The organism is Streptomyces sp. NBC_00846, from assembly GCF_045207325.1.
Taxonomy (GTDB): Bacteria; Actinomycetota; Actinomycetes; order Streptomycetales; family Streptomycetaceae; genus Streptomyces.
Window position 1 is genome coordinate 57672 of record NZ_CP108848.1, and the last position, 54757, is coordinate 112428.

Sequence of the window (54757 nt, forward strand, 5' to 3'; positions counted from 1 at the left end):
CGACTGGGCCGGCTTCATCGGGAACGCGATGGCGTGGTGGGTGGCGGCCTGCATCTTCGGCCCGCTGCTGGGGTGGGCCGGAACCCTGGCGCGCCAGCCGCATCTGCGCGGACTCGCTTTCCGTCTGATGGTTCCGTTGATCGCGATCGTCGACATGAACCTGCGCCTGCCCGGGAACCCCGAACTCGACGGAGCCGTCGCCACCGGCACCTGGACCGCCGTACGGATCGCGGCCGTCGTCGCCTGTGTACTCCTGACGGCCTGGGCTCTCCACACCAGCATCCGCGCGCGCCGGATCACCCGCCCCTGAACGGGCAGTTCGTATGAACGCGGCCGCAGAACTTGCGATGACAGCGGGCTCCCGGGCCAGCCAGCCGTGCGGGCCAGAGACAGTCCCGGTAGCCACGGCCAGCAGTCCGCCTACCAGATGGGGTGATGATCCGGACCAGAATGGAAGATTACCGAACAAACGGCTGGAGGGGCTGGGACTGTCGCGCGCGAGAGCAGGCTGACGATCAAGGAGCGCGCGGTGCCCACCAACTTTCTGAGCGAGAACCAGCGACGGCGCTTCGGCCGGTTCGCGGAAGACCCGGACGAGGGACAGCTCGCCGGGTCCTTCCTGCTCGACCAGACCACCCGGCGCCGGGCGATGGCTGCCAAGGGCGCGCGCAACCGAATCGGCTGGGCGGTCCAGCTCGGGACCGTCCGATATCTGGGGACGTTCCTGAACAACCCCGAGGACGTACCCGCTGTGGTGGTCGACTACGTCGCCGAGCAGCTTGGCCTGGACCCGGTCGAGTTCGCCGGCTACGGCACGAAAGAGGCCCGCTGGGACCACCAGGAGCAGATACGCGAGGGGTACGGGTACACGAAGTTCGAGTTCGACCAGTGGTTTTCACTGGCCCGCTGGATGTACCAGCGGGCGTGGATCGGCTCCGAGCGCCCGACCCTGCTGTTCGACCTGGCCACCAAGCGACTGGTCGACAAAAAGGTGGTGCTGCCCGGCGTGACCGTGCTGGAACGCCTGGTCTCCGGCTCCCGCGAGCGGGCCGAGAAACGCCTGTGGGCGATGCTGGCTGCGGCCCCAACCGCAGAGCAGGCCGTCGGGTTGCGCGCCGAGCAGGCCGGCGAGAACAGTGGCACTGGTGGTGAGCATCAGCTGTCCTGTCCGTTGAGGGAATCTTTTTTGACGAAGTGGATCTCGTGCAGGTGCTCGGCGTCCTGCTCGCCCGCGGCGGCGATCCGGGCGAAGGACTCCTCTCGAGGGCCGGCGAGCACATCGACCGCCGATCCGCCGGACCCAAAGGACATCGATCGGGTTCCGGGGGCCCCCGCGGTCACGGCCCGAGTCGCGAGACGACGCCGCGCTGTCACGGGACGAGAACGATCCGGCCGCGGACGCCGCCCTTGGCCATCGCCTGGTAGGCACCGGCTGCTTCGTCGAGCGGCACGACGGCGTGGACGCGAGCCGGCAGTTCCCCCGTCGTCACCCGTGCGAGCAATCGGGCGAGAAGCGAACCGTCGGGATGGGCGAACACGACCTCGACGGCGATGCCGCGCTCCTCGGGAAGCCGCGAGGCCGGCTGCACGCCGACGAAACGGCCACCGTCGCGCACCGTCCGTAAGGCGTGCTCCTGCAGGGCTCCGGCGTCGGCAACGGCATCCCAGCCCTGCCCGAGATCGGTGGCGAAGTCGACGCCGAGGCCCCGGACGAACGGCTCGTCGGCCGCTCGGGCCATCCCGGTCACCTGCCAGCCGCGGTCCTGGGCGAGTACGGCGACGTGCGCGCCCACCGCACCGGCCGCGCCGGTCACCAGCAAGCGCCGAGCCTCGCTCGACGCCTCACCGAGGAGGTCGACGAGCTGGGCTGCGGCGGTGGCGTTGAGCGGCACCGTCGCCGCCTCGACCAGGTCCATGCCGTCCGGAACGACGGCGACATTCGCGGCGGGGACGAGGAGGTGCTCGGCATGGGATCCGTGGTCGCGGTCGAAACCGTCGATGAACCCGGCAACACGGGTGCCGACCTGCAGCTCGACGCCGGGTCCGGCGGCATCGACAGTGCCGGCGAAGTCCCAGCCGAGACCGGTGCAGTCCGGCTGGTGTACCAATCCGAGCTGGTGAAAGACGCCCCCGGCCACCCCCAGGTCGACCGGGTTGATCGCTGCGGCGGCAATCTTGACCCGGATCTCCGCCGACCCCGGCTCAGCCACCGGGACGTCGACGGTCTCGATCGACCGGGGCCCGGACGGCACACGGACCACGGCCCGCCGAGACGTCATCTGATTCATCGCCATCTGCTCCTTCATGGAGGCCTTGTGAGGTGGTCTTGCCATCGCTGTGGTGCAGCACCACCATGGAGGCACCTGCTTCCCAATGGGAAGTAGGCACCTTGAAGTGCGTAAGTCACCGAGCGGAAGAGATGAGTTATGCCGACCAGCACCGCGTCCCAGCGGCGGGCCGTGGCCAAAGCGGAGTACGACGCATTCCTCGCGGCATGCCCCAGCCGCCAACTCCTGGAGCGAATCTCCGACAAGTGGGTCGCCCTTGTGCTCGCCGCCCTGGGCGGGGACGGCCCCCGTCCTGGGGCTGCCTCCGGCGACGAACCGCGGCCCATGCGCTTCTCCGAGCTGTCACGCCGGATCTCGGGCGTGAGCCAGAAGATGCTGACGCAGACGTTGCGCTCACTCGAGCGCGACGGGATGGTGACCAGGACCGTGACCCCCACGGTGCCCGTCACCGTCACTTATGAGCTGACCGATCTCGGTCGCTCGCTCCAGGGAGTCATGCGGGGAATCAAGGAATGGGCGGAAGGCCACATGGAGGAGGTCCTCACCCATCGCGACGGCTACGACCACAGGCAATGCGAAGCCGCCGACTGATTCGAAGAGAAGTCGACCGTCATAAGACCGCCCCCACACCCGCGTGCCACCGCCCCACCAGCACATCCACCTGACGCCGGGATATCCCCGGCATCGCGGCGGCCTCATCCGCATCCGCCAGCCCCACCCCGGCCTTCTCGGTAAGAGGCCCGATCACCTCGGCCTGCCGTACCGCGGCATCCCACACACCGGCCGGAGCGGTCAGCACCCCACGCTCGGCCACCGGTCCCTCCGCCACCCGGCCTGCTCCGCAAACGCGCAGAGGACTACGGACCAACTCGACCGTAGTGCAGGCGACTTCGTGACGCGGGAGAGTTCACAGTTCCCTGCACTGCGCGACGAAACCCCAGCTCATCCGCGCACGCGAGTACGAACATTCACGCCCGGCTGCTCAGGGGACGAACCCGCGGGCCGGTGTTCGTCACCCATCGCCGCCCGGGGCCGGGCAAGGTCGTCAGCCCCCGCGACGTGTGCCCGGACACCGGGCCGGCCCGGCTGTCGTACGGGCAGGCCCGCGCCCTGCTCGACGAGCACACCGCCCTGCGCGGGCCGGGTACGGGCTGGGATCTGCACGAGTACCGCCACACCGCCCCGACCCATCTCGGCGAGCAGGGTGCCTCGCTGTTGATGCTGATGGCGAAGTCCCGGCACAAGGAGCCGGAGAACGTCCGCCGCTACTTCAAGCCCTCCCCGGAGGGGATCTCCGAGCTGACCAGCCTGCTCGCCCCCGGCGACGCCCGCCGTTGACCGCGTGCGCCCCGGCAGGGCCGGCCGCGCGGGCGGGGGCCGTTCAGCGCGGAATCACCCAGCCCGGTGCCCACGTCCCGGCGGCGTCCTTGCCGGTCGTCGTGGCGGCGAGGTGGGTACGGAGGGCGGCCAGCGCCGGATGGGGGTTGTCGCGGTGCCAGAGGAGCGAGTGCGGGTAGACGGGCATCGGGTCGGTCACCGGGATGCGGCGCAGGCCGTGGTCGGCGGGCCAGATGAGGCGGGTGTGCTCGCCCATGAAGGTGGCCAGGGCCGGGGTGTCGGAGATGGTGTCGAGGAGCGCGTCGGAACCGAAGTTGGGGCCGGTCACCTCGATCGTGAGGCCGAACTCGGCGACGAGGTCGTCGTAGTAGGCACCCCACTCGGTACCGGGGGCGATGCCGGGCATCCAGATCCGGTGCCCGGTGAGCTGGGCGACGGTCACCGACCGGGCGCCCGCCAGCGCGTGGGCGGGGCCGGTGAGGAGCTGGAGCGGCTCGTCGAGCACCCGGACGGCCTCGATGTCCTCGGGAAGGGGCCGGCCGGGCGCGGCGACGGCGCGGAAGGACACGTCGATCGCACCGGAGCGAATGGCCGTGACGGCCGTCTCGATGTCGAACAGCATCATCACGTCGAGGTCGATCTCGGGGTGTGCGCGGTGGAAGCCGCGCATCAGGCCCGACTGCGCGCTGCGCGAGGCGATCACGTCGACGCGCAGCGGACGGCGGCCGGGACGCACGGACGCACCCGCACGCTCGGCAACGCGCAGCAGCTCGCGTGCGTGGGGCAGGAACGCCTGCCCATCGATGGTGAGCTCGGCGCCGCGGGCGGCGCGGGTGAACAACCGCACGCCGAGGTTGCTCTCCAACGCGGCGATGCGCTTGGAGACAGCCTGCTGGGTGATCGACAGGTCAGCGGCGGCTTTCTGGAACTGGCCCGCTTCCGCGACGGCAACGAACGTACGTACTACTTCGAGATCCACGCCGACCCACCTTACTGAACAACTGATGGTTGTAAATGGCTGGTATGTCAGTTGTTTGACCTGCTGTTGTCCTGCCCACTTAGCTCTCATTGGTCAACGTCAGTTTGTTCGGGTGGGACTTCAAGGGGAGCGCACTGAGCACGGTGGGCAGGAGACCGTTGGGTCGGCAGTTCGGCTGGCTGTGGGCGGCATATGCGGTGAGCGCGTATGGGTCCGGGCTGGGGTTCGGGGCATTGCCGCTGATCGCCCTGCTGGTGTTGCATGCCGGCCCCGCCGAGGTGTCCGCGCTGTCCGCGGTGGGGCCGGCGGTGGGCGCGCTGATCGCGGTGCCGCTCGCGCCGTGGGTGGAGTTCCGGCGCAAGCGCCCGGTCATGATCACGATGGACCTGGCCCGGTTTGCGGCCATGGCGACGATCCCGGTTGCCTACGCCTTCGGTCGGCTCAGTTTCGTCCAGCTGTTCGTGATCTCGGCCGTGGTCGCCGCAGCCAAGATCGCCTTCAACGCGGCCGGCGGCGCCTACCTCAAGGCCCTCGTGCGGCCGGACGACCTGCTCGTCGCCAACGCGCGGTTCGAGTCCACGAACTGGAGCTCCATCGCGGTCGGGCCACCTCTGGGCGGGGCGGCGATCGGCCTGTTCGGGCCGGTCACCACCGTGGTGGCCGACTCGCTCAGCTACCTGCTCTCCGCGCTGGGCATCACCGCGATCCGCGGCCAGGAAGAAGCGCCGCGAACGACCGGCAAGAGCCCGCTCCGGGCGGGCGCACTGCTCGACGGCTGGCGGCACATCATGGGGCACCCCGGTCTGCGGCCGCTCTACCTCAACCAAATGCTCGTCGCCGGTCTGATCATGGCCACCGAGCCACTGCTGGCCGTGCTCCTGCTTCGCCAGCTCGGGTTCCCACCCTGGCAGTACGGCCTCGCCTTCGCCGCCCCCTGCCTCGGCGGACTCATCGGCTCGCGGCTGGCCCGCCGTGTCGTGGCCCGCTACGGCCAGCACTGGGTCTTCCGGACCGTCGGCACCCTGCGCGCCATCTGGCTGATCGGCCTGGCCTTCATCCGTCCCGGCGTCGTCGGCCTCGTCACCGTGATAGCCGTCGAGCTGGCGATCATCATCAACATGAGCCTGTACAGCCCGGTGCTCGCCACCTACCGGCTCGAACACACCCCCAAGCATCTCGTCGCACGCACCCTGTCGGCCTGGTCGATCGGCCAGCAGGCGTCCATCGCCGCCCTCACCGCGCTCGGCGGGCTGCTCGCCGACGTCACCAGCCCACGCACCGCTCTCACGGTCGCGGGACTGCTCATCCTCACCAGTCCGCTCCTGCTTCCCCGACAGGACCAGACGTCGCAGCACGAGCTGGAACTGGTCCGCAGCGACTCATGACACGCCGCAACTCACCGCTGAGGCCCGCAGGCCGCACTTCTCGTCATGGACTACCAGCCCGCGATCCTGGCCTTTCTGCCCGAAGACAAGGACCGCAACGCCCTGCTCGGTCGCGTGGAAGGGGCCATCGCCGGCGTTACGGCTCCCGGCACCCTACGAGCCGGTGACCAGTGCAAACGTCACCGCCGAGATAGCCCCGGGCCCCGAGCCGGTGGCCACCCTCCTGCTCGACTACCTCCAGGCCCTGCCCGCCAACACCCTGCCATCAACCAGAATTCGCCCTGGCTCTTTCCAGGCCGCCGCCCGAGCCGGCCGATGAACCCCGGCACTTCGCGCGACGCGCTGCGGAAACTCGGCGTCCCGGCCGAGCAAGGCCGCACCTCCGCCATCCGCCGGCTCGCCCTCCAGGCCCCGGCGCCGGTCATCGCCCAGGCACTGGGCTCCCACGACAAGAGCACCACCCGCATCGCCACCGAGGCCGGAACCCCCTGGAAGAACTACGCACCCGCCGACCACACACGCTGACCGGCACCCCCTTGAACTACGCGCCGGGCGAAAGATGACACACGCTCGGCTGCCTTCACCCCACAGTGGTGACCATGCTGAACCGAGTAGCCGTCCTGTCCGACATTCACGGAGTCCTGCCGGCCCTGGAGGCAGTACTCGCCGAACCAGACGTCAGCACCGCCGATCACATCGTGCTCACCGGCGACATCACCGCCGGCCCGCAACCGGCCCAGGTTCTCGACCTGCTGACCAGCCTCGGCGACCGCGTCATCTGGATCAGCGGCAACGCCGACCGCGAACTCCTCGAATACCGCCGGGGGCAACGCGACACGATCCCCGACCCGATCGCCCCCTGGGCAGCCGAACAGCTCCGCGAGGACCATCTCGACCTTCTCGGCCCGCTTCCACGGTCACTCTCCCTGTCCGTGAATGGACTGGGAAAGGTGCTGTTCTGCCATGCCACCCCTCGCGACGACGAGGAGGTCGTCCTGGTCGACTCCCGCCTCGACCGCTGGAAGGAAGTCTTCAACGGACTCGATACCGACATCCGCACCGTGGTCTGCGGCCACACCCACATGCCGTTCGTCCGCCTCGCCCACGGCCGACTCGTGATCAACCCCGGCAGCATCGGCATGCCCTAGGGACGAACCGGAGCACACTGGGCCCTCCTGGGCCCGGGCGTCGAACTCCGCACCACGCATTTCGACCTCCAAGCCGCAGCCACCCGGCTCAGTCAGGAATCGTCCTACCCCGACATCACCGAGTGGGCCGACTACTTCCTGCACGCTCGCGCGACCGACGCCGACGCCCTCGCAGCCTTCGCCCCACGGGACGGGCGCGACCACAGCCCGTGACACTCGCTCCCCATCCACGACAGTGGGCAGCCGCACACCGACTACACGATCAACGACGCCTAATCGCGCGCTCGTAGGCGGCGAGAGCGGGAAGCAGTTCCTGCTCACTGCGACTGACCGCGATCAGTGCGCGGCGCGGTGCGTTGGCGTCGTAGAGTGCGGCGTTGCCGCCGAGCCCGCCGACCGGTGGCATGGGATGGATGGCGTCGCCCCGCACGGTCACGTTCTTGCACATCGGTTGCCCATGAAGCATCGGAGGCAGACTTGTCCAGCGCGCTCGCCGACCGCGGCGCGCACAGCGTCCGGTGCTCCTCGAAATACACCCGGGCCGCCGCCAGGTTCTCTTGGAAGCGTTCGTCCGCGACGCACCGGACCATGCCCAGCTTCTCCAGCGTCTGCGCCCGCTTGCGGTCATCTGCCCGTGGTTGTTCCTCAGCCCCGGGCCTCGCGTCCGACACGGTCATCAGCCGGCTGCTGGAACTCGAGCCCCTTCTCACCTGAGCGTTCCCGCGATGAGGGCGGGACTGCCGGTGTAGCGTCAGGGGCAGCTGTCATGGTTCCGAAGTACGTCGCCCGTGAGCGTGCGCACGGGCGATTCTGCTGTTCAGAGTCTCCGAGGACCAGGACGATCACCTCCGGGTTCCGCATGGTGCGGGATCCGATTTTCAATCTCCTTGGAGGACGAAATGGCCAGCGGAACCGTCAAGTGGTTCAACGCGGAAAAGGGCTTCGGCTTCATCGAGCAGGACGGCGGCGGCCCCGACGTCTTCGCTCACTACTCCAACATCGCCAGCACCGGCTTCCGTGAGCTCCAGGAAGGCCAGAAGGTGAACTTCGACATCACCCAGGGCCCGAAGGGCCCCCAGGCGGAGAACATCACCCCCGCCTGAACTTGCACCTACACGGCACCCGCCCCGCGAGGCTCGCCGGGCGGGTGCCGTGCGTTCTGGAGCTGCTTCCTCCTGGCTGAGCCCGGCATCTCGGAGCCCATGGCCGATGGCCGGCGGGCCGAAGATGCGGCCCGGCTCTCCCTGCTGCGTCACGCGAACCTCAACTACGTGGGCCGCTACAGGTTCCGCGCTTCTCCCCTGCCGGCGAAGGCCTGCGGCCCTTGGGCAACCCGGACGCCGTTGACCTGGACGGGCGATGGGGGCGGCGCGGAGGAGTGGGCCGGGCCTGGCGGCCCGGCCCGTCAGCCGTTTCCGCAGGGCCGGAGAATCACGTGAGCCCGGAGCTGCGGGGAAGCATCAATGCCGAGTCCGTGTGGAGTGCGATGCGCACCGGTGCGAAGGTGGTGGCGTCCACCGGCGGCTCCCCGGTGCCGGGATTCCGGGCGTAGCGCGGATGGGCGCCTCCGCTGATCTGCCAGCGTATGCGGTGGCCGACGGCGAAGCGATGGGCGGTGGAGCTCATCGGCGCGGTGACCTGCGACAGCACATGTTGAGTCGTCCGAAGCCGGCCCAGTCCGTCACAGATGTTGACGGAGCGGCCTTGTGGGTCCACGTCGCACAGGCGGGTGAAGACGTCGGCGTGGCCGGTGTCCGTGGAGATGCTCAGCCGAGCGGAGACCGGGCCCAGAATGTCCAGGGGCTCGGTCAGTGGGGGGCTGGTGAATGTCAGGACGTCGTCTCGAGCTTCCAGGGTGCTGTTGTCGCGTGGGCCGGCGGTGCGGGAGAGCAGTGGGCCGCCGAGGGACGGGGTGGGGTCGGCCGGGTCGTAGCGGAATGATGTCAGGGGTGCGGAGTCCGTGGGGGCCTGCTGGGTGAGATGCCCGCCGGAGAGGGGGTACCACGAGGTGGCAGCCGCGGCCGGCGGCCACTCGTCGAGGTCCCGCCAGGCGTTTTCGCCGCCGATGTGCATGCGTACCGCGGTCGGGCGCAGGCCGGAGGCGTCGGCGCACAGGTAGGCGCGCAGCCACGCGAGGCTCTCGGCGAACACCTCGGGCCATCCCTGCTGCAGGGCGGAGGTGTGGGTCCAGGGACCGACGAGCAGAGCGGTCTCGCATCCGGCCCGACGCAGCCGGTCATGCTGCCCAAAAGTCTGGTCGATCAGCGCGTCATGCCATCCGGTGATCAGACTCGTGGGCACGCGGAGCCGCTCCGCCGGCTCCGCCAGCGACGCGCCGTGCCAGTACGCGTCCTTGGGGTCCGGGTGCGTCATGACGTCGTCCAACCAGGGCACCTCGTCCCCGAGGGCGGACACGTACGACCCGCGCAAGGGCTGCGCGGTGGTGACGTCACGCAGGCGACGCTGAAGGCGCAGCGTCGCCCTCAGGAACGGTCCCATGCCCTGGTGCTGGTAGGTCATGCCCATACCGACGGCGAGGGCGTTCTCCAGGCGTAGCGCACCGTCCGCGTGGAACAGGGCGTAGGGATCGTACAGGCCCACCTGCACCACCATTGCCTTCAGTTCCGGCGGCGGGTCCAGGGCAAGGGCCCATTGCACGTAGCCCAGGTAACTGGGGCCGACGGTCCCCAGTGTTCCGTTGAACCAGGGCTGCTCGCGCAGCCACGACACCGTGGCCTGCCCGTCGGCGGCCTCGTTACGCCACAGGTCGAACGCACCGCCCGAACCGCCGGTGCCGCGGCAGCTCTGCAGGACCACGTGAAAGCCCTGTTCGGCGAAGAGCAGGCCGTACTGGGGAGACCATGGCAGGCCGCGGCCATAGGGGGAGCGGACCAGGAGGGTCGGGAAGTCGCCCTCCGCGCGCGGGAAGTAGTGATCAGTGATCAACGGGCTGCTGTCGGCGGCCGGCACCACCAGCCCCGGTCCCCATCCGACCTCATGCCGTTTCGCCGGCAGGCCCCGCCAGGTCGCTCTCATCATCCGTGAGGACAGCGGCGGTTTTACGGCAGGTGGCACCCAGGCCGGTCCGGCCACGGCGTCGGGCGTGCGTGGTGGCATCGTTCCCCTCCTCTATTCCGTACGGTGTACGAGAATAGAGGATGCTTGGATGACCTTCGCAGGAGCCGCCTCAACAACCAGGGAAAGGAGCGCGAGACCGTGTCCCGTGACGGGGGGTCCGGCGCCGCAGGCGTCGACCCCGAACAGCTCTGGCTGCGTCCCACCGAGCCCCGCAGGGGCCGCAGGCCCTCCTTCAGCCGGGAGGAGATCATCGTGGCAGCCGCCACCCTGGCGGACGCCGAAGGGCTCGAAGCGGTCACCATGCGGCGGGTGGCCGCCCAGGTCGGAGCCGGTGCCATGTCGCTCTACAGCTACGCCCCTGACAAGGAGACACTGCTGGAACTGATGGTCGACCACGTCAGCGGCGAACTGACGGTCACGGACCCACCCAGCGGCGACTGGCGTGCCGATCTGAAGACCATCGCCCACCTGCAGCGCGCACACATGCTGCGCCACCCCTGGCTGCCCGCCGCCTTGTCCACCCATCGCGTTCCGGGCCCCAACACGCTGGCCTTCCTGGAACACGCGCTCGCCGTCCTGCGGCCCACCGGACTGGACGGTGCGGCGAAGCTGGAGGCCTTCGCCCAGCTCACCGCATTCGTCGCCGGACACGTCGCCCACGAGATCACGCAGGCCGCGGCCTCACAATCCCCGAACCGGGCCGCAGCCGAGGCCCGCTACCTCGCCGCTGTCGCTGCCGACGGCTGCCACCCGGAACTCGCCGAAGCCCTTTCCGCCCCCGGACGCACCCTCACCCCCGAAGCCACTTTCACCCGGTTCCTCAACCGCCTGATCGACGGCCTCGACACCGACTGATCCCACGCACCTTCTTCCGGCGCGCTCAGCGTGGTCCAGGGCCGAAGACGGGCTTACCGCCAACCGCTGCCTGATTGATCCCCGACGCCGTCTTCGCCGCCTGGAGCAGCTCGGCGGCCGCACGCCGCCGAAATCGGTCGTGCTGACCAGAATGGGCAGGATGGGCAGCCGCTCGCGGGTGCGTTGGTCCATCCGGGCCTTGCGCCGCTTGCGCTCCTTCGCCATGTGGATCTCGTCGTCACGGATCGGGCAGGGCACGGCCCAGGGCCCCCAGCGAGTTGGTTCCTCGGCTGCCCACTGCGCGATGTCGAGGTAGAACGCCCGGACTCGCATGAGCTCGTCCTTGGCATTGAGCCGCCGGCTGGAGACCTCGACGCTCTTCCCTTCGGGCCCGGTGACGGTGCGCTTCTTGACCTTCAAGTCCTCTTTCCACTCGCTAGGGAAGGGGGCAGGTGAGCGGGAGGACGCGTTCGGTCAGCCGGCCGGTGAGGTGGGTGTCGGTGACGACGGCTTCGGCGAGCCAGTTCGCTTCGATCAGCTGGTCCACCAGGTGCTGCGGCTCGCCGGGGCCCATGGGGCACCAGGAGGCCAGAGAGTCCAGGCCGACGCCCTGGCCGCAGGGGCCGAGTCGTCCGTCGGTGCTGGTCTGGGTGGCCAGCATCAGGGCGAGCAGCCGGGTGCCTGCGGTGGCCTTGGCCTTGCGCAGCTTCTTGTCCGAGACGATCTTCTGGGCCCACCCGCTGAGCTTGGGGCGCATCTTCTTGCCGAACGTGAACGGGCCCGGGCTGTCCCCGTGGGGCGTGAGGGATGGGACGGTGACGGGGCTGGGGTTTTCCGGACGGGAGGCGAGAAGGTCGCCGACGGTGCCGGGGATGCTCAGCCAGCCGCAGTCGGTCAGCTGCTCGACCAGGTGCTCCGGGTCGGTCAGACCCAGGGTGGTGAGGTCCTGCCCGACGAGGTTGCCGGTGCCGGTGTGCGCGGTGCGCAGGGTCAGCATGAGCACCAGCAGGCGTGCTTCCGGGCCGGGCAGCGGGGTGTGGTCGGCCACGTGAGCGAGGACGGCCCGTGCGTGCTCCCACTGCGTCGGCGCGGTCAGCAGGCGGGTCACCGCCGGCTCATCGCTGTCCGGACTGCGGCCGGTGCGCTGCTGGTGCTGGAAGCGGGCGGCGGCGGCGGCCTGCTCGGCGCGCTGGGCGTCCAGCCGCAGGCGCGTGTCGCCGGTGACATCGGCCCAGGTGGCGAAGGCGCGCGCCTTGCGCGTGTGGAGGTCGGCGAGCAGCGCCAGGTCGGGTTCGGGGCGCTGCTGGTAGGCGCGGAAGAGACTGCCGAGTTCGGCGAGCTCGTCGCGCAGGACGACGGGCCGCAGATCGTAGGGGATGACCCGCTGCGCGATCTTCCCGTACGGACGGCGGTGCCGGGCCGGCGCGGGGCGGGGTGCCGGTACCTCCCGGGGGCCGGCCAGGGATGAGGAGCGGTCGGAGAACTGCGGGTCGCCCGCGGGAGCGGTCGACGGGCGGTCGGCGGTGGCTGGGGCGTCGGCCGTCGGGCCGGTGGCGGCCGGGGTGATGGTGACTGTCTTCGCGCCGGGCGTGGCGGCCGCGCAGCGTGAACAGCATTCCAGGGCCTGCCACCAGCGGCCTTCCCGGTCGGTGACCACGGCCAGGACGACCGCCCCGCCGCACCGCCAGGGCTCGGCACGCATCTGCCGGTCGTCGGGACGGACGTGCGTGTGACAGCTCTCGGCCCTGCACGCGCAGTACGCCTGGGCCCGAGGCCCGGGGGCGGCCCGGAGGTGGGCCTTGAGGTGGGCGACCGCGGCCGCACGGCCGACGGCCGCGGACGGCAGACGCTGCTCGGCACAGGAGGGACGGCTGCACGAGACGCGCACCGCCGCACTGCCACGACCGGCAGCGTCCAGACGCACCGTCCACCTGCGCCCCAGTACCCGCTCGTCCAGCTCGCTCGCCGAGGCCTCCGTCATCCCGTTCTTCCTCCCATGCCGTGTCCGTCCCCCATGCCCGCACCCGTCCTCACCGCGACGGACAGGGCTCGGCGGCCGGGCCCACCGTACGCGGCAGGCAGGCCCGATGACCGGGGAACTCGCCCTGTTCACCGGAACCAGCGCGTCAGCCGTTGCCCAGCGGGTGTGATTCCGCCGGAGAGCTGTACGTGACCGTGCACGTCCACGATTGATCCGCCGCGGTATTCAGCCAGGTCCGATGGCTTTGTGCCATTCGTCGGCAACCCGCCTCCAGCAGCACCGAGGCGCCGCTACACAAGAAGGCTGGGGGTGGCGTGCTGCCGTCCTGGCGTGGTGATGGCTGGTCGTTGGGGGAGGTCTGGTCGGGTTGCTGACCATCAACGTGGCGGTGCTCCTCGCAGTCGTCGTCGTCTGGCGGCTGCGGCGGCGTACGGAGGCCCGCAGCCGCTTCGACGAGAAGCTGACCGTGGTCATCGTCCTGGCGCTGGGCGTCCTGATCGCTCCTACCCCGGCAGGCCAGGGAATCCTGAACTTCCTGGGGGAGCTCGCGAGCGGCGTCACGCAGGCCGGCCGATGAGCTCCCGCGTACGCAAGGGACGGGCGGCGACGACCAGGCGCCCGCCGGCGCGGCGCCGTTCCCGGAGGCCGGGCAAGCGGCGGCAGCGCGCAGACGACCGGCTGATCGGTCTCCTCGTGGCCGCGGCACTGGGCATCGCCCTGGTGGTGTCCGTGGTCAACTGGCTGCTGGCCCACTGGTGGATCCTGATCGTCATCGGCGCACTCGCGGTGCTGGCCGGCGGCGGCTGGCTCTACCAGAAGCAGCAGAGAGCGCGGTGGGAAGCGGTCCGCGCGCAGGGTCTGCGGTACGACCTGTCCCAACTGGACGCCCTGCACCACTCCCAGTTCGAGGACGCGGTGCGGGATCTGATGCGCCGTGACGGCTGCCGGGACGCGGTCCGGGTCGGGGGCGGCGGAGACCTGGGCGCTGATGTGAAGGCCACCGATCCCTACGGACGTCGCTGGGTGATCCAGTGCAAGCACCGCCGTAATGGTCTCGCCGGCGTCTCGGTGGGCACGCCGGACCTTCAGGTCCTCAACGGCACCGCCCGCCAGGTCCACGGCGCCGACATCGCGGTGATCGTGACGAACGGCCGGGTCACAGCGCCCGCCGTGGCCTTCGCCAAGCAGCAGCACCTGCACGTCGTCGACCGCCACACCCTCGCAGCGTGGGCGTCCGGCTCACGACCCCTGTGGGAACTGCTTCGGGCCATCCCGCCGCCCCGCAAACCGACCGCCCACTCCTGAGCAGACCGCGGCAGCGGGCTACCTCACCGACGCCGCCTCGCCGGGCGTCAACGCTGGTGATGCGGCGCCGCCCGTTTCGGTGATCTCCGGCCCGACGGCCGCCACGGTGCTGGGCCGTCGCCAGGACTCACGGTCCCGGCCCCGGCCCCGCCGACCCTGCGGGCCCGCGAGACCCAGCTCGCCAGCGTCGTCTCGTTGATCCCCAAATCCTTCGCGACCTGCCCGACCGGCTTCCCGGTCTCGGTCACGATCCGCACAGCCCCCTCACGGAACTCCGCGTCGAACTTCCGCCTCTTCTCCGCCATGACTCCCAACTTCCCCTGCAGTCACGGTCTCTACGCTACGAGGGAAGACTCAGCCTGGATCCACCGGGTGGATTTCGGGGTGAGGGTTTCGGCGGATTTTTGGTCCTCGCGGAGTTGACCGGTGGTTTCGGGTGTCGGGTGTCCGCTGGTCTGCCCAGCTTTTCCACGTGTCTGCAGGTATCGGGCCCTCTCGGGCGGGTCGTTTCAGGGAGCGTCAGCCGACTGGTGGTGGCGCGTGCGTGGCGGTGAACAGCTGGATGAACTCGCTTTCCCAGGGCCAGTGTTGGGGCAGGTGGAGGGTGAGGTGGCGTGCTGAGCGGGCCAGACGTGCGGGGACGTTGATCAGGTGGTCGCGGATCGTCGCGGTGGTCGCGCGGGCATGGAACGCGCAGGCCAGGGCCCCGGCGGCGCGGGTCAGGTTGTGGGCGAGGGCGGCGAGCGTGAGCCAGGCGGCGTTCGCCTGGAAGTGCCCGGAGGGGGCGTGCGCGAAGGCGCTGTTCTTGACGTCCGCGATCACCTGCTCCACCACGGCGTGCCGTCGGTGATCACGCTCGGCGTCGATCAGGGTGAGCGGGGAGTCGGTGAACGCGGCGTGGTAGCGCCAGGTATCGAAGAGCGTGCCCTGTCCCTCGGGCAGGGCCGCGGGGTTGAGCCGCTTCACCCTGCGCACGATCAATCGGGCGGTGACCTGCTGTTTCTTTGGCTTGGAGGTGAAGGCGGTGTAGGTGGTCTCGGCTATCTCCGCGTCCGAGATCCAGCACTGTCCCTCCTCGTCCCAGACCGCCTTGGGGTACTTGATCGCCGTCCACGCGCTCTCGCCGATGGCCGCGATGGCGGTCTTGACCGAGGCGTTCATCCGCGCCGTGACGGAGAACCGGGCGTCCGCGGCCCGGCAGGCGTTCACCACGTCAGCGCCGTAGAACGCGGAGTCGGCACGCACGATCAGCAGGCCGCCGGCCCCGCAGGTGCGGGCGGCGCGGATGGTCTCGGCAACGAACCCGGCCGCACCGCGTGCCGAGTTCGTGGGCCCCTTGCGCAGGCGGGTGGCAGCGATCACCGGTGCGGCGAGCGGGGTGGAGATGATCCCGAGCAGCGCGTTCAGGCCCTTGACCTTGCTGTATCCGTAACCGGCACCCTGCTTGGCATAGCCGTAGGTACGGCGGATCGTGTCGTCAATGTCCACATAAGCCACCGCCTGCGCGCCGGGCAGCAGCCCGGTGTGCGCGGCCAGGGCGGGTAGGAACCGCCGGGCCACGGCATGCAGTTGCTTCACATGACCGTGGGTGAAGGAACGCAGGAACGAGCCCAGCGTGGACGGCGCCCGCACCCCGGTGAACAGCCGGGACAGTCCGCCGTGCCGCAACCGGTCCATGTCATCGAAGCTGTCCGCACCCGCGACCATGCCGCCGACCAGCGACATCACCTTCGCCGCCGGGAAAGAACCCGTGCCGTCCCTCGAGACCGGCAGCTTCACCAGGCCCTCGACCAGCGCGGGCAGTCCGCACCGCTCGGCCAGACGCGCCACCGGCTCAAGCCCGCCGTACGCGACGAGATTCGGGTCATCGAACCGTGCGGAGACCATCGCGGCGGCATGGGAAGATTGCATCTCGGAAGTGCCTTGTCGATCGTGCCTGATGTGGTCCTAGAGAAACCCCATCATCGCAGGTCACAAGGCACTTCCTCGTTTCCGTGAGAGTCATCCACAGACGTCAAGCCGGTGGATCCAGGCTCAGACGCGGGCGAAGAAGGCGAAGAAGCGCGGTGACTACCTGCGCCCGCAAACGGTCAACGCGCGGGTGAAGAAGTGGTTCTATGACGCCGGGCTCACAACCGACGGCCGCCCCGTCTTCTCCCACAGTCTGCGCGCCGGCGGCGCCACCGACCTCGGCATGAACGGGGCCACCGAGGAGGAGCTCGAGGAGGCGGGTCGCTGGACCAAGGGCTCCCCCATCCCGCGGAAGGTGTACGTGCGCCCCGCCAAGGACGCCCAGCATGACCCGTTCGGCAAGGTGCCCGTGCACGCTCCGCGGGCGAAGGACGCGGTCCTGGCGCACTCCCTGACCATCCGCGGATCAGGGAGTCGCCCCTCACGCCCCTCGTGAGCGGGAGGTGGCGGCGCCACCTGGCTGGGGGCGTCTGCAGAATCAATCGCTGCAACTGACGAGTTGTTGCGCAGCACAAAGCCCCACCCCCATATGAGGGGTGGGGCTGATCGTGTACCCCCGGAGCCGACCGCGGGTACTGTTCTGTTGTCGAGTCAGAACAGGAGCCAGTATGCATGCTCTGCCGCACGACCACACCGGAACACGCATCGCGCGCCTCCGTAGAGAGCGCCACCTGACACAGAGGGCCCTTGCTGAACTGGCAGGTGTGTCAACCAGCCTCGTAACGAAGACCGAGCGGGGCGTGCTCCCCCTCACTCCGCACGTTTCCGCCTGCTTCGCGCGGGCCTTGGGCGTGTCAGTAACAACAATCGTTGGGCAACCCTACGCGGACGAGCTTCGGGCCGATGAACTGGACGTGCTCATAAGGCCCATTCGCGAGGCTCTGGACGTCTACGATCTCGGCGTAGATCCCGAGATCAGCGCACGAAGCATTGCTGATCTGAACACAGAGGCTGAGCGCTTGTGCGCCGCCGTTCGTGGTGGCGAAATCAAGATGGCCGCAAGTGAAGTCGCGGGCCTCATCCAGGAAGCGACGACGGCGGCGCATCAAGCGAGGGTGCACGAAGGGTGGCTCACGCTCGCGAGTCTCTACCGGACGTCGTACGACGTTGCTGCAAAGCTGGGGTTCCCTGACCTGGCCGCTCTGTCCCTCGCACGTCTGGACTGGGCTGCACAGATGGGCTCGGATGCGGTACTCGGTGGCATGTTCCACTACCTACGTGCTCTCACCTACCTGCGGGAGGGGCAGTACCGCACAGGCGACCGCCTTATCTCCATGGGGCTCTCGACTCTGCAACAAGCCGATGCAAGCCGTGAACGCCAGATCGTCACAGGGCAACTCCATCTCGGGGCTGCGGTGATGGCTGGCCGCGCCCACGATGAGGACCGCGCCCAGGAACATCTGTTGAGCGCCGAACGTATCGCTGGCGAGACTGGCGAGGCTGTGAAGGTTCACTGGCTCGCGTACGGGCCGACGAATGTCAAGGTGCATCGGGTCGCAGTTCTCGCCGAGCTGGACAAGTACGGCGAAGCCGTCGAGGCGTCAGCCGACATCGCCATTCCGGGCGACTGGCCTAAGTCGCGTACAAGCCACCACTTCGCTGAGGTGGCCCGTGCCCAGATGTGGACGGGCAAGTTGGACGGGGCGTTCAGCAACCTGCTGATGGCGCGGAAGACCGCGCCCCAGCAGGCGAAGTATCACCCGACCATCAGAGAAACGTACCAGGGCCTGGAAGCTGCCCATCGCCAGCTTCCTGACAGCTTCCTCTCCTACGGCTCCTGGCTCAGCTCCTCGCGCTAAGCTGCTCTAAGTAAATCTTTGGCCCCAGCTAACAGTAATTCACTGTCAGTTGGGGCCTTGTCGTGCCGTCATCATGTCGTCACTGGCCACTTCGACATGGAGCCGACCATGACGACTACACACCAACCTACGGCCCAGCACCGCCCCAGTCGAGGCGATGCTGTACCCGCCCGAGCACCATTACTCCGCGCTTCACCGGTCGCCGTGGAGTGGTCGAGGACGTTTGATCTCTTATCCCCGGCTTCCCAGTTGGCTCGCCTGCACACGCGGACACGGCTGACGATGTTCAAGTGGGCCGGGAACGTCGAAGGCGCGACGACCGTCGTAGGAATCCTCGTCCGCAACGCCGTGGACCATGCCGACCCGGGCCCGACGGCAGAAAACCGGCAAGTGCAGCTCAAGCTCGCAATCACTGAGAACCACGAGCTGACCATCGACGTACGTGATCCGATTCCGCAGTTCCGGGACTTCGGGCAAGCCGCAGCCGGCCAGGAGAGGCGCGGCCTCTGGACGCTCCGTCGGCTCGGCGGTGAACTGTCCTGGTTCCTGTGCCACGAGCGCGTCGGCAAGACGGTGCGCGCACGTATGACGCCAGGGCTGGTACCGGCATGACGATCTCCCTCACCGCCCCGGTTCGGGATAAACGCGTCGCCTCTCCTACGCCCAACGTCCCGAAGTGGACGCCTCCGCTCGACGAGGACGGCTTGAGGCACGTCCTGAAGCGGATCACCGCGTGGTCTCCGCTCGACGTCGAGGCGATCTTCGACGACCTGGACACGACGATCGGAGACCAGCCGCCGCCCGAGGCCGCGACCCCGGCGCTTGTCGAACGCTTGCGTAGCTATCTGAAGAGGCTCAGCGCAATCGCGGTAGCCGACACCAAGTTCCCGCCCACCGATGAAATGGCGCAGCTCATCGAGCGAGGACGCCCTATGCAGGATGCACGTCTACCAGCCGACCGTCAGCAGGCCGTCGGGATGGCCCGACGCATGGCTTTCGTGGCCTTCGAACTCGTCGAGGAACTGATCGAGACTCGGTACATCAAGGACGTCGAATGACACCTCAGAACCGGTCGTTTCCACGCAGCTGCGTTGTCGCTCCGTGGAAACGACCTTCCATCGGGGTCCTCCGGTTCCGCCTCGATCGCCCTGCCCTGCACCGGCGGGCGCCGATCGGCGGACAGCACGGAGGACTGGCTCACACTCCCCCGCCGATCACGGGTGTGAGCCCCGGTCGCCCTCTCCCACTCCAATCGAGGGCGACCGGCCTGCCCAACAGTTCCGCCCCGAAACCCCCTCTCCAGCAATCCGACTCCGCTCCCCCAGCGGTTCGCAGGTTCAGCCGGAGAGGGCCCTCACCGCAGCACGTCCGAGAGGAATGCGACGTACATGTGCCAGCACCAGACTCCCTGCCCCACCGCGGACGCGCCGGATCGCGAGGCTGCCAGAACCGTGGCACGAGACGACGTCCTGGGCTGGACCCTGCTTTGCAACGGCGTATTGACCTTTGACGTTATGTCGATCTCCCAATCGCAGGGACTGGTCTGACGTGCTGCTTCGCGAGATGGACATGTCGTTTCAGCAGTTCTGGGCCAGGGGCAGTGCGAACTTAGACGGCGGCGGTCACCAGCAGTTCGGGAAGGTCGCGCATGTCGTCGAATACGACAGTGCCTGCTCCCTCCAGCCGCGAGGCTGGGGTGAGGCCGCCGCAGTAACCGAAGGCCCGCATGCCAGCGGCCCGAGCTGCCTGCACCCCGTATGCGCTGTCCTCGATCACCGCGCATCGCTCGGGTTGTACCCCCATGGAACGTGCGGCGTGCTGGAAGAGGTCCGGTGCAGGCTTGCCTCGACGGACGTCGGTCGCGCTGAAGATGTGGTCCTCGAAGTGGCCCGTCAGATCAGCGATTTCCAGGCTTCGGCGGATGCCGGCGTGATCACCGTTCGAGGCGACGCAGACGGCAGTGGTGAGGCGCCCCAGAGCCTCTGCGATGCCATCGACAGCGGTCAGTTCGGCCTCAAAGGCCGCATCGTAGAGATGCTCGTATTGTTGCTGCCAGCCCTTCTCCAGGCGCCGTCCGAGCCGTTCCTCGACAGCTGCGGTGTAGACCTCGGTGGACGAGCCCACGAACCGCTCGATGATTTCAGCTTCAGTGAACGTGCACCCCAGGTCAGCCATGATCATTGCGTCTACTTTGATGCATATCCTCTCGCTGTCCACCAGCACGCCGTCGCAGTCGAAGATCACCAGTTCAATAGGGCTCTGCGTCATGATCGGCAGCGTAGAGGGCGGTCGGTGCAGCTCTTCCGGTGCGTCGGGCTGTCGTCGGTTTTGCCAGAGTTTCACCGTGAGCTGCTCGCGCCACCCACCGGCGTGCTCGACAGCGCGCGGAGGCGGCGGATCTCGCCGTGGGCGGTCTCCAGTTTTCGGGTGAGGTCGGCGACCTGGTCGCGGAGTTGTCGGTTGCGTTCGAGCGCGGTCTCCAGCCTGCGTTGCTGGGAGGCGTCGCTGGCCGCGTGCCGAGGACTGCGGTGGGGAGCCGGGGCTCGCTGCTGGAGCTGGTTGATCGCGGTGATGAGGTCGGTCTGCGTGTATAGCCAGGACCTGGAGACACCGGCCGCGTTCGCGATGCCGACGACGGTGGGCCGTTCGTTACGGCGGGCTGCCGCCTTGATTGCTTCTTCGGCGCGCTCACGTGCTTGCCTGCTGCGTGTCTTCGAGGCTTCGACGAGGAAGCGGGCGTTGTCAGCCGGTGGCATCGAGATCGGTCACCTTTCCGCCGGCCACGATCTGTTGCGGTCCAGCCTGTTCCAGGGCGTCGATGATGGTGTCGAGCTTGCCGAGCGTGCGGGTGTTCTTCTCTTCCACCGCGACCCAACCGCACCCGGCCGCGAAGTCAGCCTCTACGACCAGACCGCCCTGACCCTCCGGTCGGCCGGCGTGCCGGTACTCGTCGTGAACACCGGCACCGCCACCCCTACGGAGGTTGCGGCCACAATCGCCGACGCGATCCCTGATCCGCCGGTAGCGTCGACTGCCCCATCACCGTCAACAACCTCTCAGGGACCATGACACCGCAACTCGCACAACCCGTCATCGATACCCACGTCATCCTCCGCACGGGCGACAAGCTGCTGCTCTCCCAACGCGGCGGCCCATACGGATACGGCCGCTGGCACCTGCCGTCCGGCAAGCTCGATCAGGGCGAGCCCCTGCCGGACGGGGCCGCCCGTGAGCTGATGGAGGAGACCGGGGTATCGGTCGACCCTGCACACCTGCGCCTGGTGCACGTCGTGCACCACAAGCAGAGCGACACCGTCGAACGCATCGGGTTCTTCTTCCTGGCCACCGAGTGGACCGGAGAGCCCGTCAACCGGGAACCGGACAAGTGCCTGGCCCTGGAGTGGCACACCGTGCACGACCTACCCGAGGACATCATCGAATACCCCAGGGAAGGGCTCCTCGGGTACCTGGACGGCGACGGCAGAGCAATGACAGAACACGGCTGGACCTGACCCTCAGCAGAAAGGCCGAACTCCCTTATGAGAGGAGTTCGGCCTGTTCTTCGGCGGTCGAAGTCTCTTGCGCTTGCACTCCAGAGCGAACCCGGACAGAAAGAGGAGTCCCCCTGTGCTGAACCAGAAGCCCAGCGGCGCGACGGAATCAACCGACGCCCCGAGCGAGCCCGCCAACACGACCTGGATAGAGGTAACTCACGTTACTTGGTGTGAATTTCTATAGGCCAGAGATCGTCGCCCGCACAGTCACGCGATGAGCTGACTATCTGATGACAAGTCCGATCAACGACACGATTAACGAGGGGTGAGACAAGTGGAGTTCCCAAGCGATAGGCTGGGCCTGACGCCAGACGACCACTCAGATATGGGACCGGCCGAACGGAGTCACCCACAACGGCAAAAGGCCCCGCTTGCTGCTTACGCAGCTGTCCCGATGTTTGCCGCATCAGGACACGGGGCCCGCCGACACCACCCAGTCCCTACGAATGAAGGTGCCAGCTCTATGACGAAGAGTACCCGGATCACCCGGGATACAGACAGTGGGACCCGGCAGTCCGCCGTGAAGATCACACCGGCGACGCACCGCACGTGCCCTGTCACCACTACCCGCGCCATCGCATGACCGCCCAGAGCGAGCACATCCTCGCCTACCTCGCCCCCGATGACCCGGGCTTCGGGTGGGAGTTCCTCGCCGAGGACTTCGTGAACGCGCGCCTGGCCGAAGAGCTGACCGCTGCCAAGGCCCGGCCGACGGGGCCGGAGCAGAATCAGGCTGTCGGCCGGATCGTCTCCCTCAGGCTCGCCGTCACCCAGCACGCCACCTATGTCGATCGCGACGGCAAGAACTGGGCGCGCTGCTTCACCTGCCACGGCTCGAACGGCTTCCCGTGCAGCACGATGCGCTGCTTCACCCGCATGTGGCGCCACCACCCCGACTACCGCCCCGGGTGGAACGGGACCCTGGACTGCCCCACGGGCTCGAGCGACTGGACGCAGGACATGCTGCGCATCGCCGCCCGGGGCGGGTTCCACAATGACTTCCTGGCCGGACAGGCACAGGGGCAGACCTCACCCAGTAAGGGAGATCAGGTGACGTAGCGACGTTCTGAGCGGGAGGTCTTGGGCCCCCTGGCGGGGGCACTTCCTCTACCGCCGGCCGCTGGTGTTAGTGCACCGTGCGCGGCCACTTCCTACGGCTCGAAGTTGACGCTTCGAGCCAAGGCCCGACTCTCAGATCCGGTTTGGCGACCAGGTCCGAGCAGGTCGAGCGACTTCAGGTTCTCCAAGAACCGCAAACCCGTAACCGGGTCCTTTGGTGTCCCGGACCGTACGACCGGAACGAGGTACATAGTGCCGTACGCGAACCCCACTTGTCAGCTTCCGCACGCCCGAACGCCCGATTCACCCCAAAAGTCCCCTGCTTCCGGCCGCATCCCGTGCCAGCAAACTCCTCGCGACACGAACAACCCGCAGGACACATTCGAACGTGCGTACGAGTACAGTGGCGAACCCGGTCGCGGAGGAGCCCTGCGCGTACTCGCAGCTGCCCAGTGGGTCTCCACCACGACCGGCCGCATCACGACCTGCCCCTACTCCTGGATGCAGGCCGTCCACTGGGTAGGCGGCTCCGGCCTCTACGCCCCATCCCGCAATCACGGACCGAAGTGGGGGCCCACCACCGTGCTCATCGCGCAGGAGCTGTCCGCGCTCGCCGAGTGCCGGCCTGGCATCAACTACCTCGCCCGCAAGCTGAAAGTGAGCGAGCGCACGGTCCAGTACCACCTCGACATGCTCCGCGAGGCCGGTCTCCTCGTGTACCGCACCAAGGGCACCCGCGTCACTGGCAGCATTCGTCAGGCATCGGTGTTCGAGCGGGTGATCCCGCTCGAGTTCGACGAGGCGCTCGGGATCCGTACAGTCGGTGAGGGCGTCGAGCGGCGCCCCACCGGCATCGCCGAAAAGGGCCTGAAGCTGATCGGGAAGCTCGCCAAGAAGGCCGCCCGCAAGGTACGGCGTCGCCGCTCCAGGACCCCCGTTTCAGGTCGGGGGCGTTGCACCCCAATGGAGGGTGGTACCTCAGCGTCTTCTCCTACCGGTACTTCCACATCTCCCTCTGAGACAAAGCTCGCCAGCGGGAGCACCAGTCACCCCACCCGGAAGAAGACCACCCGCGGGCCGCAGAACCTGAACAAGATCGGTCGCCGCCACCAGCTCGGCCAAGAACTCGTCACCAACGTGCCATGGCTGCAGCAGGCATCGACCCCCCGCATCTCGTGGATTGCCCGGCACTGCGCTGACGCCGGATGGACCTGGCGGGAAGTACAGGCCGCTGCCGAGGAACACAGCCCGATCGACCCTGCCGAAGCTCGCCGACCGTCCGGGCTCCTCGCGCACCGCATCAAGGGTGTCCACCTGCTGTACGCCCACCCCGCCGGCCGCCGCTCGATGGTCACCGCGTGGGAAGACTCCCGCGCCCAGGAGCACTTCCGCCACGCCGGATACGACCAGCCCGCCCAGCCCGTTGCCGGCCGGACTGCCGACGAGGCCATGGCCGAGATCCGGGCCGTCCTCCAGCAGCCCGCACACGCCGCCGAATGCACCGAGCACGAGGCGGGCGACCTCGACATCACCACCCTCACCCGCGACGAAGTCCTGGAACACCGGGCCTACGCCGCAGACCCGGCGTACGTCCGGGCCATGCTCGTATCCCTCGGCGACCGCGACACCCGCCGCCTCCTGACGAACAAGCTCGTCGACCAGGCCCTCGTCATGTCCCGCACCACCCCGACTCTCACCCCGGCGTTCTGAGGAGGACCCGATGCCTGACACCGCACCCCAGCAGCCGGCCCGCCAGGAACTCGAGAAGTCAGCTGCCATCGAGAACCCCGACCCGCTCCTGGCAAGCATCCAGGCCGCCACGGCCTACAAGTACCGAGGGCAGGCCGGCCTGTCCCCCGCGCCTTCGATGTCGCATGACCCCAGCCATCAGCTCACCCCCAGTCCGAATGGAGCCCGTCATGTCTCAACTCCCCCACCAGCCGCAGGTCTCGGACCGCGACAGCGCTGACCGACGTCCCAAGCCGCAGTACCAGGGACTGTTCCTGGAGCCGAACGTGACAGTAGAGCCCTTCGAGGATGACCAGGACCTGATGGAGGACCAGCGGCGCAGTATTACGGCGTAATACTCGACGGCGGGGGCGGGACACGGTTGGGGTCCGAGGTGGCGGCGGCTGCGGTTATTACGGCGTAATACCCCGCGGGTGATGCCGATTCACCCGCGGGCAGCTAAGAGCTAACGTGTCGGTGCTTCCATTGATCTTCGACGTTAGTAAAGTGTCTGGCATGACTTCGCCCTCCCCCGGCGACCGCGACAAGGTCGTCTCCAAGCTGCCCGCCGTGCTGCAGCAGGATTTGAAGATCCGGGCAGCCCAGCACGGCATCGACATCCAGCACGCAGTCGAAGCCGGTATCGAGGCATGGCGTCGGCTCGGCTCCAACCTTGCCGCCATCGACACGGCCGGCGCCAAGTCGTTCGCGACCTTTCTCCCCCAGGGCCAGTGGGACGACTTCCGCAATGACTGTGCCGCGCGTGGTGTCTCGATCATCCAAGGGCTGGCCCAGTCCGTGCAGATGTGGCTGGAGACCAACCCGGCGCCCACGGTGGCCCGGCCGGAACACGCCAAGCGGATCATCGTCTGCAACCAGAAGGGCGGAGTCGGCAAGACCGCCATCGCCGCAGGAACCGGTGAGGCTCTCGCCGAAGACGCCAACCAGCTTCACCCCGTGCGGATCTCCAAGCACTTCGCCGCCGCTCTCTCCGACGCAGAGGCCAACTCCCCCCTCGACTACGAAGACCTGCCCGGTCTTGGACTACGGGTCCTCCTGGTCGACTTCGACCCCCAGGGGCACCTCACGAAGCAGCTCGGCCACGAGCCGCTCCCGCTCGATGGCGACAGCCTCACCAAGCACATGTCCGGAGAATCCAAGGGCCAACTCCGCGACCTCATCGTCCCGATCGAAGACCCCCGGTTCGGGGGCCGTCTCCACCTCCTGCCCGCATGCACCGACGCGTTCCTCCTGGACGTCAAGCTGTCCGGCGTACGGGCCCGGGAAGCCGCCCTCGAGAGGGCGCTGTCCGCGGTTGAGGGCGATTACGACGCGATCCTCATCGACTGCCCACCCAGCCTGGGCATGAGCATGGACGCGGCCGCCTACTACGGACGCCGCCGCCAGGGAGAGGCCCCGGGCAGCTCCGGTGTCCTCGTCGTCGTCCAGGCCGAAGACAGCTCCGCCGACGCATACGGGCTCCTCACCTCGCAGATCGAGGACCTGCGGAACGACATGCACCTGGAACTCGACTATCTCGGCATCGTCGTGAACCACTACGACGCCCGGCGCGGCTACATCGCCACCTCGTCCCTCCAGTCGTGGATGGACATAAAGGATCCGCGGGTGGTCGGCATCATCGGAGACCTGAAGGAGCAGAAGGAAGCAGTACGCGTGAAGCAGCCCCTGCTCGCGTACTCGCCCCGCTGTGACCAGTCCGTCGGTATGCGGGCCCTGGCCCGGGAGATCTCATGAGCAAGGCAAGCAAGCTCGGCGCCGGTTCATCGTTCGGGCAGGCACAGGGAATCAGTGCACGCCGCGCCGCAATCAACGCAAGCACCGCTGCCCCGACAGAAGGAGCACCGCCGCCAGTCACGCTTCCCGTCGGTGTCATCAGCCTGAACCCGGACAACCCGCGGTCGGAACTCGGCGACCTGACCGACCTCAGCGCCAGCCTCCGAGACCACGGCCAGAAGACCGCAATCAGCATCATGGGCCGGTTCGCATACGTTGAGGCCAACCCCGGGCGCGAAGGTGACCTTGAGACTGGCACCCGTTACGTCGCTATCGACGGCAACTCCCGCCTCGCGGCAGCACGGGAAGCCGGCCTCGCCGAGATCAAGGTGATGCTCGACGACGAGCTCGGCAGCAACCCCGACGAAATACTGGAATCCGCCCTCGTCGCCAACATCCACCGACAGGACCTCGACCACCTCGACGAAGCCAAAGCCCTCAAGCAGCTGCTGAAGGTCCATGGCACTCAGGAGGCCCTGGCAGCCCGACTCCACCGCTCTCAGGGCTGGGTGTCCCAGCGCCTTGCGCTGTTGACCCTGACGCCCGACCTGAAGCAGAAACTGCAGTCCGGGCAGGAGTCCGCGGCGCTGCTCCGCCAGGTCGGGAAGAAGAAGGCCGACGAGCAGGAAGCACACCTACGGCGCCTCAAGGAGAAGCAGGCACAGGAAGCGGCCGAGAAGAAGGCGCGGGCCGTGCAGAAGCGAGCTCGCGGTGACAAGCAGACGCCTGCCTCTCAAGGACAGGGAGGAGCAGGCGAGCAGAAGAGTTCGCCCGAGGCGACCCCCGGTTATTACGGCGTAATAAAGGGCGCTGACGAAAGCGGACCGTCGGAGAAGACCACTGAGAACGCGGAGGAGTCCGATGAGATCCCTCCGCAGCGCTCTGAAAGTGGCCTTGTCCGGCTGCCCTCTCAGGACCCGGAGATGTTGTCCGGCCTGATCATTGCCGAGCTCGATGTGCCGACCAGGCGGAGGCTGACGGAGCTGCTGGTGGACTACAAGATCGAAGAGACGAAGAGGATGAGGGCTGCCGAGGCCATGGCGTCCGAGCAGAAGTAGTTCTCACAAGCGGCCCTGCTCTTCCGCCCAGTGGCGGGGGAGCAGGGCCGCTTGTCGTGTGTGGTCAGACCCGGTCGACGCGTCTTGCTGTGCCGGGGTGTTCCGGTCCCGCACGACCGATTGATAAGACGGCACGCCCCTCCCCCGTGCACACACCACCGACTTGGCTGGAGCCGCCGCCCCACGAGATGGCCGGCCGCGGCCGGCCACAGGGGGCGGAGATCTCCCCTCGCCGGGATCGCTGCGCGTCCGCGCTCGCACCCTCCAAGCGGGACGATTCCCGCCGGTGCGGGGAGCAGGGCAGCACTGGGTACGCGCGCCTCGTTCGGTATTACGCCGTAATAACCGGACCCCGCCAACACGGGACCGCAACCGCGTCGCTGGCCGACCGTCGAGTATTACGCCGTAATACTGCGCCCCCACAGCTTGGGACAGACTCGGCGGCTGCGGGGAGCTGCTTGGCGAGCTGGCAGCTGAGGAGCCGGAGCTGGGCGGCGTAGGCGGGGGAGGAGGGGCGGAGTTCGAGGACGCGGTGTTCGGGGTCGTAGTGGACGGGCTCGATGCGGCCGGCGTGCTGTGGGCAGAGCCGACGTTGCCTCGTCCGGTATTACGGCGTAATAACCGGGCCTCGCCAACACCCGACGCCAACCGCGTCGCTGGCCGGCCGTCGAGTATTACGCCGTAATACTGCGCCCCCGCATTGGGGCCATCCCCGCGGACGCGGGGAGCAGACCGACCGGACCACGCTCGCGCTCGGGGCGGTGGGACCATCCCCGCGGGTGCTGATGGCGCTTTTTGAATCTGCTGACCGTCACCGATAACAGGGCCCGCCGACCTGACGGCCGGTGGGCCCACCACCGTCAGGCCATTAGGCGCAACTGGTCCAGTTCGCTGCCGATCGCTTCCCGCAGCACGTCATGCTGCGGACCGAGCCTGAACTGCTCGTCGCTCCACCGTTCACGTGGATAGAGCCACACCGGGGCACCCACCACATCGGCCGGCTCCCACTCGAACCGTGGCCACACATGCGCATGCAGGAACGGGTCCGTGTTCCCCAGGATCTCCAGATTCACCCGTCGGAATGCCGGGTCCAGCCGCCGACAGGCCCGCTCAACCGCTTCACCGAGCTGGTCCATGTCGGACAGGAACGACAGCCGCTTTGCCTTCGGCAGTCCGCTGAGGAGCGGGAGTTGGGCGGGGGAGGAGGGGCGGTGTTCGAGGACGCGGTGTTCGGGGTCGTAGTGGACGGGCTCGATGCGGCTGACGTGCTGTGGGCAGAGCTGACGTTGCCTCGTCTGGTTATTACGGCGTAATAACCAGACCTCGCCGACACCCGACTGCAACCGCACTGCTGGCCGGCCGTCGAGTATTACGCCGTAATACTGCGCCCCCGCAGCTTGGGACCATTCCCGCGGGTGCGGGGAGCAGGACGTGGTGTTCTTGATCTAGACGTACTCGCCGGGACCATCCCCGCGGGTGCGGGGAGCAGCGGCGAAACGCCACCTCGACTCCGGCCTCCTCGTACATACCGAGGGCGACACCGCCGTCCTCGCCGCCGACGTCCAGTACTGCCTTCGCCTCCTCGACTCCAACGAGACGACTACCTATTGACACACCTCATGGCAGAACCCACTGGCATCCCCATGGCAGACGACACTGGTGTCGTCCGACATGGCAATGTCAGTGGTCCCGACATCGGAAATGTCAGTGGGGTTCGTGCTTTGGGGCTCAGTTGGTTCTCGCGGATCGGTCCAAGGCGTCGAGGTAGGTGGAGAGCTGACCGGCGGCGTACAGCTGGGCCATTCCGCGGGACGTGAGGTCGCGCCGCCACCCTTCCAGAGTCCTGGCCAGCGCTTCGAGGCTGCCAGCGTCGCGGAGTTCTCCGAGGACGGTGGCGATGGTGCCCAGAGGCTGGCCTCCTCGGCGCAGCAGGTGCGCCAGTTCGGCGTCGCGCACGTCCTGCGCGAGGTACTGGCGGTGCCCGGTGCGCGGGTCACGTTGTGGGGTGAGGGCTCCAGTTCGTTCCCAGGCTCGCAGGGTGGCCGCGTTGAGCGCGAGGTGGCGAGCGAGTTCACCGATGCTGTACGGCGCCCGAGTGCTGGCCGTCGTATCCGGGGTGGCGGCTCCGAGATGTGAGAGCGCCGCTTCGACGGTTCGTAGCGTGTTGCGGTCGCGAGCCAGGAGCGCGTGCCCGTCGTCGACGTACTCCAGTGCTTCCTCGAGCTGGCCGCCGGTGACGGCATGCATGATGCTTCGGCTCGTCGAGTAGCCGAAGGCAGGGACGAGCGCCAGGTAGGCCGCGAGGCCGGCGGCATGAGTGGTGTTGTAGTCCCGGTACCCCGTCCGGCTGCGGTGGGCCGGCGGGATGATGCCGGCGGCCTCGTAGTTGCGGACCGCCTGCGTGGAGAGGCCATGGCGACGAGCCAGGTCCACGGGCCGCATGTGACCTCCGATTGAGGGTTCCGACGCAGGTGAGCGGAGGATTCGTTGCAGAGTCTCCACCGAGCATTCAAGGATACGATCCAGGTACATGACGCAGAGCACGCACACCGTGTCCGGAGACTTCGATCTGACGATGGACGAACTGCGCGTCGTGGCGCGTTACGTGGTTCGGCACGCAGAGGACGTCCTGTCGGTCTTTGAGCAGGCTGTTCCCGATGATCCGCGCCCCCGTGCGGCGATCGACGCGGCCTGGGCGTTCATCAACGGTGCCAACAGGACGAAATTGCAGCGCGTCTCTTCCCTCGACGCTCATCGAGCCGCCCGGTCCGCGCCCTCCGAAGCTGCGCGACTGGCCGCGCGATCCGCCGGGGACGCCGCCTCGGCCGCATACCTGCACCCCATCGCCCAGGCCGGCCAGGTCGGCCACATCCTGCGGGCCTGCGCAAGCGCTGCGCGCATCGGGGAGGTGGAGGCAGGCGGTGATCCCGCGATCGGGGATGCCCTGCTGGAACGGTCGCGGCAGCGTGCGACACCGGTGCTCATCGATGTGCTCTGCCGCTACCCGCCCGCGACAAGCGACGGCAGTCGTGTCGCCCGGCTGACGAGCACTCTGGATCATTCCCTGCGCCAGGCGGCTGACCGGTCGTCAGGGCACACCGCAGCGAGTGGCGTCGATGTGCGCAGGAGGGAGTGCACGTCATGATCCTCCCGAAGGTCCGCGACCCTCGCTTCGTGACGATCCGCCGTGGTGGGACTCTCGCTGATGCGGATCACCGTCTCCTCGCTCTATGGGCTGCCGCCTGTGCAGAGCACGTCCTTGGCCTTTTCGAGTCGGCCCAGCCCGGGGACCCGCGACCACGCCAGGCGATCGAGCATGCCCGGGCCTGGGTGCGTGGCGAGGTCAAGATGATGCAGGCCCGCGCGGCGGGCGGCCATGCGATGGGGGCAGCCAGAGACCTGCGTGGGGCAGCGCGGCATGCCGCGTACGCCGCCGGCCAGGCCGGGGCCGTCGCCCACGTCGCCGCGCACGAGCTCGGCGCGGCCGCCTACGCGATCAAGGCCGCACGTGCAGCAGCACCGGAAGGCGAGAGCGAGACCGCGGGACGACTCGAGTGCCAGTGGCAGCGCAATCGGCTCCCGGAGGCGATCCGCGAGCTTGTACTTGATGACCAGCGGCTGCGCAACGACATCTGCTGGTCGGTGTTCGACTGTTGAAGCCGAACCGTGCACGGCCCCTCATAGTTGGCCCAATCGGCCAGAGTTCCCCGCTTTGATGCCGGCGATCTGCATGTCGTCCACCACTGACATTCCATGTCGTCAGCCGCTGACATCCTGATGTCGTCCGACAGTCCGACACTGGTGTCGGGCGACATGGGAATGTCAGTGCTTGGCGACATGCGGCATGTCAGCGTGAGCCGAGGCTTTGGGCGTGGGCCCAGGTTCCCGATGATCTCCTGGATCTCGCGAAGATCGACGCTATGACTATCCCGCTCTCCGTCGACCGGACCTTCGGCGACCGCGGGCGACGGCACGGTGCGCTGGCGGCAGCACCTCACCGTCGGCGCGGTCTCCGCCGTACCGACCGCTCTCACCGTCACAGCCACCGGCCGGTTCCTCATCGGTACCAGCGATGGCCGCATCCTCGAATGCTCGGCCGCGTAGCGACCTGCCTCCACAACGTAGCTGCCGCCGGACTGGAGAAGCGATCACAGGTCAACCCGAGTGCTTCAGCTGAAGCGATTGGGCACAGTCAGCGGCTGGTTGCAGACCGGCATCGACGCCTGGCACGCCGAGCACAACGAATACCCCGCAACACCATCCGGAGCTTCCTGCAGTGGTGTTCAGCCAGCAAGCTCACCCGGCCCTTCCGGCTGCCTCCAGTGCAGATCAGCCGGGCCACACCGATGCCGCAGACCGAGCGCCTGGAGCTGATCGGCCGGCTTCTCATCGACCCGAGCCTGCCTCTGCGAGCCCGGGTCGCGGGGAGCATCGTCCTGCTTTACGCCCAGTCGCTCAGCCGCGTCGTCCGCTTCACGCTGGACGACATCACCCGCGCCGAACAGCAGACCCTTCTCCGGCTCGGCGAGCCGCCATCCCCCGTTCCCGAACCGCTCGCGGAACTCCTGCTCCGCTGGATCGACAGCCGGGACAACATGAACACCGCGACCAACCACGCCTGCCGGTGGCTGTTCCCCGGTCGCCGAGCCGGGCAACCGCTCCACCCCGATGTCCTGGCGGCGCTCCTCGACGACCTCGGCATCCCCACCACCGCCGGCCGCACCGCCGCGATCCGGCAGCACGTGCTGGAGATGCCCGTCCCGGTCTCGCGGAGGCTCTGGGCTACCACCGGGTCACCACGGCCAAGCCGGCTTCCGAGGCCGGAGGCACCTGGAGCCGATACGCCTCCGGAGACCACTGGAGGTCACCACCAGGCCGGCCCCCGCGAAGAGCCGGGAAATTTGATTGACTGGTGGTCATGACCTCAACGGTGTTCGAGAACGTCACTCCCGACTCGATCGTTTACCTCGATCGTCTCGCCGCGACCGACCTGGGCCACTCCTACAAAGGACGCATGCTCGATGAGCTCGGCGTCCGACCAGGCCAGACGGTGGTGGATCTCGGCTGCGGCCCCGGCACCGACCTCAACGCACTTGCCGAAGCCGTCACCGCCACAGGCACAGTGATCGGTGTCGATCACGACCAGGCCGCAGTAGACGCCGCGCGAGAGCGCACCGCCGGACAGGGGACAGTCGCCGTTCACCTCGGCGACATTCAAGACCTCCAGCTGGCTGACCACACCGCGGACCGCGCGCGCACCGACCGAGTACTCCAGCACGTCACCGATCCTGTCCTGGCGCTTCGCGAAATCCACCGCGTGCTGCGGCCCGGCGGGCGGATTGTCATGGGCGAGCCCGACTGGGACACCCTGACGATCGACCACCCGGACAGCGACCTGTCGCACTCCTACACTCAGTACGTCACTGACAAAGTCATCCGCAACGCCCGCATCGGCAGGCAACTTCCGCGACTCTCGGCAGAGGCCGGCTTCGAAGTGCCCACGGTCATCCCGGTGACCCCCGTCTTCCGGGACGTCCAGGCCGCTGACAAAATCCTCGGACTGGAGCGCACCACACAACGTGCTGTTACTGCGGGCTACTTCACCGATGAAGCGGCACGACGCTGGCTGGACCATCTGGCCGGCGGGCCCTTCCTCGCAGCGGTGACGTTCTACATCGTCGTGGCCGAGTCGTAGCCGCCGGCCCCCGCCCGACAGCAGGCGGAGAGTTGACCATGGCACGTACGGAGAGCGATCAACCCCGCCTGCGCTCACCACGCACTCGCGACAGTTGAATACGCGAGCCCACCAGTAGCTGTCAGTGCGGCGGAGTCCTTCGGGGACGCCTGCAAGCCCGCTACCGCAAGGTAAGCAGGAATCTCCCGGCTTCAGCCGGGAGAGCACTTCAACTGTCCGCCCAGCAGCATCATCCGAGAAGCGAAGTCTCCACCGTCGTCGGACACCTTCCCGGGCGCGATGCCGACTGCCTCGGCCGGCAGACCAGTCCGAAGCGGGGCCTACGCGCCGGTGGTGCGGCGGACGGATCGACGAAGGGGCCGCCGTGCGCCTGGTGTGAGCGGACGGCGGCCCCGGTCAGCGCATGACGGGGATCAGTCGGGGAGCCGGTCCACGAGCCAGGTGCACAGCTCCTCGGTGATGGCCGTGTGCGCGGTGGTCGTGGGCGAACAGTAGAAGTCGTCCAGCTCGCTCTCCTCCGGGCTCAGTCCGTCGATGTTCGCGTACAGGTCGTCATGCTTCTCGATGTCGCGGATCGCCACCGCGCTGACCGAGGGGACGAAGCAGACGTCCTCGTGCCGCAGGTCCGCCTTGCCGCCGAGCTTCTCCATCGTGTCGGCGAGGATCTTGTAGGTGTGCAGGGTTCCGCCCGGCGCGCCGTCCAGTTCCGGGAAGCCGCTGGTCGTGATGGTCTTCTCGGCCTTGGGGAACCTGCGGTTCAGGTAGGCGGCCGTCACGTCGTCGCCCTGGGCCTGGGTGTAGAAGGTGGTGCCCGGGTAGATCCGGTCGATCCGCAGCGCGGCCTCGCCGGGCTTCACGTCCGGCAGGCCGACTCCGTCGGCACGGCCGTTGGCCACGGCGATCTTCATCGGGATCTGCGGCCAGCTGCCGACCCGGTCCAGGGCGGCCAGGAACTCCGAGCGCTCCGGGGCGATGCCGATCTTGTCGGTGTCCTTGTCGTAGTGCCGCCACAGCATCTGGCGCGCGGCCGGGCTGTTCATCTGCTTCGCGAAGTCGTTCGGGAAGGGGATGAAGTGGGAGAACGCCTGCACGCCGACCGGGATGGAAGCGCCGCGGTGCGGGCTGTCGTAGGAGAAGTACAGCGCGGTCCGGTGGTCCATCCGCTGCGTCTCCAGCTTGGCCAGTGCGTAGCGGGTGACGATGCCGCCCATGCTGAAGCCGCCGACGACCAGGCGGGTGTCGCCCATCTGCTCGGCGATGGCCCGCATAATGGCGGCCTCGGCCGCCTGCGCGTTCTCCAGGATCGACGCGCTGCGCTCCTCGAAGCCGAGCAGGATCACGTCCCTGCCGCGCCGACGCAGCTCGCTGATGAACGGGAAGCTGCCGCCCTCCAGCCCTTGGTAGAGCCAGTCGAGCTCGCTCCGGCCGAGGTTGAAGCCGTCGGCCATGATGACGGGCCGGACGAGACCGCTACGGTTGCCCTCGCCGGGGAAGACCCAGGCGAAGCCGTTCGGCAGGGACCATTCGTCGTGCTCCGGCACCTCGATGGGCCTGGCCGGTTCGGCGGTCGGCGGACCGCCGAGGGTGAACGAACCGACGTTGGGCTCGGTCGTCGCGGACATGGTCGTACTCCTTGGGGGAGGGGGCGAGACGACGTCATCATGGGGGACAATCCGGGCACATCACCCTTTTGAGCTGCGGGGTTCACCACATCTGATGGAGCGCGCGCGGGAATTGTTTAGCGCGCCCGGCATGTGCCGTTGGCCTGTTCTCGTCGCTCGTCCGTTCTGCACCGGACACGCGCCGCAGAAATTCCGGTGAACCTTGCAGCCCTTCCCGATACCTGGGGCCGCGGCGACGGTCCTGCGCACGGCCCGCGAACTGCTCCGCCACTCCTACCTGACCCTGGCAGGGCAGAAGGCTCTGGCCGAAGGAAACGAGCTGTGGCCACGACCGAAGGCCGGCACCGGAGCGAAGGCGGTGAAGACCGGGTTCGGTCCGCACGGAGTCGCGGTGACGGACACGATCCTCGCCTACGGCGGAGCTCAGCATCTGACCGACTGGCAGGTGGGCAGGCGAGGCGGAACACCTGCTCGACAACCGCCGCCAGGCGCTCGCCACAGCCGTGCGCGGCATCACTGTCGGCCGCGCGGCATCACTGTCCGCCCGCCTCCTGACCCCGGCCCACCGGCAGCACGCCGGGCGCCGCCCGGCCCGGCATCACCAGCGGATCTCCCTACCCCCTGACTGAGGAGTCCCCGTACCGTGTCGCAGCGCTGTGGGCAGGCGTGCCGGCGGACCTCTACTCCGGCCACCGGTGCCCCCGCTGCACCCTGACCGCCCGCGTGACCGAGCTGCTTTCCGTAGACGGCGCAAGGGTGGCCCGGCCACTCCAACCCCTCACCGTCGTTCTGACCGGTGCGGAAAACCCCTACCGCGTCCTGCAGTGGCTGCGCCGAGGCCCCGCCGCCCGTCTCCTGGGGCGCCTGGTCCTCGATCCTGGAGCGCTGAACCATGAATTCCTTGACACGGCGGCTACGCGGGGTGGGTGAACCGCTCCCGAGGGTGAATGGCGCCCGGCCCGGCCGGTGCGGATCCGGTCAGGACGCCGGGGTCTTCCACAGGTACACGACACCGTCGGAGCTCGTCGTGGCGACCTGCGTGCCGTCGGGGCTGAACGCCAGGGTCCGGACGTTCCAGTGGTTGCCGACCAGCCGGTACGTCAGCTTGTCCTCGGCCATGTCCCAGAGCCGGACCACATCGCCGTCGAACACGGCGAGGGTGGAGCCGCGAGGGCTGTACTCCACGCTCTGGACCGGCACGCTGGTCGTCTCGTCGACGCTGCCCGTGGCACGGCCGTCGGACGCGTTCCACAGCTCGACCCTCCGGTTCTTGGCGGCGGTGGCGATGGTTTTGCCGTCGGCGCTGTACGAGACGCCGTAGATTTCCTCGGCGCGGAAGAGCTCCTTGCGCGCCTTGTGCCGGGCCACGTCCCAGAGCTGCACGGTCCACTCGGAACTGGAGCCCTGGTCGTGGGAGTAGCCCACGGTGGCCACAGTCCTGCCGTCCCGGCTGAACGCCACCTGCCGCGCCCACCTCGTACGAGGACACGACACAACGCGCCCTCACCGTACGGAACCCGGCGCTCCATCGAGGCTCGCGCTGGTTCGAGCGTCAGCGTGATGGAGCCCCGGCCGGGGCGTCTGTCCCGGTCCTGTCACAAGCGGGGGTCCGACGACGGCCGCGGTCCGGCCGCCCGGACCCGTACTAACGTTCCCTCTGATACGCACCCCGAACGTCAAGCGCAAGAACCGCCGCAGCAAGCGACCGGCCTACCTGAAGATCCGTGTCGGCGGCTTCCACCTCACGCTGCAGCTCCGGCTCGGCAAGATCTCCGTCGCCGCTGCGGTCTTCGCCATCATGCTCGGTGGCCGCCCCTGGATGCTTTGACCCCGCACATAGCGGTTGGCCCTGCGGAACGTGCGAAGTGACCGCGGGGCCAACCCGGTGAGCACCGTCCTGTCAGGGCACCCACACCGACCGTACGGGCAAGTCGCGCTGACCGCCCGTCGGTATCAGCCGGCCGGAAGCTCCTTCGACGGCACCGCGTTGACGGAGCGCCGGATCTGTTCCATCGTCGTCGGTAACGGCTCCCACCCGTGCTGCCCGGCCATCACCCGGTTCAGCGCCGTGATGCCCCGCGCGTACGCCTGCCGCAACCCCTGCGCACGCAGCGGCACCCCTGGCGGGCCCGCCTTCGACGGCACGATCGACACCCACAAAGCGGTTTCCGCCCCCTCCAGCGGCAGTGGCTTCACCAGCTGCTGCCGCACCTTCAACCAGCGGCGCACCGCTACCTGCGAGCCCTCACGCAGGGGGTACCACTCCACCTCCGGCAACGGCTGCAGCTCGGCAACCGCGGCCAGGACCCGCTTCCGGGTCTCCTCCGACACACGCTCCACCCAGCCGCCCAGCACCGACCGGGCCGCCTCCGTACCCACCTCGGCCAGGGCGGCGATCTCCTCGACCCGGTTCGGCGGGGCTTTCTGCTGCCGCCGACGCACCGCCACCGCCTCCTCGCCCGCAGCCAGCTCGGCCATCGACTGCGCCGCCAGCTCCCCGGACCGCGGGGCAGCGTCCAGCATCACCGCCACAATCGCCAGCAGCCGGGTACGGTCCTCGTACGACAGAGTCGCCCCGTCCCGCTCCAGCGGACCCTGCCCGGCCAGATCAACCATCCCCCGGTACAGGACATCCAACGACCGCCCACCGACGGTGGCCTTCGGCTCCGGATTCGCGACCGACGGCAACCGCACCGTCTTCCCCGCGGGCAGGACCTCGAGGGCCAAAATCTTCAGACAGTCCCGCACGATCCGCTGCGTCCACTCCGGCAACGGCTTCCCGACATCCCTCTCCCAGTGCCGCAACTGCCCCTCCACCGCGAGCCCCCAGAACGCGCGCAACGACGCCCACGTGAACAACTGCTGCGCGGCCCGGGAGGCCCGCCCCGGCATCTCCTCCCGGCCCACCGCCCGGTCGAACATCCCGACCACCATCCGCAGCTGCCGCAACCGACCCTCCGACACCCGCCCAACCATCCCGTCGACCACCGCCGCCAACTGCCGGACCGACGAGGCGCTGTACTGCTGGGGGCTCATCGTCGTCTCCCGCTGGTCGTCATCGGATCAGTCCCGCCGCGGTGTCCCAACTCCGGCTTCGAGAGGGCTCAGGCTTGGCGTACGCCTTGAGGAACGGGTCCCAGTAGCGCAGCTGAATACCCATCATCATCGTCGGGTGGTGTCCGCGACAACGAGCAGACGGGCCTGGGTCAAGGCTGTTCATCCCCTCGCGGGTACTGCAGCTGGGACACAGTGGTCGCACCGGGCCCGTCTCGTGGTCGTGGTCCACCACCAGGTCAGACTGTTGGCTGCTGCACAGTGCGCGGCGACCGTCTTGCCACCACGAGAGCAGAGCGCGTGCTCGCTCCTCGGACGTGCGGTCGATGGCTCGCAGGTGGTCGGCCACGTCCTGCGGCAGCTCAACTCCTTCACCGGCGAAGCCCTTCGGCACCTTCCAGCTGTCCAGGTCTTCGGGTACGGGCCATGACCAGCACGCTGGTTCAGCCACGCGGAAGCCAGCTTCAGCGGCGTGCCGACGAACCGCGACCGCAGTCCTCGCCTTCACGTAGAACTCCCGCTCAGGCCCCCGAAGGTGCGCTGCACAGGACTGGCTAGGAACCGTCGGTTGCGCCAGGGCCGGCAACCAGTCCCGGGTTACGAGGGGCAGCGTGCACGCTTCCTCGTGTGTCGCCGAGGTGAGCCCAGAAGCCGCCAACAGTTGATCTTGAGGCGTCAGCGCTTCCGCCGGGCGGCGGGGGCGCGCTCGGCGACGTGCCGGGCGACCGCGTCGACGCTGGGGCGGGCATGCTGTCCTCGCAGGTCAGCAGCACCCGGCAGGACGCTTGATCCTGCTCATGAAGGGTGGTGCTCCGCCATCCGCTCACGCATCGCTCACGCGTGCGGGGCGTTCTCACCTGCGGTGGATCCAGTGGTCGTGGGCTCGGACTTGAACCGGCCGTCTCTTTGTCCCGAATGAGGTTCCGCCAGGGCCGCTACCTGCGCACTGTGGCATCTATGCAGGTCAGGGGCTCGGGCTCCATCGGTCTCAGGTGGTGCGACGGACCCTTCAGGAGAGGATCATCTCCCAGATTTCTCCCAACCTCCGTCTCTCGCACGGGAGGCGGCTGAGTCTCCCTGGGTTCGGGGCAGGTTGCGGAGGCACGTTTGCGGTTCGTCTGAGCTCCGCCCGTGCCGGCTTCGGAGGGAGCCCGCAGCAGGTAGGATGTTTCGTTTGGATCACCGTTCCGCTGCGCCCCGTATTGGTCGGCAGGACGACAGGCGGCGGAACGCGAATCCAGCGTCGCCCGCGTATCCGACGCGCACATCCGGAACCGATCGCTGCCTGTTGGCGTCGTCGCGCTTATGGCGCAGGGTGGGAGCACGATGGGCGAGGAGCCGACGTGGGCAGAGCTGCTGCTCACCTTTTTCCTCATGGCGGCCGTCCCTGCCATCATTGGAGGGACGGTGATCTTGTCCCTTGTCGGACTGACGATGTGGGTGACAGCACGGCTGCGGCGGCGCCGGCGTACCCACTCCGAGAACGGCTAGCTCACCCACCCTGGGTCGGGCGGCTTCCTGCGGCTGTCCCAGCAGGACCGGTTGAGGGGTGTGGCGGTGCTGACGCCGCAGACCGGGGCGCGGTGGGTGGTTCAGGAGCCGCAGCACCCGCCGGACGACGGTTCCTCGGTGGCAGTGACTGGCAGAGTGCTACCGACGCCGATCTGTACGAGAGCGGGCGCCGGAGCGGCGCAGCATCCTCCGCCGTCGGCCTGGCCGGCGGCCGGGTCGTCGAAGAGTCCGGCGCCGCCGCAGACTCCGGTCTCGGGGAGGGTGAGTTCGACGCGGTCGGCTGATTCGGTGTCACCGGCAATGGCGGCGGTGACGGAGCGGACCTGCTCGTACCCGGTCATGGCCAGGAACGTCGGGGCGCGGCCGTAGGACTTCATTCCGACCAGGTAGATGCCGGGTTCGGGGTGGGACAGCTCGCGGTGGCCGTGGGGGTAGACGGTGCCGCAGGAGTGCTGGTTGGGGTCGATCAGGGAGGCCAGCTCGGTGGGGGCCTGGAGGCGCTCGTCGAGGCCGAGGCGGACCTCGGAGAGGAAGGACAGGTCAGGGCGGAAGCCGGTCAGGACGATCACCTCGTCCACCGGGTCGAGACGGCGTCCGTCCTCGCCGACCAGGACGAGACGGCCGCCGTTGTCCCGCTCGATGGCCTCGGTGCGGAAGCCGGTGACCGCGTCGGCGTGGCCGTTGTCGACGGCTGCCTTCGCTGCCAGGCCGAGGGCGCCGCGGGCGGGGAGCTGGTCGGCGGTGCCGCCGCCGAAGGTGGAGCCGCCGATACCGCGGCGCAGGATCCACACCGCGTGCGTGCCGGGCTCGTCCTTCGCGACGTCGGCGAGGGTGGCCAGGGCGGTGAATGCGGAGGCGCCGGAGCCGATGACGGCGGTGCGCTTGCGGGCGTAACGGGCGCGGACGGCCGAGTCCTTGAGGTCGGGAACGCGGTAGGTGATGCGGTCGGCCGCCGTCTTCTCGCCGAGGGCGGGAAGGCCGCTGGCCCCTGCCGGGCTCGGGGTGGTCCACGTGCCGGAGGCGTCGATGACCGCGCGGGCGAAGACACGCTCCTCACCGCCGTCGGCAGTGGTGAAGTGGACGATGAAGGGCTGGGCTTCGCGGTCGGCGTCGACGACGCGGTCGCGGCCGGTGCGCGACACCCCGGTGACGGTGGCGGTGTAGCGGACGCGGTCACCCAGGACGTCGGCGAGGGGCTGGAGGTACTGCTCGGCCCAGTCCCCGCCGGACGGGTAGGTGGCCGCGTCGGGCTTGGTCCAGCCGGTCGGCGCCAGGAGCTTCTCGGCGGCCGGGTCGGTGACCTCGCCCCAGGTGGAGAACAGCCGCACATGCGACCAGTCACGTACCGCGGCGGCGGCGACCGGACCGGCTTCCAGGACCAGCGGTTCGATGCCGCGCTCGACCAGGTGGGCGGCGGCGGCCAGCCCGGCGGGGCCGGCGCCGATGACGACAACCGGAAGGTCTGCAGTGGTGGTCATGGCGATGTTGTCCTCCGGGACAGGCGGCCAGTGCGACCGCTGTTTCGATTGCTGTCGATGTCTGAAGCTTGGCACTCGGTATCGACGAGTGTCAACATAGACCCATGTCGAATTCAGAAGTTGTGGAGCTGCCGGTCCTGGACGCGGGGACTGTGGTGCCGTGCTGCCCGCCGATCACCGCCGGGGAGCTTTCGCAGGGTGACGCGGAGAAGATGGCCGTGATGTTCAAGGCTCTGTCGGACCCGGTGCGGCTGCGCCTGTTCTCCAAGGTCGCCTCGCATGCGGGCGGCGAGGCGTGTGTGTGCGACATCTCCGACGTCGGAGTCTCTCAGCCGACCGTCTCCCACCACCTGAAGAAGCTGCGCGAGGCCGGCCTCCTGACCTCGGAGCGGCGCGGGACCTGGGTCTACTACCGGGTCGCCCCGTCCGTCGTGGCGGCCATGTCCGCCATGCTCGATCTGCGCTCCTGACCAACGGCCCGCGCCCGCGGGTCAGCCGGTGCAGTCGGGCGGGCAGCAGCGCGCCAGGTACGCCACACCGTCCCGGCGCACCGCCCTGACGCGGACCGGACGGTGAACGGCACGCTCCGGGCCGCGATGCGGGCATGCGTCGCGCACACTCCGGCGCCGCAGCCCTGGCAGACGCCGACGGTGGGGCTGTGCGTTCCCGCGGCGCGGCAGTCGAGGCAGTGCATCAGTCGTCCCTTCCCGGGGTGGTGAGTGCTGCGGGCGTGAACTTCTTGCGCCAGGCGAGCGCGACGTAGACGAGTCCGATCAGGACGGGTACCTCGATGAGCGGGCCGACGACTCCGGACAGGGCCTGGCCGGACGTGACGCCGAAGGTGGCGATGGCGACGGCGATGGCGAGCTCGAAGTTGTTGCCTGCCGCGGTGAACGCCAGAGTCGCGGTGCGGTCGTAGGCGAGTCCGAGGGCCTTGCCGAGCAGGAAGGCACCGAAGAACATGATCGCGAAGTAGACGAGCAGCGGGAGCGCGATCCGGACCACGTCCAGCGGCTGCGAGGTGATCGTCTTCCCCTGCAGGGCGAAGAGGACGACGATCGTGAACAACAGCCCGTACAGCGCCCACGGCCCGATCTTCGGCAGGAACCGTTGCTCGTAGCCTTCGCGGCCCATCTTCTGCTCGCCGATGCGGCGGGTGAGGAAGCCGGCCAGCAGCGGGATGCCGAGGAACACGATCACGTTGAGGGCGATGTGCCACACGGAGACATCCAGGCCCTGGCCGTCGCCGAGGTTCAGCCACCGGGGCAGCAGGTCGAGGTAGAACCAGCCCAGCAGGCCGAACGCGATGACCTGGAACACGCTGTTGAGTGCGACGAGGACGGCGGCGGCCTCGCGGTCGCCGCAGGCGAGGTCGTTCCAGATGATGACCATGGCGATGCAGCGGGCCAGGCCGACGATGATCAGGCCGGTGCGGTACTCGGGCAGGTCCGGCAGGAAGATCCACGCCAGGGCGAACATGACGGCGGGGCCGACGATCCAGTTGATGACCAGCGAGGACACCATCAGCTTCTTGTCGCCGGTGACGGTGTCGAGCCTGTCGTAGCGGACCTTGGCCAGCACCGGGTACATCATCACCAGCAGGCCGAGCGCGATCGGCAGGGAGATCCCGCCGACCTCGATCTTCGCCAGTGCGTCGTTCATCCCGGGGATCAGCCGCCCCAGCCCCAGGCCGACGGCCATGGCGAGCAGGATCCACACGGCGAGATAGCGGTCGAGGGTGGAGAGCTTCTTGACGATCGAGTCGTCTCCGCCTGCGGCCTGGTCGGCAGTGGGGGCCGTCGTGGTGCGCTCGGTGGTCACGGGCAGGCTCGCTTGTTCTCGGCTGCGGTACGCGCGGACTCGGCCAGCGCGGCGAACTGCTCGGAGAGGCCGGCCAGGACCTCGGGACGCAGCTTGTAGTACGTGAAGCGGCCGCACGGCTCCGTCTCCACCACACCGGCCTCGCGCAGCACCCTCAGGTGGTTGGACAGGTTGGTCTGCTTCGCGCCGGTCTCCTCGACCAGGTGCGTCGTGCAGAGCGTCTCGCGGGCCAGCAGGGTCACGATCTGGAGGCGGAGCGGATCGCCCAGCACCCGGATCAAGTCAGGATCGACTGAAGTCAGCATGTGCTGATACTTTCACATCATTGCCTGCTGATGTCAGCGTGGGTTGAAGTCATTGGCGGCTGGTCCCGCCATGCGACGAGAGAGAACGATCACCATGGCCGAGTCTTCCGGCAAGCCGTCCGTCCTGTTCGTCTGCGTCCACAACGCCGGCCGCTCCCAGATGGCCGCCGCCTGGCTGACCCACCTGGCCGGGGACCGCGTCGAGGTCCGCTCCGCCGGGTCCAACCCCGGCGCCGCGGTCAACCCGGCCGCGGTCGAGGCGATGATCGAGGTCGGCATCGACATCTCCGCCGAGACCCCGAAGATCCTCACGATCGACGCCGTCCGCGAGTCCGACGTGTGCATCACCATGGGTTGCGGCGACACCTGCCCCGTCTTTCCCGGCAAGCGCTACCTCGACTGGGAGCTCGACGACCCGGCCGGACAGGGCATCGAAGCCGTCCGCCCCATCCGCGACGAGATCAAGACCCTCGTCGAGGGCCTGATCGCAGAGATCGCCCCGGAGGCCACGGCGTGAGCGGGATACGCAGTGTCGTCATCATCGGCTCCGGCCCCGCCGGCTGCACCGCCGCCCTCTACGCCGCCCGCGCCCAACTGGGGCCCGTGCTGTTCGGCAGCAGCAGCATTTTCGTCGGCGGCTTCCACCGCCCGGAGCAGGCGGAGCAGAGGGAGCGAGCAGCGATTGGCGCGGGGACCGCCCCACGATCGGTGGTCCCCGAGCGCCGGGACGGCCGACCGCTGCCGCCGGAGTGAGCCGGTGGCACGGTTCCCGAAGGGCTACGTCGAGCCCACCGACTCCGCGACGTCCTCACCTACATCAAGACACTGCACGGCCACCAGCGGCACGACCAACTCGTCGCCTTGCGGTCGCCGCTCACCTGGGCCAAGCGAAACGGGCTGATCTTCCGCACCCCCGCCAGCCGGATCAAGGTCGGGCAATACGAGTACGCCGTGTTGCAACCACTGGTAGCGAACTCCGCACGGGCCCTGCTGGAGCAAGCCGCCGAGCAGCCATCGCAGTGAAACCCGCTCGATCTTGTTACCTCCTGGAAGAGATCCTTGGGCATGGAGTTCCTCTGCTACCACCGCGACCGGCCTGCCTCCCTGCCACTGCGCTACGAGCTGGGGGAAGAGCATTGGTCCTACATGGACCAGTACGCGAAGGAGATGATTGCCCGGGGCCCGACTCTCGCCGACGACGGCGACACACCCACCGGAAGCGTGCACATCGTCGACCTGCCCGATCCCGCCGCTGCCCGCGCGTTCGCCTTCGACGAGCCGAACTACCAGGCCGGTGTCTACCGGGACGTGCTGCTGCGACGGTGGCGCAACACGCTGGGGCGCACCATGTGGGACTTCCCCGGCGGCCGGACTGGCGGCAGCCGGTACCTGGTGCTCGGCCTCGGCACGGGACAGGCCGCCGACCTCGCGGTGCCGCCCGACCGGAACGAGCTGATCGCCTACGGGCCGCTGCTGTCCGACAACGGCACCACCTGGCTGGGCACGGCGGCGCTGGTCCGGGCGCCGGACCCGGACACGGCACGCGCCACCCTGACCCCGGACCGGTACGCCGACATCGAGGTGCACAACTGGCAGTTCGGCGGGCGCCCGTCATAGCCAGGACTCCGCACGTCATCAGGAGCTCTTCCAGCTGAGCGGCGGCCTGCCAGGGCTGGACCTCGTGGAAGGCGTCGTGGGTCAGCGGGATCTCGCCGAGGCCGAGTCGGCACATCAGCTGCGAGGCGTTTCCCGGCTGGTCGCGGCGCATTTCCCACGGTCCTGATCGCATTCCGGGCAGGTGCCCCGTGTGCGGACGGCGCGGTCGTAGCAGGTCCGGCAGACGTATCCGTCCGGCCAGGTGCTGGCCTTGTGCCGGCGGTGGCCGCAGAAGCCCATAGGGGCACCCCCCGTCCGCCGCTCCGGCGGCCCCGCCGGAGCCGACGTGACCTGGGGGAACACCAAGTCGCGGACACCGAGCGCGAGTTCGGGTCCGCATGCGCACCGCGGCTGGCCCGTGTCCGCGTCTGCCGCGCCCGCGGGCCGCGGCGGGACACGGACTTGAACACACCCCTTGTCCCGCCGCCCGTCGGCACCGAAGAATGCGCACGTCAACCATCGGCCACAGACGTCACACCCGGCGTCGGCAAGGGGGCTCCACCCAATGTCACCTGCAGCACCGATGACACACACGACACGTCGCTCACCGAGGATCGGCAAGGCGCTCACCGGCGCGGCGTTCGCGCTCGCCCTGGTCGGCGCGGGCGCGGCACCCGCCGTCGCCCAGACCGCGGGCGGGGACGCCGGCACCCGCGCGAGACCGAACGACGCGCCCGTCACGTTCGCCGGCACCGTCGCGCTCAGCAACTGTTCCGGCTCCGTCGTGCGCACCCCGCAGTCACAGCCCGACGACCCCGCCCTCGTGCTGTCCAACGGACACTGCATAGAGAGCGGCTTCCCGAAGGCCGGCCAGGTCATCGTGGACCAGCCGTCCACCCGCACGTTCAAGCTCCTCGACGAGGACGCCGGGGTGCTCGGCACGCTCCAGGCCGACCAGATCTCGTACGCGACGATGACCGACACCGACATCTCGCTGTACCGGACGACCACCACCTACGCCGAGATCGAGAGCAAGTACCACATACGGCCGTTGCTGCTCGACCCGCGCCACCCGCGCAAGAACACCGAGATCACCGTGACGTCGGGGTACTGGAAGAAGCAGTACAAGTGCTCCATCGACGGGTTCGTGGACCAGCTCAAGGAGTACTGGTGGACCTGGAAGGACTCGGTGCGCTACACGCCCGCGTGCCAGACCATCGGTGGCACCTCCGGCTCCCCGGTGATCGACGACCACACTGGACGCGTGGTCGCCGTCAACAACACCGGTAACGAGGACGGCGAGCAGTGCACGCTCAACAACCCCTGCGAGGTCGACCGCAAGGGGCGCATCACCGTCCGCCAGGACACTCACTACGCGCAGGAGACCTACGGGATTGTGCCGTGCGTCGTCGACGGCAGCAAGCTCGACCTGGGCCGCAAGGGATGTGAACTCCCCAAGCCCCAGGCCTAGTCCGCAGAGGGCGTACGCCGTACGGACCGGCTCGCGAACTAGTCCGTGCGGCAGCCGTCCTCGATGACGAACCGCCCGTCGATCAGCACGTGCGGGATGTCCACCGGCAGGGTGCGCGGCGCCTCGAACGTCGAGCCCGCCGCCACCGTGTCCGGGTCGAAGAGCACCGGGTCGGCGCGGTAGCCCTCGCGGACGAGCACCGCGTCCACGATCGAGCCCTTCGGCGCCCGCCGGTACTTCGGCGGATCGTCGCTGGCCACGGCCCACCGCACAGTGTTCCGGGCGATCCCCGGATGCCGCGCGATCCCCTTGGTCGACATTCCCTCCGCACGGTGGAGACGCCGGATCTCAGCCCAGTCCTCCACACCGATCACCTCTTCCACCTGACTCCCATGGAGCCAGACTGATCACTTGATTGATCACGGAAGGGGTCACTTTTCATCGACCGATAGGGGGTCACGGTTCAAAGCACGCCGACACGCTGCCCCGGCCGTAGCCGACCGGGGCTTCCACGCGTTCAAGCCCATGCTGCAGTCGGCCTCTGGCAGCTTCTCCCCACGTGTGGTGGCCGGCGAATACCTTCACGGGACGGAGCGCGGCAACAACCTGGAACTCGAAGCACCTCTGCGCAAGCATGTCGCCCAGTTGCTCGACCGATCCGCCCTGTCCGTCTGCCGGAGACAGGCGGACAGGGCCGGCGATGGCGCTGTGCCGTAGGACAGGCGCCGTCCTCGACGCAGGCCAGGAGACGCTGCCTCTGTGCTGCCCGCACTGCATCACTTCCGCAGCCGAAAAATTGGGAGTCCAGGCGTGACCGACAAGTCCGATCAGCAGAACAGGTCCTTCCTGTACGTCGTCGTGTGCGCATCCGGCATCGCGGCCGACGTGGGCGAGCTCATCACCGCAGCACAGGAGCAGAACTGGGACGTCGGCGTCATCGCGACCCCGCAGGGGCTGGGTTTCATCGACACCGACGCAATCGTGGCCCAGACCGGCTACCCGATCCGCTCCGCCTGGCGCAGTCCTGGCGACCCCCGGCCGCTCCCTCCGGCGGACGCGATCGCGGTTGCCCCGGCCACCTTCAACACCATCAACAAATGGGCGGCCGGAATCTCCGACACCCTGGCCCTGGGCATCCTCTGCGAGGCATACGGGTTCGGAATCCCCACGGCCGCACTCCCGTACCTGAATTCCGCCCAGGCCGCCCACCCCGCCTACCGGGAGAGCCTGGACCGCTTGCAGGAGATGGGCGTCCTCATCGGCTCGCACGAACCTCATCGCCCGAAGGCCGTCGGCGGGGCAGACCGGTTTCGTTGGGAGGAGGCGTTGGACCTGCTCGGGCCAGCGGTGCCCGGCCGGGGGTGATCACCGCCGACGGACTGGTCGGCTGCGCTGATGTCCGAAGTTGGCTGCACTCGCTGACGACGGATCATGCTGGGGTCAGCCAGCGTGCTGGCTGACCTGGCTTCGTTCACTTCTAGCGGCAGCGTTTGTCCATCGGTTCGGGTGTCATCACCGGACCCCGGTGGCCGCGGATGTTCACGAGAAGGGGCGTCACCCGTCAGGACTGACTAGGTGTCCTCGAAGCTGAAAACTCGCTGTCGTCCGGGCACGACGCTGTGCCAGGATCCGGTGCATGCCAGTTCGATACCCGCGCCCCCTGCGTCCCGGTGACCGTGTCGGTGTTTCCGCTCCGTCGAGCGGAGTCGGGAAGGAACTGCGTGAGCGGCTGAATGTCGCGGTCCGTGACGTGCAGGCGCGCGGGTACGAGGTCGTCGTCGGGCAGTGTATGGACGGCTCCGGACACGTCAGCGCCTCGGCCGCCGACCGCGCAAGCGAACTGATGTCGATGCTGACTGATCCCACCATCAGGGCCGTCGTGCCGCCATGGGGCGGAGAGACCGCGATCGACCTGATCCCGCTGCTCGACTGGGACCGGCTGCGCGAGGCGGAGCCGACCTGGCTCGTCGGGTTCTCCGACATCTCGACCCTCATCACACCGCTGACACTGCTCACCGGCACGGCAACTCTCCACGGCAACAACCTCATGGACACGCCCTACCGCGTGCCCGAAGGACTGCTTTCGTGGCTCGACATCGTCGCCGCGCCCGCGGGCCACCGGTTCACACAGACCCCGCCTGGCCGCCACCGGGCCACGGGCTTCGACGACTTCGCTGCCTTCCCCGAGATACGCGAGTACACGCTCGATTCGCAGGGCACCTGGACCCGGCTCGATGACGGTGGCGACGTGGAGGCTGAGGGCAGGCTGATCGGCGGCTGCATCGAGACGCTGTGCAATCTCGCGGGAACGCCCTACCTCGATGTCACGACCTTCGCCCGCAACGAGTCCCCGGAGGGGCTCCTCGTTTACGTAGAGGCAGCCGAACAGGACGCCTTCACCATCTGCCGAAACCTGCACGGCATGAGGCTCGCCGGATTCTTCGACCGCGCGAACGCGATTCTCGTCGGCCGGACCAGCGCACCGGACCACAGCTCTCTCAGCCAGCACGAAGCCGTTCTGGATGCTCTCGGCTCCCTGAACGTGCCGATCATCGCTGACATCGAGTGCGGCCACGTCCCGCCTTACATGCCGATCGTCAACGGAGCCTACGGCCACATCGTCCACTCACCGAGTCGGCGCGAGTTGACGCAGACGTTGGACTGACGTGCCAGCCAGGCGCCCGGCGCTCAGGGAAGTGCGACAAATTTCGTGAACATCACGCAGACGTGGATCTGGGTGACACCCAAACCCGCGTACAACCGCACTCCACGATTCGCGGATAAAACCAGCTGACTCCTCTCTCGTCAGGCCTTGGCCACCGGTTCCTGGAGCTCGGTCACCCGCTCGTCGTTGTCGGGGCACTCCAGGTTGACCTCCCGCGGGTAGCCGGTCGAGCGGTAGCCATTGGCGTCGATCCAGCGGCCCAGGGTCTGGATGGTGGGTAGGACGGTCCCCACCGAGCCGCGGTGCACGATGGTCGCCGCCTGCTCGACGGGCGGCAGGGCCACGATCCGCAGGCCGTCATCCTCCCTGAGGGGAACGGAGACCTCGACGCCCGCGTGGATGAGGACCCCGCCGTCCGGAGCGTCCTCGTAGTAGGCGATACCGGGCCCGGAGGGAGCGATGCCCGCCGCCTCCAGACGCCGGAACAGCTCGTCGCACAGCGGCTGGATGACCGGCCCGATGGTGTCGAAGTCCGGTGCCACACCGGTAAGTTCGGCCACTCGAACGCTCAGCAGGCTTTTCAGTACAACGTCGTTGCTGGGCATCTGCCTCTCGCTCTCGATCGAGCGGAGCCTCGCCTCGACCTGGACCAGATGGGCAGCCGCAGCCGTCATTGCAGCCTCCAGTTCGGCTCGTCGCAGCCGGAGCATGGCGCGCAGTTCTTCGGTTGTGACCTTTCGTCCAGGATCTCCTGGACCTGCTGGAGGGTGAAGCCGAGGTCCTTGAGGGCGATGGCGCGGTTGAGGCGGGCCAGCTGGGCGGCCGTGTAGTAGCGGTCCGGTGGCAGGGTCGACGTAGGCCGTGCAACCGGCGGGCCGCCTCGCTCCCCTCCCGCGCGACCGTGGAAGAGATCGGTTCCAGCCGCGCGATCCGCCGCACCACCGACCCCCGCGACGGAACCCGCAGCCCACCAAGGCGGCACTGGCGTGCGATCTCCCGGTGAACGGCCGCCATACTCCGGCGCTGCCGCGTCAGGTACCGCTTACGCAGCACCTCCGCAACGATCGCCTCGACCTCATCCGGCAGCCGCCCTCACCTCGGCCTGCCGTACCGCGGCATCCCACACACCGGCCGGAGCGGTCAGCACCCCACGCTCGGCCACCGGTCCCTCCGCCACCCGGCCCCCTCCGCAACGCGCACACGACTACGGCCAACTTGACCGTAGTGCAGGCGACTTCGTGACGCGGGAGAGTTCAGTTCCCTGCACTGCGCGCGAAACCCCAGCTCATCCGCGCACGCGAGTACGAACATTCACAGCCGACCGCTTCCGATCTCGCTCCGGGCAAGGGTCGTTTATGAGAGTGGCTGACCTTGCCAGCGTAAGGTCGGCGCCGTACGTGAAATTGCCGAAGCCCGGGTTCGGGCACCGAGGAGCCGTCGATGCTGGACCAGGATTTGCTGCGCCCCGCGCGCCTGGCTGATTACGGGACCGTGAGCACTCAGCTCTCCTTGCTGAGCGACCACCGACTCGGGGAGGTAGTGGCAGCCGCTACCCCGCTCGGGTCGGGCATCGGCGGCAGGTCGGCAGAGCTGGACATCAACGGAACGCGCGTCTTCGTCAAGCGGATCCCCTTGACGGAAACCGAATTGCGCCCGGAGAACGCGCGGTCGACGGCGAATGTCTTCGAACTGCCGATGTTCTACCAGTACGGGGTGGGCTCGGCCGGGTTCGGTGCCTGGCGGGAGCTTGCCGTGCACACCATGACCACCAACTGGGTTCTCGGCGACGAGTACGCGGGATTCCCCCTGATGTACCACTGGCGGGTTCTGCCTGACTCCCCTCCCGAAGGATTCACCGACGAGTTCGGGGGCCTGGAGGGGGCCGTCGCGCACTGGGAGGGATCACCCGCCGTTCGTGACCGGCTGGAGGCCATCGGCCAGTCCTCGTGCAGCCTGGTGCTCTTCCTGGAGCACGTGCCGCACACACTCGCCGGATGGCTGGCCGACCACCGCAAAACCGCCGTGCCGGAAGGCGGGGACGGCTCGCTCTTCCGCTGGGTGGAGGAAGCTCTGGCGAGCGGAGCTGCCTTCATGAGTTCTCGCGGACTTGTCCACTTCGATGCTCACTTTGCCAACATCCTGACCGATGGCCGCCAGCTCTACTTCGCTGACTTCGGACTTGCCCTGAGCTCCCGCTTCGACCTTTCGGCGGACGAGTCCAACTTCCTCTCGGACCACTTCGCGTACGACCACTGCTACACCGCGAGCCACCTGCTCCAATACCAATTGCTCGACGGCGTGCGCGGTGACACGGAACGCGAAGTCTTCCTGCACGACTGGATCGCAGGCCGGCGACCTGGCGACATCCCGCCCGAGATCACGGCCATCATCGACCGGCACGCACGCCCTACCGTCGTCCTGCACTCCTTCTTCCGCCGTCTGCTCACCGAGAGCAAGCAGACGCCGTTCCCGGTCGCGGAGATCGAGCGGCAGTTGGGCGCTGGCGCCGCAACCCCGAGCTGATCCACGCCCTCGCCTCGGCTGTCCGGCAGTACGGTATCGGCCGCCACGGCCGCTGCCTACCGACGAGCCTCTCGGTGCACCTTCCCGGGCTCTACGACTATCCGGCAGTAGCTCGGGTCACCTTGTAGCTGAGGCCTCGCTCTGCGGACTGCGTGGGCCAGGCACTGTCACCGCAGCCGCAAGCTCCAGGTCCAGGCGGCTGTTCATGCCCAGCTCGAACCGGCCGTACGGATTCACATGGGTCCAGAACAGCGGCGACAGCGCCCGGCGGTCCGCGGCGGTGAGCTTGTCGGCCCACTTCGGATCGGCTAGGACCTCCTGCATCAGCAGCGTGTTGACGTGCACCAGCGCGGACTGGAGCAGGTGCAGCGCGAGCATGCTGACCTCCTGGGACTCCTTGTCCGCACCGGCCAGGTCGCCGTCCTTGCCGTGGAAGAGATCCTTGTTCGCGGAGTTCCAGTTCTCCACCACCTGCAAACCTTCGTAGATCTCCTTGCGCATCTCGACGTCGGCGAGGTAGTCGCAGATTCCGTGGAATCCGATGTGTCAACATCATGCCCATTTGGGCAGTTTCATCGTCCACTCTCGCTGCTCGGCGGTGTCCGGGACGGCGAGCCCGCGAGCTCGTTCGATCTGGTGCCAGGAGGTTTCGGGATCGACGCCGTTGAGGATGAGGAGTGCGGAGGCGAGGAGCGATGAGCGTCCGATGCCGGCTCGGCAGTGGGTGACGACGTGTGCGCCTTCGTGTAGCTGTTTGGCGAGTCTGTGCAGGGTGGGCAGGATCGTGGTGAGGTCGGGGACGGTGAGGTCGGGGATGGGTATGGCGACGAACTGCAGCCCGGCTGCTGCGGCTGTCCGGGGTTCGTCTGCGAGGCCGAGTTCGTCGAGTTCGGGTCCGGTGAGCGCGCAGACCAGGATGTCGACGCCGCAGTTCTTCAGCGCGGTCATCTCGTCTTCGAGCCAGTCATTGCAACGGGGTCTGGCCATGGTGCTCAGTCGTCCCGGGCCTGGGAAGTCGATGGTGAAGAGGGTGGGTCGCATGTCAGCAGCACTTTCGGTCGGTGGTGTCAGGTGGTGATCGGACGGTCAGTGGCAGGGGTCGGCCGGGTTCGGCGCGGAGCTCGTTCGGGGTCGGGCCGGCTGGGGTGGCCACCTCGGCGAGGCGCCCGAGAAGGCGGTCAAGGGCGCTCTGGCCGTCGTCGACGGCGGCGCGTTCCTCTTCGGTGAGCGGAATGCTCACGAGCATGCGCTGCAAGTTGGCCTCGCCTTCGACGAGTTGGGATCTCGTCGATTCCTTGGGGGTGTAGAAGTCGCAGCGGGCGCAGGCCATCCGGTGCTGGCACTGTTCGAAGATCGAGTAGGAGCACAGCCCGTGACCGAGATCGTAGTACTGCCATGGTTCACCGGCAGTCGCGGCCCCGGAGGTGATGGCGTCGCGGTCGAGAAGGACCTCGACCGTGCGGACGTTGCGGGCGAAGTAGCCAGGCCTCGACGTATGCCTTCGTGAGGGTGTCGGGGGTGATCTTGGCGTAGTGCTGGGTGGACTCCGGCCTCCGGTGACCGAGCCAGGCTTGCAGCTCGAAGACCGTCATCGGCTCCTTGGCGTTGTAGAGCTGGCTGGCGATCGTGGAGCGGGTCCGGTGGCTGGTGATGTTGCCCCGGACATCGGCGGTCGGGACGCCGGCCTTTCGGCAGAGCGAGGGGATGACCGCGGTGTTGATGTAGGTCTTCGCGAGGCGTTTCGCCCGGTGCGCGAACAAGAAGTCCACCTGCTTACCGGTCTTGCGGTCCAGCATCTTCGGCTGCTGCGGCCGGAGTTCCTGCCATGCCCCGATCGCCTTGCCCAGCAGAGGGTCAACGGGCTTGGTGAACGAGGTGCCGGTCTTGTGGGTGGGGACGTCCAGCAGGCAGGCGGCGTCCCGCGCCAGCACCTCGTCGAGCTCGGAGAGGTCGAAGGCATCGACCTCACGTTCACCTTCCTCCGCGCCAAGCGCGAGGAATCCCAACGTCGGACACGACGGCCGACCGCCGACCTGGGAATCCCCCCCCGTGCTCGGTGGTGCGGTCAGGTTTGATGGTGCTGTCTACCAGTCACGCGAGGGCTTGTTGGCGGCGGCAAGGAACACGTCGATGAGGTGCTTGGGCATGCTGTAGCCGACAACCCTGCCGAACCCGGGCCCCTGGGCCTCGATCGGAGGCTGCATGCCGTCGGGCCAGTCGCCTACGCGCGCGCCCCGGTCGAGAGTTCGTTTGAGCGAGGCGCTGTGCCCTCTCAGGCTGCTGTCCTCGCCGTCGCGCAGGTCGTCGGCGTCGACGTATCCGCCGCGAATGGCGGCCTCTTTGACGATCCGGCGCGCGCGAGCCGGCAGGGCCAGGTAGTACCGCTCGGCGCGCTCGGCGGTCCAGGTGGTGTCGGTCTCGACGTGGGCGGCATGTTCGGCGAGGAGAGCCAGCAGCCGGTCCTGGAAGTCGCCGGTGGGTTCGTCGATGGTGACAGTGATCTTCATGGGCCCTCCCGTTGCAACAGACGTGGATTAATGCCTGTATAACGAGACTACGGGAGGACTCCTCGTTTGTCAGGCGTTAACTCAGGTTCATTACCCCGAGGTTGAGGCAATCGAGCCGGGGCAGTGGCCGACCCGCGTACCGTGGGACCGTGAGGACATGGGCTTCACAGGTGGGATCCGCCTCATCGACGCGTCGGCGCATGCAGTGCAAGGACATCCCCGACTCCGTGTTCCTCGGCACGGTCAAGCGCAGCCCGGAGGTCAATACCGGTCACTGGCAAGTGAGTTGGGGCGTCCAGGGGGGAACTTGAAGCGACCATCGGTCCCGTTCCGTACACGCTGTTCCTCGCGAAGGCGCGCCGCCTGTGTGACCAGAAGCTGCTGGGCGGTTGCCCGTGCGGCTGCCGCGGCGACTACCACCCGCGGGACGAGGGCCTGGACCGTGAGCTGTGCTGTCGGGCCTGATGCGGTTTCGCTTAAAACAGCTCCTGGCGAAGAATCGAACAATTCGAACGCTTTCCATAACTGCCCTTATGTAAAGGGATTCGATAGCCTGTCAGTAACACTCGCAGGGAACAGGAACCACATGAGCAACCTGCCGGCCATTCCGGACGCCGACGAGATCGTCACCGCGGAACTCATCGACACCGGCCCCGCGCTCCCTGCAGTCGTCGAAGACATCAACCACCGCCTCACCCCGGCCGCCGAGCGTGCCCTGGCCAACAGTGGCCGCGCCAACACCCGCGAGACCTACGAGGCCCGTTTCAAGGCGTTCTCCAACTGGTGCCTCAAGGAGGGCCGGACGCCGGGGCCGCCAACTACTGCGGCGAACCTCACGTCCTACGTGACCGAGCTGGTGGAACGGGACATCGACCCGGGCACCATCCGACTGACCGTCGCCGCAATCCGGCACATGAATGCCCGGGCCGGATTCGAGCAGCACCCCGACCAGGCGCCGGCCTTGAAGGTGTACCAGGACCATCGGCACGCCTGGCAGGCATCCGGCCGCGGGCAGCGGTCCTCCGCGCCAGTCGACTTGGAACGCCTGCGGCAGATGCTCGATGCCTGCCGGGCCGAGACCTCGGACGGCCGCCGCGACCGGGTACTGCTGCTGCTCGGTTACTACATGCGAGCCCGCGCGTCGGAGTTGTCGAGGCTGCGGATCGGTGACCTGGACTTCGTCTCGTC

60 protein-coding genes and 8 pseudogenes (2 of these 68 only partly in view) are annotated in these 54757 nt (G+C 68.2%); 38 read left to right on the forward strand and 30 right to left on the reverse strand.

The window, feature by feature from the left end; translation table 11 throughout:
- Positions 1–310, forward strand: partial view of a hypothetical protein gene (locus OG936_RS39865; RefSeq protein WP_331746359.1) — the 3' portion only. 125 nt of this gene lie to the left of the window's left edge; the window shows 310 of its 435 coding nt (coding positions 126–435); the start codon falls outside the window, past its left edge; the stop codon is at positions 308–310.
- Positions 311–529: 219 nt separating this feature from the next.
- Positions 530–973: pseudogene (locus tag OG936_RS39870) on the forward strand (DUF4158 domain-containing protein); the annotation flags it as partial.
- On the opposite strand, the gene OG936_RS39875 reads toward OG936_RS39870, so the two are convergent.
- Genes OG936_RS39875 through OG936_RS39885 form a run of 3 tightly spaced genes read right to left on the reverse strand, consistent with a single transcriptional unit; the run spans position 896 to position 2288 of the window.
- On the reverse strand, positions 896–1156 hold the full coding sequence (locus tag OG936_RS39875) for a hypothetical protein (RefSeq protein ID WP_331746112.1): 261 nt from the start codon (positions 1154–1156) through the stop codon (positions 896–898). The pseudogene OG936_RS39870 and the gene OG936_RS39875 overlap by 78 nt on opposite strands.
- Positions 1156–1311 carry a hypothetical protein gene (locus tag OG936_RS39880; protein ID WP_331746113.1) on the reverse strand — a complete coding sequence of 52 codons (156 nt, stop codon included), beginning with the start codon at positions 1309–1311 and terminating at the stop codon, positions 1156–1158. The genes OG936_RS39875 and OG936_RS39880 overlap by 1 nt, the downstream gene beginning before the upstream one ends.
- A gap of 59 nt (positions 1312–1370) precedes the next feature.
- On the reverse strand, positions 1371–2288 hold the full coding sequence (locus OG936_RS39885) for an NADP-dependent oxidoreductase (RefSeq protein ID WP_331746378.1): 918 nt from the start codon (positions 2286–2288) through the stop codon (positions 1371–1373).
- 138 nt (positions 2289–2426) lie between these two features.
- Between OG936_RS39885 and OG936_RS39890 the strand changes: the two genes are divergently transcribed.
- The gene (locus tag OG936_RS39890; protein ID WP_331746114.1) at positions 2427–2879 is read left to right on the forward strand and encodes a helix-turn-helix domain-containing protein; all 453 of its coding nucleotides are present in this window, start codon (positions 2427–2429) and stop codon (positions 2877–2879) included.
- A 19-nt stretch (positions 2880–2898) separates the two neighbouring features.
- Here OG936_RS39890 and OG936_RS39895 read toward each other — a convergent pair whose 3' ends face one another.
- On the reverse strand, positions 2899–3117 hold the full coding sequence (locus OG936_RS39895; protein WP_406500898.1) for a hypothetical protein: 219 nt from the start codon (positions 3115–3117) through the stop codon (positions 2899–2901).
- Positions 3118–3263: 146 nt separating this feature from the next.
- On the opposite strand from OG936_RS39895, the pseudogene OG936_RS39900 reads away from it, so the two are divergent.
- A pseudogene (locus tag OG936_RS39900) lies at positions 3264–3626 on the forward strand (site-specific integrase); the annotation flags it as partial.
- A 43-nt stretch (positions 3627–3669) separates the two neighbouring features.
- Here OG936_RS39900 and OG936_RS39905 read toward each other — a convergent pair.
- Positions 3670–4605, reverse strand: a complete 936-nt coding sequence (locus tag OG936_RS39905) for a LysR family transcriptional regulator (RefSeq protein ID WP_331746116.1) — start codon at positions 4603–4605, stop codon at positions 3670–3672.
- 143 nt (positions 4606–4748) lie between these two features.
- On the opposite strand from OG936_RS39905, the gene OG936_RS39910 reads away from it, so the two are divergent.
- From OG936_RS39910 to OG936_RS39925, 4 genes and pseudogenes are all read left to right on the forward strand, one after another.
- The gene (locus OG936_RS39910; protein ID WP_331746380.1) at positions 4749–5990 is read left to right on the forward strand and encodes an MFS transporter; all 1242 of its coding nucleotides are present in this window, start codon (positions 4749–4751) and stop codon (positions 5988–5990) included.
- A 163-nt stretch (positions 5991–6153) separates the two neighbouring features.
- The gene (locus tag OG936_RS39915) at positions 6154–6309 is read left to right on the forward strand and encodes a hypothetical protein (RefSeq protein ID WP_406500899.1); all 156 of its coding nucleotides are present in this window, start codon (positions 6154–6156) and stop codon (positions 6307–6309) included.
- Positions 6306–6515 carry a hypothetical protein gene (locus OG936_RS39920; RefSeq protein ID WP_331746117.1) on the forward strand — a complete coding sequence of 70 codons (210 nt, stop codon included), beginning with the start codon at positions 6306–6308 and terminating at the stop codon, positions 6513–6515. Before OG936_RS39915 ends, OG936_RS39920 begins: the two co-directional genes overlap by 4 nt.
- Before the next feature lie 74 nt (positions 6516–6589).
- Positions 6590–7351: pseudogene (locus OG936_RS39925) on the forward strand (metallophosphoesterase family protein).
- Between the two features lie 49 nt (positions 7352–7400).
- On the opposite strand, the gene OG936_RS39930 reads toward OG936_RS39925, so the two are convergent.
- A complete protein-coding gene (locus OG936_RS39930; protein WP_331746118.1) occupies positions 7401–7586 on the reverse strand; it encodes an FAD-dependent monooxygenase in 186 nt (61 codons plus the stop codon).
- A gap of 451 nt (positions 7587–8037) precedes the next feature.
- Between OG936_RS39930 and OG936_RS39935 the strand changes: the two genes are divergently transcribed.
- Positions 8038–8241 (forward strand): cold-shock protein, encoded by a 204-nt coding sequence (locus OG936_RS39935; protein WP_266753438.1) that lies wholly within the window; start codon positions 8038–8040, stop codon positions 8239–8241.
- 328 nt (positions 8242–8569) lie between these two features.
- On the opposite strand, the gene OG936_RS39940 is transcribed toward OG936_RS39935, so the two are convergent.
- Positions 8570–10255 (reverse strand): CocE/NonD family hydrolase, encoded by a 1686-nt coding sequence (locus tag OG936_RS39940; protein WP_406500901.1) that lies wholly within the window; start codon positions 10253–10255, stop codon positions 8570–8572.
- A gap of 99 nt (positions 10256–10354) precedes the next feature.
- Here OG936_RS39940 and OG936_RS39945 point away from each other — a divergent pair, with 99 nt between their 5' ends.
- Positions 10355–11071, forward strand: a complete 717-nt coding sequence (locus OG936_RS39945) for a TetR/AcrR family transcriptional regulator (protein WP_331746386.1) — start codon at positions 10355–10357, stop codon at positions 11069–11071.
- Positions 11072–11507: 436 nt separating this feature from the next.
- Here OG936_RS39945 and OG936_RS39950 read toward each other — a convergent pair whose 3' ends face one another.
- Entirely contained in the window at positions 11508–13052 is a 1545-nt protein-coding gene (locus tag OG936_RS39950) for a hypothetical protein (protein ID WP_331746119.1), read from the reverse strand.
- Positions 13053–13419: 367 nt separating this feature from the next.
- Between OG936_RS39950 and OG936_RS39955 the strand changes: the two genes are divergently transcribed.
- Both OG936_RS39955 and OG936_RS39960 read left to right on the forward strand, forming a co-directional pair.
- Positions 13420–13629 carry a hypothetical protein gene (locus OG936_RS39955; protein ID WP_266753435.1) on the forward strand — a complete coding sequence of 70 codons (210 nt, stop codon included), beginning with the start codon at positions 13420–13422 and terminating at the stop codon, positions 13627–13629.
- A complete protein-coding gene (locus tag OG936_RS39960; protein WP_331746120.1) occupies positions 13626–14357 on the forward strand; it encodes a restriction endonuclease in 732 nt (243 codons plus the stop codon). Before OG936_RS39955 ends, OG936_RS39960 begins: the two co-directional genes overlap by 4 nt.
- 47 nt (positions 14358–14404) lie before the next feature.
- Here OG936_RS39960 and OG936_RS39965 read toward each other — a convergent pair whose 3' ends face one another.
- Together OG936_RS39965 and OG936_RS39970 are read right to left on the reverse strand one after the other, a co-directional pair.
- The gene (locus tag OG936_RS39965; protein WP_331746121.1) at positions 14405–14662 is read right to left on the reverse strand and encodes a transposase; all 258 of its coding nucleotides are present in this window, start codon (positions 14660–14662) and stop codon (positions 14405–14407) included.
- Positions 14663–14876: 214 nt separating this feature from the next.
- Positions 14877–16268 carry an IS1380 family transposase gene (locus tag OG936_RS39970; RefSeq protein ID WP_331746122.1) on the reverse strand — a complete coding sequence of 464 codons (1392 nt, stop codon included), beginning with the start codon at positions 16266–16268 and terminating at the stop codon, positions 14877–14879.
- Positions 16269–16458: 190 nt separating this feature from the next.
- On the opposite strand from OG936_RS39970, the gene OG936_RS39975 reads away from it, so the two are divergent.
- From OG936_RS39975 to OG936_RS39995, 5 genes and pseudogenes are all read left to right on the forward strand, one after another.
- Entirely contained in the window at positions 16459–16764 is a 306-nt protein-coding gene (locus tag OG936_RS39975) for a hypothetical protein (protein WP_331746123.1), read from the forward strand.
- 172 nt (positions 16765–16936) lie between these two features.
- Positions 16937–18127, forward strand: a complete 1191-nt coding sequence (locus OG936_RS39980; RefSeq protein ID WP_331746124.1) for a helix-turn-helix transcriptional regulator — start codon at positions 16937–16939, stop codon at positions 18125–18127.
- Positions 18128–18409: 282 nt separating this feature from the next.
- Positions 18410–18739 (forward strand): ATP-binding protein, encoded by a 330-nt coding sequence (locus tag OG936_RS39985; RefSeq protein ID WP_331746125.1) that lies wholly within the window; start codon positions 18410–18412, stop codon positions 18737–18739.
- The gene (locus OG936_RS39990) at positions 18736–19185 is read left to right on the forward strand and encodes a DUF6415 family natural product biosynthesis protein (RefSeq protein ID WP_331746126.1); all 450 of its coding nucleotides are present in this window, start codon (positions 18736–18738) and stop codon (positions 19183–19185) included. The genes OG936_RS39985 and OG936_RS39990 overlap by 4 nt, the downstream gene beginning before the upstream one ends.
- A 330-nt stretch (positions 19186–19515) precedes the next feature.
- Positions 19516–19638, forward strand: a pseudogene (locus OG936_RS39995) (DUF5999 family protein); the annotation flags it as partial.
- Positions 19639–19735: 97 nt separating this feature from the next.
- Here the strand turns inward: OG936_RS39995 and OG936_RS40000 are convergent.
- The 3 genes from OG936_RS40000 to OG936_RS40010 form a co-directional block, all read right to left on the reverse strand.
- Positions 19736–20395 (reverse strand): HAD family hydrolase, encoded by a 660-nt coding sequence (locus tag OG936_RS40000; RefSeq protein ID WP_331746389.1) that lies wholly within the window; start codon positions 20393–20395, stop codon positions 19736–19738.
- A gap of 71 nt (positions 20396–20466) precedes the next feature.
- Positions 20467–20883 (reverse strand): DUF6262 family protein, encoded by a 417-nt coding sequence (locus OG936_RS40005; RefSeq protein WP_331746127.1) that lies wholly within the window; start codon positions 20881–20883, stop codon positions 20467–20469.
- Positions 20870–20992 carry a hypothetical protein gene (locus OG936_RS40010; protein WP_331746128.1) on the reverse strand — a complete coding sequence of 41 codons (123 nt, stop codon included), beginning with the start codon at positions 20990–20992 and terminating at the stop codon, positions 20870–20872. Before OG936_RS40010 ends, OG936_RS40005 begins: the two co-directional genes overlap by 14 nt.
- Before the next feature lie 200 nt (positions 20993–21192).
- Between OG936_RS40010 and OG936_RS40015 the strand changes: the two genes are divergently transcribed.
- The 6 genes from OG936_RS40015 (at position 21193) to OG936_RS40040 (ending at position 27320) form a co-directional block, all read left to right on the forward strand.
- Entirely contained in the window at positions 21193–21639 is a 447-nt protein-coding gene (locus tag OG936_RS40015) for an NUDIX domain-containing protein (RefSeq protein WP_189279000.1), read from the forward strand.
- A 621-nt stretch (positions 21640–22260) separates the two neighbouring features.
- The gene (locus OG936_RS40020; protein WP_331746129.1) at positions 22261–22740 is read left to right on the forward strand and encodes a hypothetical protein; all 480 of its coding nucleotides are present in this window, start codon (positions 22261–22263) and stop codon (positions 22738–22740) included.
- Between the two features lie 501 nt (positions 22741–23241).
- The gene (locus OG936_RS40025) at positions 23242–24450 is read left to right on the forward strand and encodes a helix-turn-helix domain-containing protein (RefSeq protein ID WP_331746130.1); all 1209 of its coding nucleotides are present in this window, start codon (positions 23242–23244) and stop codon (positions 24448–24450) included.
- Positions 24451–24659: 209 nt separating this feature from the next.
- A complete protein-coding gene (locus OG936_RS40030; protein WP_406500903.1) occupies positions 24660–24824 on the forward strand; it encodes a hypothetical protein in 165 nt (54 codons plus the stop codon).
- Positions 24825–24984: 160 nt separating this feature from the next.
- Positions 24985–26223 (forward strand): ParA family protein, encoded by a 1239-nt coding sequence (locus OG936_RS40035; protein ID WP_331746133.1) that lies wholly within the window; start codon positions 24985–24987, stop codon positions 26221–26223.
- Positions 26220–27320 carry a ParB/RepB/Spo0J family partition protein gene (locus tag OG936_RS40040; RefSeq protein ID WP_331746135.1) on the forward strand — a complete coding sequence of 367 codons (1101 nt, stop codon included), beginning with the start codon at positions 26220–26222 and terminating at the stop codon, positions 27318–27320. Before OG936_RS40035 ends, OG936_RS40040 begins: the two co-directional genes overlap by 4 nt.
- An 860-nt stretch (positions 27321–28180) precedes the next feature.
- On the opposite strand, the gene OG936_RS40045 is transcribed toward OG936_RS40040, so the two are convergent.
- Entirely contained in the window at positions 28181–28669 is a 489-nt protein-coding gene (locus OG936_RS40045; protein WP_331746138.1) for a hypothetical protein, read from the reverse strand.
- A 127-nt stretch (positions 28670–28796) separates the two neighbouring features.
- On the opposite strand from OG936_RS40045, the gene OG936_RS40050 reads away from it, so the two are divergent.
- Positions 28797–28931, forward strand: coding sequence for a hypothetical protein (locus tag OG936_RS40050; protein ID WP_331746140.1), 135 nt, complete (start codon positions 28797–28799; stop codon positions 28929–28931).
- 117 nt (positions 28932–29048) lie between these two features.
- Here OG936_RS40050 and OG936_RS40055 read toward each other — a convergent pair whose 3' ends face one another.
- Positions 29049–29762, reverse strand: coding sequence for a MerR family transcriptional regulator (locus tag OG936_RS40055; protein ID WP_331746142.1), 714 nt, complete (start codon positions 29760–29762; stop codon positions 29049–29051).
- A gap of 88 nt (positions 29763–29850) precedes the next feature.
- Here OG936_RS40055 and OG936_RS40060 point away from each other — a divergent pair, with 88 nt between their 5' ends.
- The 5 genes from OG936_RS40060 (at position 29851) to OG936_RS40080 (ending at position 33015) form a co-directional block, all read left to right on the forward strand.
- Positions 29851–30465 (forward strand): putative immunity protein, encoded by a 615-nt coding sequence (locus tag OG936_RS40060; protein WP_331746144.1) that lies wholly within the window; start codon positions 29851–29853, stop codon positions 30463–30465.
- A complete protein-coding gene (locus OG936_RS40065; RefSeq protein ID WP_331746146.1) occupies positions 30462–30977 on the forward strand; it encodes a putative immunity protein in 516 nt (171 codons plus the stop codon). Before OG936_RS40060 ends, OG936_RS40065 begins: the two co-directional genes overlap by 4 nt.
- 318 nt (positions 30978–31295) lie before the next feature.
- On the forward strand, positions 31296–31424 hold the full coding sequence (locus OG936_RS40070) for a hypothetical protein (RefSeq protein ID WP_331746148.1): 129 nt from the start codon (positions 31296–31298) through the stop codon (positions 31422–31424).
- Positions 31425–31642: 218 nt separating this feature from the next.
- On the forward strand, positions 31643–32242 hold the full coding sequence (locus OG936_RS40075) for a hypothetical protein (protein ID WP_406500907.1): 600 nt from the start codon (positions 31643–31645) through the stop codon (positions 32240–32242).
- An 8-nt stretch (positions 32243–32250) separates the two neighbouring features.
- Positions 32251–33015, forward strand: a complete 765-nt coding sequence (locus tag OG936_RS40080; protein WP_406500908.1) for a methyltransferase domain-containing protein — start codon at positions 32251–32253, stop codon at positions 33013–33015.
- Between the two features lie 413 nt (positions 33016–33428).
- Here the strand turns inward: OG936_RS40080 and OG936_RS40085 are convergent, their stop codons facing one another.
- From OG936_RS40085 to OG936_RS40105, 5 genes are all read right to left on the reverse strand, one after another.
- Positions 33429–34637: a hypothetical protein gene (locus OG936_RS40085; protein WP_331746154.1), complete on the reverse strand. Its 1209-nt coding sequence runs from the start codon at positions 34635–34637 to the stop codon at positions 33429–33431.
- Positions 34638–35615: 978 nt separating this feature from the next.
- Positions 35616–36098 carry a WD40 repeat domain-containing protein gene (locus tag OG936_RS40090; protein WP_406500910.1) on the reverse strand — a complete coding sequence of 161 codons (483 nt, stop codon included), beginning with the start codon at positions 36096–36098 and terminating at the stop codon, positions 35616–35618.
- Between the two features lie 492 nt (positions 36099–36590).
- Positions 36591–37673: a hypothetical protein gene (locus tag OG936_RS40095; protein WP_331746158.1), complete on the reverse strand. Its 1083-nt coding sequence runs from the start codon at positions 37671–37673 to the stop codon at positions 36591–36593.
- Between the two features lie 19 nt (positions 37674–37692).
- Positions 37693–38199: an endonuclease domain-containing protein gene (locus OG936_RS40100; protein ID WP_406500911.1), complete on the reverse strand. Its 507-nt coding sequence runs from the start codon at positions 38197–38199 to the stop codon at positions 37693–37695.
- Positions 38200–39283: 1084 nt separating this feature from the next.
- Positions 39284–40681 carry an NAD(P)-binding domain-containing protein gene (locus tag OG936_RS40105; RefSeq protein WP_331746160.1) on the reverse strand — a complete coding sequence of 466 codons (1398 nt, stop codon included), beginning with the start codon at positions 40679–40681 and terminating at the stop codon, positions 39284–39286.
- A gap of 104 nt (positions 40682–40785) precedes the next feature.
- Here OG936_RS40105 and OG936_RS40110 point away from each other — a divergent pair, with 104 nt between their 5' ends.
- The gene (locus OG936_RS40110) at positions 40786–41151 is read left to right on the forward strand and encodes a metalloregulator ArsR/SmtB family transcription factor (RefSeq protein ID WP_331746162.1); all 366 of its coding nucleotides are present in this window, start codon (positions 40786–40788) and stop codon (positions 41149–41151) included.
- 223 nt (positions 41152–41374) lie between these two features.
- On the opposite strand, the gene arsB is transcribed toward OG936_RS40110, so the two are convergent.
- Positions 41375–42502 (reverse strand): ACR3 family arsenite efflux transporter, encoded by a 1128-nt coding sequence (gene arsB, locus OG936_RS40115; protein ID WP_331746164.1) that lies wholly within the window; start codon positions 42500–42502, stop codon positions 41375–41377.
- Entirely contained in the window at positions 42499–42807 is a 309-nt protein-coding gene (locus OG936_RS40120) for a metalloregulator ArsR/SmtB family transcription factor (RefSeq protein ID WP_331746166.1), read from the reverse strand. Before OG936_RS40120 ends, arsB begins: the two co-directional genes overlap by 4 nt.
- 94 nt (positions 42808–42901) lie before the next feature.
- Between OG936_RS40120 and OG936_RS40125 the strand changes: the two genes are divergently transcribed.
- The 4 genes and pseudogenes from OG936_RS40125 to OG936_RS40140 all read left to right on the forward strand — a co-directional run bounded on the left by OG936_RS40125 (position 42902) and on the right by OG936_RS40140 (position 45874).
- Positions 42902–43324, forward strand: a complete 423-nt coding sequence (locus tag OG936_RS40125; RefSeq protein WP_331746168.1) for an arsenate reductase ArsC — start codon at positions 42902–42904, stop codon at positions 43322–43324.
- Positions 43321–43446, forward strand: a pseudogene (locus tag OG936_RS40130) (FAD-dependent oxidoreductase); the annotation flags it as partial. The gene OG936_RS40125 and the pseudogene OG936_RS40130, both read left to right, overlap by 4 nt.
- A gap of 426 nt (positions 43447–43872) precedes the next feature.
- On the forward strand, positions 43873–44424 hold the full coding sequence (locus OG936_RS40135; protein WP_331746171.1) for a YciI family protein: 552 nt from the start codon (positions 43873–43875) through the stop codon (positions 44422–44424).
- Positions 44425–45016: 592 nt separating this feature from the next.
- Complete coding sequence (locus OG936_RS40140) at positions 45017–45874, forward strand: serine protease (RefSeq protein WP_331746392.1); 858 nt, start codon at positions 45017–45019, stop codon at positions 45872–45874.
- A 137-nt stretch (positions 45875–46011) separates the two neighbouring features.
- On the opposite strand, the pseudogene OG936_RS40145 reads toward OG936_RS40140, so the two are convergent.
- Positions 46012–46248: pseudogene (locus tag OG936_RS40145) on the reverse strand (IS21 family transposase); the annotation flags it as partial.
- A 436-nt stretch (positions 46249–46684) separates the two neighbouring features.
- On the opposite strand from OG936_RS40145, the gene OG936_RS40150 reads away from it, so the two are divergent.
- Together OG936_RS40150 and OG936_RS40155 are read left to right on the forward strand one after the other, a co-directional pair.
- The gene (locus OG936_RS40150) at positions 46685–47239 is read left to right on the forward strand and encodes a flavoprotein (RefSeq protein WP_331746395.1); all 555 of its coding nucleotides are present in this window, start codon (positions 46685–46687) and stop codon (positions 47237–47239) included.
- A 271-nt stretch (positions 47240–47510) separates the two neighbouring features.
- Positions 47511–48539, forward strand: coding sequence for a S66 peptidase family protein (locus OG936_RS40155; protein WP_331746174.1), 1029 nt, complete (start codon positions 47511–47513; stop codon positions 48537–48539).
- A gap of 140 nt (positions 48540–48679) precedes the next feature.
- On the opposite strand, the pseudogene OG936_RS40160 reads toward OG936_RS40155, so the two are convergent.
- Positions 48680–49453 (reverse strand): annotated as a pseudogene (locus OG936_RS40160) (MerR family transcriptional regulator); the annotation flags it as partial.
- Positions 49454–49463: 10 nt separating this feature from the next.
- Positions 49464–49553 (reverse strand): annotated as a pseudogene (locus tag OG936_RS40165) (hypothetical protein); the annotation flags it as partial.
- Positions 49554–49979: 426 nt separating this feature from the next.
- On the opposite strand from OG936_RS40165, the gene OG936_RS40170 reads away from it, so the two are divergent.
- Positions 49980–51062, forward strand: coding sequence for a protein kinase family protein (locus OG936_RS40170; RefSeq protein WP_331746177.1), 1083 nt, complete (start codon positions 49980–49982; stop codon positions 51060–51062).
- 117 nt (positions 51063–51179) lie between these two features.
- On the opposite strand, the gene OG936_RS40175 is transcribed toward OG936_RS40170, so the two are convergent.
- From OG936_RS40175 to OG936_RS40195, 5 genes are all read right to left on the reverse strand, one after another.
- Positions 51180–51563, reverse strand: a complete 384-nt coding sequence (locus tag OG936_RS40175; protein ID WP_331746181.1) for a Tn3 family transposase — start codon at positions 51561–51563, stop codon at positions 51180–51182.
- Positions 51564–51614: 51 nt separating this feature from the next.
- Entirely contained in the window at positions 51615–52103 is a 489-nt protein-coding gene (locus OG936_RS40180) for a tyrosine protein phosphatase (RefSeq protein ID WP_331746183.1), read from the reverse strand.
- 1 nt (position 52104) lies between these two features.
- Positions 52105–52392, reverse strand: coding sequence for a hypothetical protein (locus OG936_RS40185; protein ID WP_331746186.1), 288 nt, complete (start codon positions 52390–52392; stop codon positions 52105–52107).
- A 70-nt stretch (positions 52393–52462) separates the two neighbouring features.
- On the reverse strand, positions 52463–53068 hold the full coding sequence (locus tag OG936_RS40190) for a tyrosine-type recombinase/integrase (RefSeq protein WP_331746189.1): 606 nt from the start codon (positions 53066–53068) through the stop codon (positions 52463–52465).
- Positions 53069–53146: 78 nt separating this feature from the next.
- Complete coding sequence (locus tag OG936_RS40195; protein WP_331746192.1) at positions 53147–53569, reverse strand: hypothetical protein; 423 nt, start codon at positions 53567–53569, stop codon at positions 53147–53149.
- Positions 53570–54155: 586 nt separating this feature from the next.
- On the opposite strand from OG936_RS40195, the gene OG936_RS40200 reads away from it, so the two are divergent.
- Positions 54156–54757: the 5' portion of a tyrosine-type recombinase/integrase gene (locus OG936_RS40200; protein WP_331746195.1), read on the forward strand. The gene runs 508 nt beyond the window's last position; 602 of the gene's 1110 nt are visible here — the first part of the coding sequence; the start codon lies at positions 54156–54158; its stop codon lies off the right edge, out of view.

Coding starts and splice junctions, on each gene's coding strand:
- OG936_RS39875 (WP_331746112.1), bottom strand. CDS start 1,156: ATGCTCACCACCAGTGCCACTGTTCTCGCCGGCCTGCTCGGCGCGCAA.
- OG936_RS39880 (WP_331746113.1), bottom strand. CDS start 1,311: ATGTCCTTTGGGTCCGGCGGATCGGCGGTCGATGTGCTCGCCGGCCCT.
- OG936_RS39885 (WP_331746378.1), bottom strand. CDS start 2,288: ATGAATCAGATGACGTCTCGGCGGGCCGTGGTCCGTGTGCCGTCCGGG.
- OG936_RS39890 (WP_331746114.1), top strand. CDS start 2,427: ATGCCGACCAGCACCGCGTCCCAGCGGCGGGCCGTGGCCAAAGCGGAG.
- OG936_RS39920 (WP_331746117.1), top strand. CDS start 6,306: ATGAACCCCGGCACTTCGCGCGACGCGCTGCGGAAACTCGGCGTCCCG.
- OG936_RS39930 (WP_331746118.1), bottom strand. CDS start 7,586: ATGTGCAAGAACGTGACCGTGCGGGGCGACGCCATCCATCCCATGCCA.
- OG936_RS39935 (WP_266753438.1), top strand. CDS start 8,038: ATGGCCAGCGGAACCGTCAAGTGGTTCAACGCGGAAAAGGGCTTCGGC.
- OG936_RS39940 (WP_406500901.1), bottom strand. CDS start 10,255: ATGCCACCACGCACGCCCGACGCCGTGGCCGGACCGGCCTGGGTGCCA.
- OG936_RS39950 (WP_331746119.1), bottom strand. CDS start 13,052: ATGACGGAGGCCTCGGCGAGCGAGCTGGACGAGCGGGTACTGGGGCGC.
- OG936_RS39960 (WP_331746120.1), top strand. CDS start 13,626: ATGAGCTCCCGCGTACGCAAGGGACGGGCGGCGACGACCAGGCGCCCG.
- OG936_RS39965 (WP_331746121.1), bottom strand. CDS start 14,662: ATGGCGGAGAAGAGGCGGAAGTTCGACGCGGAGTTCCGTGAGGGGGCT.
- OG936_RS39970 (WP_331746122.1), bottom strand. CDS start 16,268: ATGCAATCTTCCCATGCCGCCGCGATGGTCTCCGCACGGTTCGATGAC.
- OG936_RS39980 (WP_331746124.1), top strand. CDS start 16,937: ATGCATGCTCTGCCGCACGACCACACCGGAACACGCATCGCGCGCCTC.
- OG936_RS39985 (WP_331746125.1), top strand. CDS start 18,410: ATGTTCAAGTGGGCCGGGAACGTCGAAGGCGCGACGACCGTCGTAGGA.
- OG936_RS39990 (WP_331746126.1), top strand. CDS start 18,736: ATGACGATCTCCCTCACCGCCCCGGTTCGGGATAAACGCGTCGCCTCT.
- OG936_RS40000 (WP_331746389.1), bottom strand. CDS start 20,395: ATGACGCAGAGCCCTATTGAACTGGTGATCTTCGACTGCGACGGCGTG.
- OG936_RS40005 (WP_331746127.1), bottom strand. CDS start 20,883: ATGCCACCGGCTGACAACGCCCGCTTCCTCGTCGAAGCCTCGAAGACA.
- OG936_RS40015 (WP_189279000.1), top strand. CDS start 21,193: ATGACACCGCAACTCGCACAACCCGTCATCGATACCCACGTCATCCTC.
- OG936_RS40020 (WP_331746129.1), top strand. CDS start 22,261: ATGACCGCCCAGAGCGAGCACATCCTCGCCTACCTCGCCCCCGATGAC.
- OG936_RS40025 (WP_331746130.1), top strand. CDS start 23,242: ATGCAGGCCGTCCACTGGGTAGGCGGCTCCGGCCTCTACGCCCCATCC.
- OG936_RS40030 (WP_406500903.1), top strand. CDS start 24,660: ATGTCTCAACTCCCCCACCAGCCGCAGGTCTCGGACCGCGACAGCGCT.
- OG936_RS40035 (WP_331746133.1), top strand. CDS start 24,985: ATGACTTCGCCCTCCCCCGGCGACCGCGACAAGGTCGTCTCCAAGCTG.
- OG936_RS40040 (WP_331746135.1), top strand. CDS start 26,220: ATGAGCAAGGCAAGCAAGCTCGGCGCCGGTTCATCGTTCGGGCAGGCA.
- OG936_RS40055 (WP_331746142.1), bottom strand. CDS start 29,762: ATGCGGCCCGTGGACCTGGCTCGTCGCCATGGCCTCTCCACGCAGGCG.
- OG936_RS40060 (WP_331746144.1), top strand. CDS start 29,851: ATGACGCAGAGCACGCACACCGTGTCCGGAGACTTCGATCTGACGATG.
- OG936_RS40065 (WP_331746146.1), top strand. CDS start 30,462: ATGATCCTCCCGAAGGTCCGCGACCCTCGCTTCGTGACGATCCGCCGT.
- OG936_RS40085 (WP_331746154.1), bottom strand. CDS start 34,637: ATGTCCGCGACGACCGAGCCCAACGTCGGTTCGTTCACCCTCGGCGGT.
- OG936_RS40095 (WP_331746158.1), bottom strand. CDS start 37,673: ATGAGCCCCCAGCAGTACAGCGCCTCGTCGGTCCGGCAGTTGGCGGCG.
- OG936_RS40105 (WP_331746160.1), bottom strand. CDS start 40,681: ATGACCACCACTGCAGACCTTCCGGTTGTCGTCATCGGCGCCGGCCCC.
- OG936_RS40110 (WP_331746162.1), top strand. CDS start 40,786: ATGTCGAATTCAGAAGTTGTGGAGCTGCCGGTCCTGGACGCGGGGACT.
- OG936_RS40120 (WP_331746166.1), bottom strand. CDS start 42,807: ATGCTGACTTCAGTCGATCCTGACTTGATCCGGGTGCTGGGCGATCCG.
- OG936_RS40125 (WP_331746168.1), top strand. CDS start 42,902: ATGGCCGAGTCTTCCGGCAAGCCGTCCGTCCTGTTCGTCTGCGTCCAC.
- OG936_RS40135 (WP_331746171.1), top strand. CDS start 43,873: ATGGAGTTCCTCTGCTACCACCGCGACCGGCCTGCCTCCCTGCCACTG.
- OG936_RS40155 (WP_331746174.1), top strand. CDS start 47,511: ATGCCAGTTCGATACCCGCGCCCCCTGCGTCCCGGTGACCGTGTCGGT.
- OG936_RS40170 (WP_331746177.1), top strand. CDS start 49,980: ATGCTGGACCAGGATTTGCTGCGCCCCGCGCGCCTGGCTGATTACGGG.
- OG936_RS40175 (WP_331746181.1), bottom strand. CDS start 51,563: ATGCGCAAGGAGATCTACGAAGGTTTGCAGGTGGTGGAGAACTGGAAC.
- OG936_RS40180 (WP_331746183.1), bottom strand. CDS start 52,103: ATGCGACCCACCCTCTTCACCATCGACTTCCCAGGCCCGGGACGACTG.
- OG936_RS40185 (WP_331746186.1), bottom strand. CDS start 52,392: ATGGCCTGCGCCCGCTGCGACTTCTACACCCCCAAGGAATCGACGAGA.
- OG936_RS40195 (WP_331746192.1), bottom strand. CDS start 53,569: ATGAAGATCACTGTCACCATCGACGAACCCACCGGCGACTTCCAGGAC.